The sequence below is a fragment of the Erythrobacter sp. JB1-4 genome (assembly GCF_057365025.1).
On sequence record NZ_CP200292.1, the window covers coordinates 2,416,694 to 2,474,364 of the forward strand.

At 57.0% G+C, this 57,671-nt stretch carries 47 protein-coding genes (1 of these 47 cut by a window edge); 30 read left to right on the forward strand and 17 right to left on the reverse strand.

Translation table 11 applies throughout. The features are described 5' to 3' along the window. The 5 genes from AC0V61_RS11185 to AC0V61_RS11205 all read left to right on the forward strand — a co-directional run. Positions 1-1,430: the 3' portion of a glycosyl transferase family protein gene (locus tag AC0V61_RS11185; protein ID WP_486157551.1), read on the forward strand. 52 nt of this gene lie to the left of the window's left edge; 1,430 of the gene's 1,482 nt are visible here — the last part of the coding sequence; its start codon lies off the left edge, out of view; its stop codon occupies positions 1,428-1,430. A 343-nt stretch (positions 1,431-1,773) separates the two neighbouring features. Beyond that, complete coding sequence (locus AC0V61_RS11190; protein WP_486157553.1) at positions 1,774-2,748, forward strand: hypothetical protein; 975 nt, start codon at positions 1,774-1,776, stop codon at positions 2,746-2,748. A gap of 67 nt (positions 2,749-2,815) precedes the next feature. After that, positions 2,816-3,730, forward strand: coding sequence for a sulfite exporter TauE/SafE family protein (locus tag AC0V61_RS11195; RefSeq protein WP_486157555.1), 915 nt, complete (start codon positions 2,816-2,818; stop codon positions 3,728-3,730). Positions 3,731-3,789: 59 nt separating this feature from the next. After that, positions 3,790-4,503 (forward strand): TIGR02186 family protein, encoded by a 714-nt coding sequence (locus AC0V61_RS11200; RefSeq protein ID WP_486159526.1) that lies wholly within the window; start codon positions 3,790-3,792, stop codon positions 4,501-4,503. 210 nt (positions 4,504-4,713) lie between these two features. Further along, positions 4,714-6,396, forward strand: a complete 1,683-nt coding sequence (locus AC0V61_RS11205; protein WP_486159528.1) for an ATP-binding protein — start codon at positions 4,714-4,716, stop codon at positions 6,394-6,396. 10 nt (positions 6,397-6,406) lie between these two features. Here AC0V61_RS11205 and AC0V61_RS11210 read toward each other — a convergent pair whose 3' ends face one another. The 5 genes from AC0V61_RS11210 to AC0V61_RS11230 all read right to left on the reverse strand — a co-directional run bounded on the left by AC0V61_RS11210 (position 6,407) and on the right by AC0V61_RS11230 (position 13,708). Further along, positions 6,407-8,176, reverse strand: a complete 1,770-nt coding sequence (locus AC0V61_RS11210) for a TIR domain-containing protein (protein WP_486157557.1) — start codon at positions 8,174-8,176, stop codon at positions 6,407-6,409. A gap of 24 nt (positions 8,177-8,200) precedes the next feature. Continuing rightward, positions 8,201-8,938 (reverse strand): 7-carboxy-7-deazaguanine synthase QueE, encoded by a 738-nt coding sequence (locus tag AC0V61_RS11215; RefSeq protein WP_486157559.1) that lies wholly within the window; start codon positions 8,936-8,938, stop codon positions 8,201-8,203. A 197-nt stretch (positions 8,939-9,135) separates the two neighbouring features. Further along, positions 9,136-9,951: a M90 family metallopeptidase gene (locus AC0V61_RS11220; RefSeq protein ID WP_486157561.1), complete on the reverse strand. Its 816-nt coding sequence runs from the start codon at positions 9,949-9,951 to the stop codon at positions 9,136-9,138. 46 nt (positions 9,952-9,997) lie between these two features. Further along, on the reverse strand, positions 9,998-12,931 hold the full coding sequence (locus AC0V61_RS11225; RefSeq protein WP_486157563.1) for a valine--tRNA ligase: 2,934 nt from the start codon (positions 12,929-12,931) through the stop codon (positions 9,998-10,000). 96 nt (positions 12,932-13,027) lie between these two features. Beyond that, positions 13,028-13,708: an enoyl-CoA hydratase/isomerase family protein gene (locus AC0V61_RS11230; protein ID WP_486157565.1), complete on the reverse strand. Its 681-nt coding sequence runs from the start codon at positions 13,706-13,708 to the stop codon at positions 13,028-13,030. A gap of 101 nt (positions 13,709-13,809) precedes the next feature. Between AC0V61_RS11230 and AC0V61_RS11235 the strand changes: the two genes are divergently transcribed. Genes AC0V61_RS11235 through AC0V61_RS11250 form a run of 4 tightly spaced genes read left to right on the forward strand, consistent with a single transcriptional unit; the run spans position 13,810 to position 17,376 of the window. Next, positions 13,810-14,922, forward strand: a complete 1,113-nt coding sequence (locus tag AC0V61_RS11235) for an ABC transporter permease (protein WP_486157567.1) — start codon at positions 13,810-13,812, stop codon at positions 14,920-14,922. Further along, complete coding sequence (locus AC0V61_RS11240) at positions 14,922-15,764, forward strand: ABC transporter ATP-binding protein (RefSeq protein WP_486157569.1); 843 nt, start codon at positions 14,922-14,924, stop codon at positions 15,762-15,764. Before AC0V61_RS11235 ends, AC0V61_RS11240 begins: the two co-directional genes overlap by 1 nt. Positions 15,765-15,808: 44 nt before the next feature. After that, entirely contained in the window at positions 15,809-16,756 is a 948-nt protein-coding gene (locus AC0V61_RS11245; RefSeq protein ID WP_486157571.1) for an MlaD family protein, read from the forward strand. Then, a complete protein-coding gene (locus AC0V61_RS11250; RefSeq protein WP_486157573.1) occupies positions 16,753-17,376 on the forward strand; it encodes an ABC-type transport auxiliary lipoprotein family protein in 624 nt (207 codons plus the stop codon). Before AC0V61_RS11245 ends, AC0V61_RS11250 begins: the two co-directional genes overlap by 4 nt. 21 nt (positions 17,377-17,397) lie before the next feature. Here AC0V61_RS11250 and AC0V61_RS11255 read toward each other — a convergent pair whose 3' ends face one another. Genes AC0V61_RS11255 through crcB form a run of 6 tightly spaced genes read right to left on the reverse strand, consistent with a single transcriptional unit; the run spans position 17,398 to position 21,246 of the window. Then, the gene (locus AC0V61_RS11255; protein WP_486157575.1) at positions 17,398-18,093 is read right to left on the reverse strand and encodes an ATP12 family chaperone protein; all 696 of its coding nucleotides are present in this window, start codon (positions 18,091-18,093) and stop codon (positions 17,398-17,400) included. Further along, the gene (locus tag AC0V61_RS11260; RefSeq protein ID WP_486157577.1) at positions 18,090-18,332 is read right to left on the reverse strand and encodes a hypothetical protein; all 243 of its coding nucleotides are present in this window, start codon (positions 18,330-18,332) and stop codon (positions 18,090-18,092) included. Before AC0V61_RS11260 ends, AC0V61_RS11255 begins: the two co-directional genes overlap by 4 nt. 10 nt (positions 18,333-18,342) lie before the next feature. Further along, on the reverse strand, positions 18,343-19,002 hold the full coding sequence (locus AC0V61_RS11265) for an HAD-IA family hydrolase (RefSeq protein WP_486157579.1): 660 nt from the start codon (positions 19,000-19,002) through the stop codon (positions 18,343-18,345). Beyond that, positions 18,999-19,598, reverse strand: a complete 600-nt coding sequence (locus AC0V61_RS11270) for an FMN-binding negative transcriptional regulator (RefSeq protein WP_486157581.1) — start codon at positions 19,596-19,598, stop codon at positions 18,999-19,001. The genes AC0V61_RS11265 and AC0V61_RS11270 overlap by 4 nt, the downstream gene beginning before the upstream one ends. Next, complete coding sequence (locus tag AC0V61_RS11275) at positions 19,598-20,833, reverse strand: RluA family pseudouridine synthase (protein ID WP_486157582.1); 1,236 nt, start codon at positions 20,831-20,833, stop codon at positions 19,598-19,600. The genes AC0V61_RS11270 and AC0V61_RS11275 overlap by 1 nt, the downstream gene beginning before the upstream one ends. Further along, entirely contained in the window at positions 20,830-21,246 is a 417-nt protein-coding gene (gene crcB / locus AC0V61_RS11280; protein ID WP_486157584.1) for a fluoride efflux transporter CrcB, read from the reverse strand. The genes AC0V61_RS11275 and crcB overlap by 4 nt, the downstream gene beginning before the upstream one ends. Positions 21,247-21,502: 256 nt before the next feature. On the opposite strand from crcB, the gene rpsU reads away from it, so the two are divergent. From rpsU to AC0V61_RS11325, 9 genes are all read left to right on the forward strand, one after another. After that, complete coding sequence (rpsU, locus tag AC0V61_RS11285; RefSeq protein WP_007011585.1) at positions 21,503-21,709, forward strand: 30S ribosomal protein S21; 207 nt, start codon at positions 21,503-21,505, stop codon at positions 21,707-21,709. A 136-nt stretch (positions 21,710-21,845) separates the two neighbouring features. Further along, entirely contained in the window at positions 21,846-22,475 is a 630-nt protein-coding gene (locus AC0V61_RS11290) for an FKBP-type peptidyl-prolyl cis-trans isomerase (RefSeq protein ID WP_486157587.1), read from the forward strand. A gap of 96 nt (positions 22,476-22,571) precedes the next feature. Further along, positions 22,572-24,308 (forward strand): DUF4153 domain-containing protein, encoded by a 1,737-nt coding sequence (locus AC0V61_RS11295; protein WP_486157589.1) that lies wholly within the window; start codon positions 22,572-22,574, stop codon positions 24,306-24,308. A gap of 59 nt (positions 24,309-24,367) precedes the next feature. Beyond that, positions 24,368-24,670 carry an Asp-tRNA(Asn)/Glu-tRNA(Gln) amidotransferase subunit GatC gene (gene gatC / locus AC0V61_RS11300; protein ID WP_486157590.1) on the forward strand — a complete coding sequence of 101 codons (303 nt, stop codon included), beginning with the start codon at positions 24,368-24,370 and terminating at the stop codon, positions 24,668-24,670. A gap of 80 nt (positions 24,671-24,750) precedes the next feature. After that, positions 24,751-26,235: an Asp-tRNA(Asn)/Glu-tRNA(Gln) amidotransferase subunit GatA gene (gene gatA, locus AC0V61_RS11305; RefSeq protein ID WP_486157592.1), complete on the forward strand. Its 1,485-nt coding sequence runs from the start codon at positions 24,751-24,753 to the stop codon at positions 26,233-26,235. Continuing rightward, entirely contained in the window at positions 26,232-26,606 is a 375-nt protein-coding gene (locus tag AC0V61_RS11310; protein ID WP_486157594.1) for a hypothetical protein, read from the forward strand. The genes gatA and AC0V61_RS11310 overlap by 4 nt, the downstream gene beginning before the upstream one ends. Further along, on the forward strand, positions 26,606-26,776 hold the full coding sequence (locus AC0V61_RS11315; protein WP_486157596.1) for a glutamyl-tRNA amidotransferase: 171 nt from the start codon (positions 26,606-26,608) through the stop codon (positions 26,774-26,776). Before AC0V61_RS11310 ends, AC0V61_RS11315 begins: the two co-directional genes overlap by 1 nt. Further along, on the forward strand, positions 26,769-28,265 hold the full coding sequence (gene gatB, locus AC0V61_RS11320) for an Asp-tRNA(Asn)/Glu-tRNA(Gln) amidotransferase subunit GatB (protein ID WP_486157598.1): 1,497 nt from the start codon (positions 26,769-26,771) through the stop codon (positions 28,263-28,265). The genes AC0V61_RS11315 and gatB overlap by 8 nt, the downstream gene beginning before the upstream one ends. Beyond that, on the forward strand, positions 28,262-29,275 hold the full coding sequence (locus AC0V61_RS11325; protein ID WP_486157600.1) for an esterase-like activity of phytase family protein: 1,014 nt from the start codon (positions 28,262-28,264) through the stop codon (positions 29,273-29,275). Before gatB ends, AC0V61_RS11325 begins: the two co-directional genes overlap by 4 nt. Here the strand turns inward: AC0V61_RS11325 and AC0V61_RS11330 are convergent. After that, positions 29,272-29,949 (reverse strand): hypothetical protein, encoded by a 678-nt coding sequence (locus tag AC0V61_RS11330; protein WP_486157602.1) that lies wholly within the window; start codon positions 29,947-29,949, stop codon positions 29,272-29,274. The genes AC0V61_RS11325 and AC0V61_RS11330 overlap by 4 nt on opposite strands. A gap of 176 nt (positions 29,950-30,125) precedes the next feature. Between AC0V61_RS11330 and AC0V61_RS11335 the strand changes: the two genes are divergently transcribed. From AC0V61_RS11335 to AC0V61_RS11350, 4 genes are all read left to right on the forward strand, one after another. After that, a complete protein-coding gene (locus tag AC0V61_RS11335) occupies positions 30,126-30,737 on the forward strand; it encodes a hypothetical protein (protein WP_486157604.1) in 612 nt (203 codons plus the stop codon). Continuing rightward, on the forward strand, positions 30,734-31,948 hold the full coding sequence (locus tag AC0V61_RS11340; RefSeq protein WP_486157606.1) for a hypothetical protein: 1,215 nt from the start codon (positions 30,734-30,736) through the stop codon (positions 31,946-31,948). Before AC0V61_RS11335 ends, AC0V61_RS11340 begins: the two co-directional genes overlap by 4 nt. A gap of 181 nt (positions 31,949-32,129) precedes the next feature. Then, positions 32,130-32,900: an OmpA family protein gene (locus AC0V61_RS11345; protein WP_486157608.1), complete on the forward strand. Its 771-nt coding sequence runs from the start codon at positions 32,130-32,132 to the stop codon at positions 32,898-32,900. 109 nt (positions 32,901-33,009) lie between these two features. Beyond that, entirely contained in the window at positions 33,010-33,669 is a 660-nt protein-coding gene (locus AC0V61_RS11350) for a helix-hairpin-helix domain-containing protein (RefSeq protein WP_486157610.1), read from the forward strand. Between the two features lie 84 nt (positions 33,670-33,753). Here the strand turns inward: AC0V61_RS11350 and AC0V61_RS11355 are convergent, their stop codons facing one another. The 3 genes from AC0V61_RS11355 to AC0V61_RS11365 form a co-directional block, all read right to left on the reverse strand. Continuing rightward, positions 33,754-34,053 carry a hypothetical protein gene (locus AC0V61_RS11355; RefSeq protein WP_486157612.1) on the reverse strand — a complete coding sequence of 100 codons (300 nt, stop codon included), beginning with the start codon at positions 34,051-34,053 and terminating at the stop codon, positions 33,754-33,756. Between the two features lie 255 nt (positions 34,054-34,308). Next, complete coding sequence (locus AC0V61_RS11360) at positions 34,309-37,170, reverse strand: M16 family metallopeptidase (protein WP_486157614.1); 2,862 nt, start codon at positions 37,168-37,170, stop codon at positions 34,309-34,311. Positions 37,171-37,275: 105 nt separating this feature from the next. Beyond that, the gene (locus AC0V61_RS11365) at positions 37,276-39,489 is read right to left on the reverse strand and encodes an acylase (protein WP_486157616.1); all 2,214 of its coding nucleotides are present in this window, start codon (positions 39,487-39,489) and stop codon (positions 37,276-37,278) included. Between the two features lie 182 nt (positions 39,490-39,671). Here AC0V61_RS11365 and clpB point away from each other — a divergent pair, with 182 nt between their 5' ends. Next, positions 39,672-42,251 carry an ATP-dependent chaperone ClpB gene (gene clpB, locus AC0V61_RS11370; protein WP_486157618.1) on the forward strand — a complete coding sequence of 860 codons (2,580 nt, stop codon included), beginning with the start codon at positions 39,672-39,674 and terminating at the stop codon, positions 42,249-42,251. A 104-nt stretch (positions 42,252-42,355) separates the two neighbouring features. On the opposite strand, the gene AC0V61_RS11375 is transcribed toward clpB, so the two are convergent. Together AC0V61_RS11375 and AC0V61_RS11380 are read right to left on the reverse strand one after the other, a co-directional pair. Further along, positions 42,356-45,550 (reverse strand): TonB-dependent receptor domain-containing protein, encoded by a 3,195-nt coding sequence (locus tag AC0V61_RS11375; protein ID WP_486157620.1) that lies wholly within the window; start codon positions 45,548-45,550, stop codon positions 42,356-42,358. Positions 45,551-45,970: 420 nt separating this feature from the next. Then, positions 45,971-48,994, reverse strand: a complete 3,024-nt coding sequence (locus tag AC0V61_RS11380) for a TonB-dependent receptor domain-containing protein (protein ID WP_486157622.1) — start codon at positions 48,992-48,994, stop codon at positions 45,971-45,973. Between the two features lie 450 nt (positions 48,995-49,444). Between AC0V61_RS11380 and AC0V61_RS11385 the strand changes: the two genes are divergently transcribed. The 7 genes from AC0V61_RS11385 (at position 49,445) to AC0V61_RS11415 (ending at position 57,667) form a co-directional block, all read left to right on the forward strand. Next, complete coding sequence (locus AC0V61_RS11385; RefSeq protein ID WP_486157623.1) at positions 49,445-50,617, forward strand: acetyl-CoA C-acetyltransferase; 1,173 nt, start codon at positions 49,445-49,447, stop codon at positions 50,615-50,617. Between the two features lie 64 nt (positions 50,618-50,681). Then, positions 50,682-51,467 (forward strand): SDR family NAD(P)-dependent oxidoreductase, encoded by a 786-nt coding sequence (locus AC0V61_RS11390; protein WP_486157625.1) that lies wholly within the window; start codon positions 50,682-50,684, stop codon positions 51,465-51,467. A gap of 172 nt (positions 51,468-51,639) precedes the next feature. Next, positions 51,640-52,803, forward strand: coding sequence for a serine hydrolase domain-containing protein (locus tag AC0V61_RS11395; protein ID WP_486157627.1), 1,164 nt, complete (start codon positions 51,640-51,642; stop codon positions 52,801-52,803). Between the two features lie 84 nt (positions 52,804-52,887). Next, positions 52,888-53,625, forward strand: a complete 738-nt coding sequence (locus AC0V61_RS11400) for an enoyl-CoA hydratase/isomerase family protein (RefSeq protein ID WP_486157629.1) — start codon at positions 52,888-52,890, stop codon at positions 53,623-53,625. A 167-nt stretch (positions 53,626-53,792) separates the two neighbouring features. Continuing rightward, positions 53,793-56,051, forward strand: a complete 2,259-nt coding sequence (locus tag AC0V61_RS11405; RefSeq protein WP_486157630.1) for a M3 family metallopeptidase — start codon at positions 53,793-53,795, stop codon at positions 56,049-56,051. Between the two features lie 212 nt (positions 56,052-56,263). Next, positions 56,264-57,136: a crotonase/enoyl-CoA hydratase family protein gene (locus AC0V61_RS11410; RefSeq protein ID WP_486157631.1), complete on the forward strand. Its 873-nt coding sequence runs from the start codon at positions 56,264-56,266 to the stop codon at positions 57,134-57,136. Between the two features lie 54 nt (positions 57,137-57,190). Continuing rightward, positions 57,191-57,667, forward strand: coding sequence for a MarR family winged helix-turn-helix transcriptional regulator (locus AC0V61_RS11415; RefSeq protein WP_486157632.1), 477 nt, complete (start codon positions 57,191-57,193; stop codon positions 57,665-57,667). The last annotated feature ends 4 nt before the right edge of the window (positions 57,668-57,671 follow it).

Genomic DNA, 57,671 nt, shown 5'->3' on the forward strand with positions numbered 1-57,671 from the left:
TGTTCGCAGGGGTCTTCTTTCTCATAGGCGCCTTGGATGACTTTGCCGTCGATTTGGCGTGGCTATGGCTCAAACTCACCGGGCGGGCAAGGACTGCGAAGGTCAGCCGGCAAGAACTTCAATTGCGCCCTTTGGCTAAGCCTGTCGCGGTCTTCATCCCGACCTGGCAAGAAGACGAGGTCATCTTCGACACCGTTCGACATATGTTGAATGCTTGGCCGCAATCCGAGTTCCGGCTTTACGTTGGCGTTTACCGCAATGATCCTGCGACCTTGGAGGCGGCGATGGGGGCCAGTTTCGGTGACGTGCGCTTGCGCGTGGTTGTCCATGACTGCGATGGCCCAACGACCAAAGCGGACTGCCTCAACCGCCTTTACGAGGCGATGAAAGATGACGAGCGGTGCGCGGTCACTCGCTTTTCAGCGGTCATCTTTCACGATGCGGAGGATATGGTTGATCCGGCAGGATTGGGCTTGTTGGATTGGGCTATAACCAAGGGTGCTGATTTTGCGCAGCTGCCCGTCGAGCCTTTACCGCAGGCATCGCGAGACTGGCTGGGCAGCCATTATTGCGAAGAGTTTGCCGAGGCCCATGGCAAGGCGATGGTCGTGCGCAGTGCTGTAGGCGCAGCTTTGCCAGCGGCCGGTGTCGGTTGTGCCATGTCGCGCGGCGCTTTGACGTCTCTTGCTGAAAAAAGCGATGAAGGCACCCCGTTTGATCCCGCATCGCTAACAGAGGATTATGAGCTCGGGCTCGCGATCGCGCAGCAAGGCGGTCGATGCCGGTTTGTGAGAGCGCGCGGTGAAGACGATCAACTGATCGCAACTCGGGCCTACTTCCCGTCCGGTCTGGGGCAGATTGTCCGGCAAAAGACCCGCTGGGTTCATGGGATTGCCCTTCAAGGATGGGACCGCACCGGTTGGACCGGTGGCATTGCAGAGACATGGATGCGCGCGCGGGACAGACGCGGGCCCTTTACCGCGGTCGTGCTCGCGCTTGGCTATTGTCTGTTGTTTCTCACCTTAATGATATCGGTTGCCAGCGCATTTGGAGTGAGCCTTCCAGTGACCGTCTCGCCGTTCATGTTCGGGTTGATTGTTGTAAACTTGGCTTTTCTTGGCTGGAGAATAGCTTGGCGCTTTGCATTCACTGCCCGCAATTATGGCATCGCCGAAGGTGTCTTTGCTGTTATTCGCATGCCCATAACCAATATCATCGCGATCATGGCAGGACGAAGAGCGATCCTAGCCTATTGGCGCTCTTTCCTTGGCCAAGGGATTGAGTGGGACAAAACAATACACACGCGCCACCCTGCAAAACCCAGCTTCGGGTCAAGCGATGTGACGCCTCTGCCACCTGAGCACGCCTCACTTTATGGGGCACGTCGCGGACCCAATCGAGAGCAAGCCCCCCGGGCGGTGAGCAGATGACGCCGCAGCGAGCTATTCGCAAGCGGGGAACGCCGCTTGCCATGCTTGCCATAGTGTTGGGCGGCTGGCTTGTGTTGCGTCTTGCAACCTGGGATAGCTCGCTATCGTTTCCAGCCATGGCGAGGGCGGCCGCTGGACACAATGACCTCACAAAGAGCGCTCAAAGAGTTGCCGTTCCCGAAACGCATGGCGCGATGCCAGCGCCGCACTCCATCGCCTATCCACATTTGCGAGGGTACGGTGGAATTGCTCCGCCTTATGGTTACGGGTATGGCTATGCGTATGGCGCACATCCCTACCCCGCCTTTTACGGTGGGGGGTGCCCGGGCAAGGGCCCCGGCATGTGGTCTATGTCCCTATGCCGGGTCCTCCTTCGCGCGGCTCAGGCTATCTTTACGGGCCTCATCCACAAGCATACGCGCCTTCGGCTTTCCCAACTGTTCCGCAGTTGGGGCAGGGCTATCCCGGGCTGAGCGGCCACGCATATCCAGCGCATTGGAGGCTGGAGGCAGGGCGCGATGTGAGCGGGGTTTCTCGTAAGCGAGCTGGCAAGCGGTATCTTGCTAGGGAACTTGCGCCGCCTCCATTCGCCGCGCAGCGAACGCCATCACAAGACCGCTCCAAGGATCGCTGGTTGCTTGATGCCTATGGGTTCTACAGGCAAGGCTCGAGCGCATTGTCGGTGACACAAGGCCGCCAACCGATCTATGGTGCCAGCCAGATTGCTGCAAACTTACAATGGCGCGCAAGGCCATCCTCAAGCCATGATCCGCGGGTCTATGCACGAGCTTACCAGGCCTTAGTCCCCGGAGGAGAAAGCGAGCTTGCAGGCGGAGTTTCCGCAAGGCCATTGGGCAACTTGCCTCTGCGGCTTTATGGAGAGCTTCGCGCGGTGCGCAATCCGGCGATAACCGATGAAGGCATTTCAAGTGCGACAGATTTCCGCCCTGCGTTCTATGCAGCGACCGAAATTGCCCCGCAGAAGCTGCCCCTGGGTTTCTCTCTCGAGGCGTATGGCGCAGGCGGCTATGTCGGGGGTAATGCCAGCACCTATTTCCTTGATGGGCAGGCTGCTGTGACGCGGCCTTTGAGCCGGGTGACCCTTCCACGCCTCGGCTCCACACAGGTAAGCGTCGGGGCAGGGGTGTGGGGCGGCGCGCAACAGGGCGCAAGCAGGGTTGATGTTGGACCTACGCTTCGTTTTGACGTGGATATCGGTAAGATCCCAGCGCGTGTTTCCGTCGATTACCGCGAGCAGGTTGCCGGCGATGCTGAACCTGATTCCGGCGTTGCAGCCACTGTATCGACACGCTTCTGAGAATTGGCGGTGAGTTGGAGGTAAACCTTCCTTCCCACACGGTCCTTGCTAGGGTAATCGCCATTGTATGGACGTCTATCTTCCCATAGCGAATCTTTCGGTGAACGGCCTGTTCATTGTGTTCCTTGGCGTTCTCACTGGAATTCTCTCTGGGCTCTTTGGTGTTGGCGGCGGTTTTCTGACGACGCCTCTTTTGATCTTCTATGGTATCCCCCCAACCGTTGCCGCGGCCTCGGCGGCAACTCAGGTGACGGGCGCTAGTGTTTCGGGTGTGATCGCTCATGGAAGGCGCAAGGGCGTCGACTATCGAATGGGAAGCGTCATGGTTGCAGGCGGCGTGATCGGCGCGCTGTTTGGCGCTGCGCTTTTCCGCCTCTTTCAAGCGCTGGGTCAGATCGATGTCGTCATCAACACTCTTTATGTCGTGATGTTGGGATCGATTGGGTCGCTTATGATGCGTGAGGCGTTCGAAGCGCTGTCTGCTTCCAAGGGCCAAAAGGATGCATCTCCGCGCAAAAGGCGTCACCACCCTTTGGTCGCGGGTCTTCCGTTTCGCACGCGGTTTTATGCCTCCGGCCTCTATATCTCGCCAATCGCGCCGCTGATCCTCGGAGTGATCGTAGGCGTTCTCACCATGTTAATGGGAGTTGGCGGCGGCTTTATCCTTGTGCCTGCCATGCTCTACATTCTGGGGATGAGCGGCAATGTGGTTGTAGGCACTTCGCTGTTTCAGATCCTGTTTGTCACTATGGTGACCACGATGACCCATGCGCTCACGACGAAGGCGGTGGACATCATTCTTGCAGGGCTTTTGCTGTTGGGTTCGGTGATGGGCGCGCAGTTCGGCACACAAATCGCCATAAAAGCGCGGCCTGAAATCTTGCGCTTTGTGCTTGCGGCCATTGTCATCGCGGTGGCGTTGCGGATGCTCTATGGGTTGGGCGTGCAGCCTGATGAAATTTATACAGTGAGCCCGCTGTGACCGCTCGCTTACGCCCCATTGCCTCATGCCTCGCATTGCTTTTGGCAGCTCCCTTTTTGATGGGGCAGGCCGAGCCGGTGCTGGTGCCAGAGGTTAGCCAATCGCGCATCGAAGTGCGTCAGGGTTTTACTGGCGCTAACCTCCTTCTTTATGGCGCGGTCATCGATCCAAGCGGCCCTGTTGGTAATCGCGATTACGACATTGCCGTGGTCCTCAAAGGTCCCTCTGAACCTGTCAGGCTGCGCGAGAAGGACCGCATCGCAGGAATTTGGATGAACGCAGGGTCGAGCGATTTTCGCTCTGTTCCCTCTTTCTTTGCGGTTGCCTCCTCTCAACCGATTGCGGACATCGTTGATGAAAAGACGGCGGCGATTTATGAACTTGGGACCGAGTTTATCCAGCTGAGCCCTTCGGGACAGATTGAACCTGAAGAACAAGCGCGTTTTGCCAACGGCCTCGTTGAAATGCGTGAGCGGCTTGGACTTTATAAAGAAAACTCACAAGGCGTTCGGATCAGTGAAGGCGTCCTTTATCAGGCGCGAATTGCGCTTCCCTCCAATGTGACCACCGGCCAATATACCGCCGAGACTTTCGCCATTGCCGAGGGCAGAGTGCTGGCTAGTGCGACTGCAGAAATTGAGGTGGTCAAGGTCGGGCTTGAAGGCAGCGTTGTTTACGCCTCTCAGGAATGGGCGCTTCTTTATGGCATTGGGGCAATTGTGCTTTCCTTGGGCATGGGCTGGATCGCGGGCCAAGCTTTCTCGAAGCTTTAGAGCGCTTTTCGACCACTTTACCTTGCGCCGATTGCGGTGAGATTGGCTCAGCTTTGGGCGGGTACTCAAGCTGAGTTGACGCGATCTTAACTCTGATCGGTCAAAACCCTCCAGTACGGTGCAAACCAGTAAAGCGACGCTGTGCCAAAGGGTCTGGCATGGTGTTTTGACTGACGCTTTATCTGAAACAAGGAAACGCGCATGAACGCGATGGGACAACAGGGTTTTGAGGTTGAGGGTCTTGGCCAGAATCAGGGAGTTCAACCCGCAAGCGATGAGGGTGCCCCTCAATCGAATGCCAGATTGCCCATCGGCGTAGTTCTTGAGATATCTGGCGCAGGTTCTCAGATCGCGCTCGACTTGCAGCGTCTCAATGAATGCATGGAAGACGATGATCGCTCGGTTGCGCTTGCAGGCCAAGTGGGTAGTCAGATCAAGATCCGCGTGGGCGATGCCTGGCTGCTTGCCAACGTTCGTGACCAGCGCAAAGATCGCCGGGCGCAAAACGGGATCATCGCACATATCGACTTTCTGGGAGAGGGCTCTGAAGAAAAGCTCACCGGGCGCATTCACGGGTTTAAGCGCGGTGTGACCCGCTATCCGGTTCCGGGCGCCATGGTCTATCCTGCGACCACCAAAGACCTTGAGCAAATCTACGCCAGCGATGGCCGCGCCAACATCACAATTGGCACCGTGTTTCCGACCAAGGACATCCGTGCTGGCCTTTATATCGATGCGATGCTGGGCAAGCACTTTGCGCTCCTTGGCTCGACCGGTACGGGTAAATCGACCAGTGCCGCGCTGATCCTGCACCGCATTTGTGAACATGCACCTGAAGGTCACATCGTGATGATTGACCCTCACGGTGAGTATTCGGCTGCCTTCCGCCAGACGGGTAAGATCCTCGATGTTTCAAACCTTCAGATGCCCTATTGGCTGATGAACTTTGAAGAGCATTGCGAAGTGCTGCTGACCAGCGATGGCAATGAACGCCAGGTCGATATGGACATTCTTGCCAAATGCTTGCTCTACGCGCGCAGCAAGAACCGCTTGGCGGAAAGCATGGGTAAGATCACGGTCGATTCGCCGATACCTTATCTGCTCTCTGATCTCTCCAACAAAATCCAGGACGAGATGGGTAAGCTTGACAAGGCAACATCCTCTGCGCCCTACATGCGGATCAAGGGAAAGCTTGAAGAGCTCAAAGCAGACCCGCGCTATCAGTTCATGTTCTCAGGCATGCTCGTCGGTGACATCATGACCGACTTCATCTCCAAGGTGTTTCGTATGCCGGGTGAGGGTAAGCCCATTTCGATCATTGATGTGTCGGGCGTGCCATCCGATATCACCTCAACCGTAGTCGCTGTGCTTTCTCGCCTCGTGTTTGACTTTGCCATTTGGGGCCGGGAAGAGAACACGCGTCCCATCCTTCTCGTTTGCGAAGAGGCCCACCGGTACGTTCCGAACGAGAAGAACTCCGATGGTTCATCAGTTGGCCGCATCCTTAGCCGGATCGCCAAGGAAGGCCGTAAGTACGGCATCAGCCTTGGCCTTATCACACAGCGTCCCTCCGACTTGGCCGAGGGCGTGCTCTCGCAGTGCGGCACTATCATCTCGATGCGCCTCAACAACGATCGCGACCAAGCCTTCGTCCGCTCCGCAATGCCGGAAGGGTCGCGTGGCTTCCTCGATTCCATCCCAGCGCTTCGCAACCGTGAGTGCATTGTCTGCGGTGAGGGTGTGGCGATCCCCATCCGCGTGACCTTCGACAATCTCGAAGAACACAAGCGTCCCGCGTCCGAAGACCCAAGCTTCTCAGAGCTTTGGAACCGCGGCGGCGGCGAGGAAGAGCTTGTCGAGCGCACTGTCCTTCGCTGGCGTTCGCAGGGCTAAATCAGCACGCCTAGCGCATCAGCGACCCCAGATTGCTGACCTCGCGCCAGCCGTCATTCGCCGGGTCATAGCTGACGTTATAGAACCGTTGCAGCCCGCCTGCATCGCCGGTGTTCTGCCCGGTTGAGTTAAAGAAGATGCGGCCTGTAACGCCGTTAAAGCTGCGCGAACGCAGAACTGCGACGAGTGCGTCAGCTGTGATCTCACCTTCAATCTCGCTTGCCGCTTGTTTGACGATCACGCCGGAATCGAAGGCCACCGCCTCAAGTCGCCAGCGCGGTGATATTGGGCCGAACAAGCTTTCGAACTGAGTGATCTCTTCGGGCTTGTCACCGGTGAAGGCGGCAGCTCTGACCACATCGGTCATATCAATGAGGCGGTTCGTTTGCAGCGCAGTCATCTCGCTCGCCGCCTTCACCTGATGGCTGTTGTTCCAGCTGGCTAGGATCGCTTGGCGCGGCGGTTGGTCAGCGCGGAAATGTCCTTGCGCAAGGTCCTTGAAATCGCCGCTCAGCCCCATGATTACGATGAGCCTGTTGTCATCGAGAATTTCCTGTTGCTCAGGCGTGGCGAACGCTTCGTTGATCTGCCCACGTGTGAATGAGCGCGTTGTGACACGGCCATCGGCCTGCCACTTCTCAAGGCGTTCTTTGCCAAGCTCCTCCGATACGCGGTCAAAGAAGAGCTCACCGTAAGTCTTCGCCTCGCTGTCTGGCACGGTTTCCACCATGAAGGTGATCCCGATGCCTTGAGCGATCGCCCGGTTAGCTAGCTCTTTGAACTTGCTCGCCCGCTCATCGACGCCTGATCCTACCCGGAAAATCGGCAAATCGCTGTCCTTCCAGCCCAAGTCTGCCCGGCTGCCCGCTGTGGTTAGGACAATCGCGGGGCGCTGGCCGCTTTCTTCGATCACCTCCAAGACTTGCGGTGTGAACTCAGTAATCGAGGGGCCGACGATGGCGACGACATTGCGTTCCGACAAAAACGCTCGCAGATCTTCAATAACCCTAGGCGCATCGCGGGTCTTCATAGCGGTCAGAGGCGCGTCTAAATCCTGCACCATCAAATCAGGGAAACCGTCAAGCGAGGCTTTGAGGCCGTTGCTTTGTTGAATGCCGAAGCTTTCATTGGGATAGATGCCAAGGACAATCGCTTTATCCACGGGCACACCTGCAAGGCGTCCTGCGTGGCTGGGCCCGCCAAATCCGCCGAACTGGAAGGTCAAAAGCCCCGCAATAAGCACCACCAAGGCGGCCGCTGCCATGCCGATGGGGCGTTTCCATAAAGGCGCATCATTTGTGTTCGCAACTGTTGGCAGGCCCTGGCCTTGCGCGTCTGTAGATAGGCCATAGGCGGCCATCTCTTGGGCGCCTGCCGCTGTCCCTTGGCCTTCACCAGCAATGGTGCGGATGCTGTCCATAAAGACCGACCAATTGGCGCTTTGTGTGGGGTTTTCGCTTGAATCAAAGAGTTCAGCTGCCTGAATGCGCCTGAACCCGCGCGGGATGATGACCTCGTCGATCATCGCAGGCACAAGCTTGTTGTCGAGGATACCGTCCTCGGCCTCTTCCTTGACCCAATTGCTTTGGATGGAGGTCTCAGACCACACCACCACAATCGCCTTGGATTCCTTGATGTGCTTATCGATGACGTTGTCGAACTCTTCGCCTGCGCGAAGGTCACGGTCCCACCACACCGAATAGCCCTCAGCCTCCAAAGCTTTGGCCATGTAGTTCACCCGGTCACGGTCGCGCCGCGAATAGGAAATGAAAATATCCAACGCTCTTACCCCCGAGACATAATTCTAGGTCCCTCGCGTATCGCCGTAAAGGTGGATGTGCATTCGATCACTCATGCGATATCCCTTTTCCAGGCACAGCGGCGCAAGCCATTGCTGACGGCTGCTTAAGGTATTAGAATCAGTGCCTTCCGGCATGAGGAACAGGCGTTCCTTTGCAATGCGGTACTCTTTTTGCAGCGCGTCAACTTCCTCCACATCGGAGGGGTCAGCCACCACGAACTTGAAAAATGCCCGGCTGTCGCTTGCATAATAGTCGAGTCGTTCAGGGATAAGTGCAAGGTCAGCAGCGTTCCCTGAGTGTGCGAGTTTGGGGCTCACATTGTATTGATCCACGCGGATATCGATGTGTGCCGCGGGGCGCACCGTGCCATTGGTCTCAATCTCCACTTCAATGTCGGGCAAGTGGCTGAGCATATCGGCCAAAGCGCCGCCCTGCATCAAAGGCTCCCCGCCAGTGATAACCACGCGTTTTTGCCCAAGCTCCTCGATCCGCGCAGCCGCCTCCTTGGGTGAGAGCTTCACCTGATTAGCTTTGCGTTCGTAATTCACACCATCGCGGTGCGGGCGCGCATCCTCCTCAAACCGCCATGTGTAGGCCGTGTCGCACCATGTGCAGGCAAGGTTGCAGCGCGAGAGGCGGATGAAGGCAACCGGCATCCCCATGCTTGGACCCTCGCCCTGAAGCGAGGCGAAGATCTCCGGACCGCCGTCATCATTGGTCGCAAGGACAAGGTCAGCCATCAGCGCTCACCACTCGGTTCGTCGCACGTGTGGGGCATTTGGCACACTTGGCACACTGTCCTAGCGCTGAAAGCCATTCGATTAATAGCGCTCGCTTTAATCGACTGAGGCGATTGAAGGGTGAGGTTTTGTGTGCAGATCATTGACACCCCATGGCACGAAACCGGCCTTTAGGAAAACTACGGCGTCTAACGCCCCTAACTCCACGATGCAGGATCAAGCGCCAAAAGCTCTGCAAACTGCGCATAAAGTGCAGGCTCGTGCGCTTGCAAAGCTTGCGGGCGTTCAAAGAATGTCACGATGCCTTCTGCAAAGAACTCTTGGTGATTGGTCGCACCATAGGGGTCAATCAGCGTCGGCTCACCGCGTTCAACCCGGCTTAAATGGTCATGATAGGCATCGAGCATGGCCTTTTCCCAGCGCGCATACTCTTGTCCCTTGCGAAGGAGGGGGATGCCATTGGTGTGGCCCGACAAACTATCCAATTGGTGGGCGAATTCATGGATCACCACGTTTTCACCGTCATGCGCGCGAAGGCCGCCATGCAGTGCATGGTTCCACGAAAGCACCACAGGCCCCCGGTCCCAGCTTTCACCTAGTGTGCCGTGGTGGTGGTCGTGAATGACCCCACCCTCATGTTGCCCGCGCCCTGTGTCGAATACGGTTGGATAGAGCAGCACATTGCGGATCGTTTCATACCACGCGGGACTGTTGACGATCAAAAGGCACGCTTGGGCCGCGATCGAAAGCCGCATGGCATCGGTCACCTCGACCCCGCCGTGACCTCGGAATGTGACTTGGTCGAGGAAGAGGTTGATCTTGCCCTCGTGGCCCGCGCGAAGGTCGCGGGGGAGCTGTTTTACGAGGGGCACGAGTTGTTCAACGATGCGGCGCTGTTCCGCCGTCAGCGGGGTCGCCAGCAATTGCTCGCGCCTCTTTCGCTTCGCCATCTGGCGATAGACGACAAATGCGGCGATCAGCAGCGGGATGAGGAGAATGAGCCAGGGGGTCATACCGGAGAGGTAAGTATGGCGGCGCGGTTTTGGTAGATGCGCGCAGCTATCCCAACCGCTCAAGCGCCGCCGTTAGCCGCTCGACTTCGCCTTGATGATGGGCGAAATCGGCCTTGGCTTTCTCGACCGCTTCAGGCTTGGCGCGTTCGACGAAATTGGCGTTTGAGAGACGCCCTTCGAGCGATCTTGCTTCCTTTTGGCTTGCGGCGAGGGCTTTTTCGAGGCGCGCTTTTTCTTCCGCGATGTCGATGATGCCTTCAAGCGGGATCACGAAGATGTCTCCGAGAGCCGTGACCTGCATTGCGGGCCCAGCGGGTGCTTCGCCGACTGTCACCGGGGTGAGGCGAGCCAAGCGCTCAATTGCTGCACTTGAGCGCTCGATTGTGCTGGAGGCAAGAGTGCTTGCCTTGGGCACGAAAGCGGCGAGTTTCGCACCGGGCGAAATGCCGAGCTCGTTCTTGGCGCTGCGCACATTGGTGGTGAGGTCGATGACCCAGTCGATCGCATCGGTTGCCTCTTTGGAGACTTCCGCGCGTGGGGACGGCCATTTGGCGGTGATGAGGTCGTATGTGCGCTCACCTTGGGCGTGCCAAAGCTCTTCGGTGATGAAGGGCATGAACGGGTGGAGCATGACGAGGATCTGATCGAGCGCCCACCCGGCAACTTCGCGGGTTTCAACCGCTGGCAGACCCTGAGGGTCGGCATCATCGGAGAAAACAGGCTTGATAAGCTCAAGATACCAGTCGCAGAACTTGGACCAAGTGAATTGATAGATCGCATTGGCAGCTGCATCGAAACGCAGGTCTTCCATTGCGCTTTCAATCTCTGCGCAGACCGCTTGGACTTCGCCGATGATCCATTGGTTGGCGGCGAGACGCGCCTGCGGGGCCTTTACCGTGGTTGATTTGCCGATCCCATTGGACTGGCAAAAACGTGTCGCGTTCCAGAGCTTTGTTGCAAAATTGCGATATCCCTCGACGCGGCGTTCATCCATCTTGATGTCGCGGCCTTGGCTCTCCATTGCGGCCATAAAGAAGCGCAGCGCGTCCGCACCGTATTGGTCGATCAGGCCAAGCGGATCGACAACATTGCCCTTGGATTTACTCATCTTCGCGCCGTCGGCTGCGCGCACCAGCCCGTGGAGATAGAGCTTAGGCCAAGGGGCCTCACCCATGTTGTAATTGCCCATCATCATCATCCGCGCATCCCAGAAAAACAGGATGTCGAAGCCGGAGATCAGGAGCGAATTGGGGAAGTGTTTGGAAAGGAGGTCGGTATTCTCTTCCCATACACCCGTTCGTGCTGAGCTTGTCGAAGCACGCGCGCGCCCTTCGACAGGCTCAGGGCGAACGGGGTTGTATTCTGTGTCCGGCCACCCGAGTGTGGCGAAAGGCCAAAGAGCCGATGAAAACCATGTGTCGAGCACGTCTTCGTCGCGCCAGAGGAACACTTTGTTCTCATTTCCTGTTTCCATCATCGCATTGATGGCATCGACTTGAGAGCTGCAAATCTCGACTGTTCTGCCACCGTACGCTGGGAATTGTTCAGCTTCTGCCTGCGCGAGTGAGGCCTCCATCGCCACGAAGGGATGGGGCTCACTGTAGTTTAGCGTATCCCCCTCATCAGAGGGCCCAAACCAAGCCGGGATGCGGTGTCCCCACCACAGCTGGCGGCTGACACACCAAGGCTGGATGTTCTCCATCCAGTTGAAGAAGGTTTTCTCCCAAGACTTGGGCACGATTTCCACGGTACCATCGCGCACCTGTTTGATCGGAGCCTCGGCCAGTTTCGCTGCATCGACGTACCATTGATCGGTCAGCCAAGGCTCGATCACCACGCCGCCGCGGTCGCCGAAGGGGGTTGCGATCTGGCGTGGCTCGGCGTCCGAGATGACCTCCTCGCCTTTCTTGTTCTTGCTGACATGCGGGATGAGGAAGCCGTCGGCTTTGAGCCGTTCCACCACAGCCTCGCGCGCGCCATCAACCTTGTCGCGGCGGAAGCGGTGAAGACCGATAAACTCGTCCGGCACGAGGCCATCGCTCGTCTGGCAAACGTCGCCATTGCCATCGAGCATATTGAGCATTTCGCCCGCTTCGATCCCGGCGCGCTTACCCACGTCAAAGTCGTTGAAGTCATGCCCCGGCGTAATCTTCACCGCGCCCGAGCCAAGCTCTGGATCGGCGTGTTCGTCTGCCACGATAGGAATGCGCCGCCCAGTGATCGGGAGTACCACGTGCTTGCCAACAACGCTGGCGTAGCGCTCGTCAGAAGGGTGCACCGCAACCGCCATATCGGCGAGCATCGTCTCAGGCCGCGTGGTAGCCACCTCAATGTAATCGCGCCCATCCGCCAGAGTCTCGCCATCAGCGAGCGGGTATTTGAAGTGCCAGAAACCGCCCGCAATGGTCTGCTGCTCAACCTCAAGGTCGCTGATCGCGGTTTTGAGCTTGGGGTCCCAGTTCACGAGGCGCTTATCGCGGTAGATCAAGCCATCATTGTAAAGGTTCACAAAGGTCTTGAGCACAGCCTTGGTGAAGTGCTCGTCCATGGTGAACTGTTCTCTGGACCAGTCCATGGAGCAGCCCAGACGCCGCAATTGCGTGGTGATGGTGCCGCCGCTTTCGGCTTTCCATTCCCACACCTTATCGACGAATTCTTCGCGGCTGTAGTTGGTGCGCTTGTCTTGGCGCTCTTCCATCTGGCGTTCGACCACCATTTGCGTGGCGATTCCCGCATGGTCAGTGCCCACAACCCAAAGCGCGTCCTTGCCGCGCAGCCGCTCATAGCGGATCACGATGTCTTGCAACGTGTTGTCGAGCGCGTGGCCGATGTGAAGCGAGCCGGTCACATTGGGCGGAGGATTCACAATGGTGTAGGGTTCGGCGTCAGGACGCTCAGGGCGAAAACCGCCTGTGGCCTCCCAGTGTTGATACCACCGCTGTTCGATATCAGCAGGATTGAAGGTCGTTGGTAGGCTCATATTTCTAGCTCGCTAGCGCCATTGGAAGGCGCGAAAATCTGTCGTTCGCTTGCCCCATGCCAAGGGCTAAGGTGCAGTGCAACAACTCTCGCAGTTTCAGTCCCAACGCTCTTCGATTTCCGCATTGGCTTTTGCCCGAAGTTGCCGTTTGCAATCGCGGAAAGCAGGCTGGGCGGCCATAGCCTCAGCGCGGGCAAGGGCACTCTCGATAAGATCGCTTCGTTCCACCACCTCATCGACCATGCCTACCGCGATGGCCTCAGTCGGTGAGAACAATTGCGAGGTCAGGACTGCGCGCCTGCGCCATACCGGGTCAAGCCAATGGTCGATGATGACTTGGGGCACGATGGGGAAGGCGAGCCCGGCCTTCGCTTCAGGAAGCCCGATTTTATAATCGCCCCGCGCTGCCACCACCCAATCCGCACAAAGCGTGATAATTCCGCCAGCGCCAATCGTGTGGCCATTGACCGCACATACAAAAGCGCATGGCAGTCGGTGAAGTACCGCACAAAAGTGGTTGAGCACCCCGCGCGTTTGTATCCGCCCTGCTTCATCAAGAGCAGCAGCTTTCTTTGTATCCATCCCGCGTGAGAAATTGTCGCGCGCCCCGGTAAGAACAATCGCGCGGGTTTCAGGGTCTTTGCCCAAAGCCTCCATTGCCTGTGCGCCTTCGAAAAACAGGTCGTCGAACCCTGCGTTATAGGGAGGATGGTCGAGGGTCACCAAGTGCACCTCGCCCCGCTTTTCTATATGGAAATATTCGGTGTGCTCTCGCATTGACGGCCCTCCCAAATGTGGTTCTTATGGCACGCGTTCTGTGTAAGGGTTGAATGCCAAGCTTGTGAAGCAAACAATTTGCACGCATACCGTCACCTGCAATGCTTGGGTCCGTCACCTACTCTTTAGAAGACACTGAAACTGGCGGCTCTCGGCTTGTGCTTGCAGGCCAGATGCTTGTCTCTTCCGTCGGCCCGTTCGAGGCCGAGATCGATGAGACCCCGCACGAATTCACCGAAATCGACATCAGCGGCGTTGATGAGATGGATACGACGGGCGCTTGGGTTGTCTCGCGCCTTGCCTCGCATCACACCTGCGCCATTGTCGGAGCAAACGATACGGCAAAGCACCTGCTTAAAGCCGTCGAGGGGGCGGGCAGTGATGGCGATTTGAGCCCGCCAATCGTGCCCGTTTGGGAGCGCGTGCCTCTTGCCCTTGGCGAGCAAGTCTATGCAGCGCGCGGCGGTGTGCTGGGCGTGGTCAGTTTCCTTGGCGCGGTTCTGATCGGTTTTGGCACGATGATCCGGCGGCCTTCAAAAATCCCGGGTCGCGCGGTCGTCAAACAAATGGAGATGGTTGGCGTCTCCGCACTTCCTATCATTGGCCTAATGAGCTTCCTTATCGGTATCGTGATCGCTCAGCAGGGCGCGGTGCAATTGTCGCAATTTGGCGCAGAAACGCTGACGGTGAACCTCGTGGGCCGCATCACCTTGCGCGAACTAGGCGTGTTGATGACCGCGATCATGGTGGCGGGTCGTTCGGGAAGCGCCTTTGCCGCCCAAATCGGCACGATGAAGCTGACCGAAGAGGTGGACGCGATGCGCACTATCGGCATCTCTCCCATTGAGCAGCTCGTCATCCCGCGCATTATCGCTTGCACCTTTATGATGGTGCTCTTGGGCTTTTATGCCAGCCTTGTCGGGATCGTTGGCGGCGCGGTGATCGGGCAAGTCGCGCTTGGTATTCCGTTTTTCACCTTCCTTGAGCGTATTCAAGAGGTTGTGCCATTGCACGATGTGTGGGTTGGCCTTGTTAAAGCGCCGGTATTTGGCCTGATCGTCGCGCTTGCGGGGTGTTATCACGGGATGCAGGTGAAGGGGAATTCCGAGGAAGTCGGCCTTCGCACCACCATGGCCGTGGTCTCTGCAATTTTTGCTGTCATAGTCCTTGATGCATTCTTCGCGGTGTTTTTCACAGAAGTGGGTTGGGGGTAATGGCTTACATCGAACCTGAAGCCCCGCATGGGCGTTTTTCCTCGGAGCCGCCGATCGTGGTCTCCGGCCTCGTCAATCGCTTTGGCGATCAGACCATTCACGATGGCCTCGATCTGACGGTCAATCGCGGTGAGATTATTGGTGTTGTGGGCGGCTCTGGCACGGGCAAATCGGTACTGATGCGCTCGATCATTGGCCTCCAAAAACCCACGAGCGGCGATATTGATGTGCTGGGGCGGCGCATTACGGACACGGACCTTGATCAAAGGGTCGGTGTGCGGCGGCGCTGGGGCGTCCTGTTCCAGGGCGGCGCTCTGTTCTCAACGCTTACCGTGGGTGAGAATGTCGAGGTGCCATTGAAGGAATTCTACCCCGATATCACCCCCAAACTGCGCCGTGAAATTGCGCGGTATAAGGTGCTGCTTTCGGGCCTTCCTGAAGAGGCGGTGCTCAAATATCCCAATGAGCTATCAGGCGGTATGAAGAAGCGGGCAGGGCTGGCGCGCGCGCTTTCGCTCGACCCGGAATTGCTCTTTTTGGATGAGCCCACCGCTGGTCTTGATCCCATAGGTGCGGCTGCTTTTGACCGGCAGACACGGGACCTCAAAGAGACATTGGGCCTCACGGTCTTCCTCATCACTCACGACCTCGATACGCTGTACGAGATTTGCGACCGTGTGGCGGTGCTCGCGGATAGGCGCGTTATCGCGGTGGGGACCATCCCTGAGCTTATGGAAACCGGCCACCCGTGGATCGAGGAATACTTCAACGGACCGCGCGGGCGCGCGGCGCTCGCATCGAAACAGGGCGGGCGCACAGCTTTAGCGGCAAAAGAGGCGTGAGGCCTATGGACAGCCGCGCTAGGGCCCGCGCATAAGGAGGCGCAATGGAAACGAGAGCAAATCATCTCTGGGTAGGCGCGGTCACTTTGGGGCTGCTCATCGCCTTGGCCGCCTTTATCGTTTGGATTGCGCGGCTTAACCAAGGCGCGTCGAACGAATACGATATTTTCTATAAGCAGTCGGTAGCAGGCCTCGCCAATGGGTCACAGGTTTCCTATGCCGGGGTTCCTGTGGGTCAGGTTCGTGAGATCGCTTTGTCTACCGAAGACCCCGAATTTGTTCGCGTGCGTGTGCGCATTCGCGATTCCGTGCCAATCCTTGTGGGCACAGAGGCCACCATTCAGGCCAGCTTTACCGGCGTTTCGACGATCCTTTTGGATGGCGCGCGCAAAGATGCGCCAGATATCACCTGCGAGACAACGGCATGCCCCGAAGGGCGTCCCGTTATCCCGCCAGGGCGCGGCGGCTTTGGTGAGATTGTCGCCAACGCGCCGCTTTTGCTGGAACGCTTGGCGACGCTGACGGAACAATTGAGTGTTATCCTGGGGCCCGAGAACCAGGAGCAAATCTCTGGTATTCTTGAAAATTCCAACCGCCTAACCGGCGAGCTTGCAGATGCAGCGCCGCAGCTTGAAGGGACGATGGCAGAACTCCAGATCACCATCAAAGAGGCAGGCGAGGCGCTCGATGCCTTTGAGAAGATCACAGTCACTACGGACGAACTTCTCGGCAGAGAGGGGCCGCAATTGGCCAAGGAGCTGAGCCAGACGCTTGCAGGCGCTAACGAGGCGGCGACTTCGCTTTCCGCGATGCTCGAAGATGCGCGGCCTGCCACGCGCGCTTTGTCAGACACAACGCTGCCAACGCTTGAGGCGACGATGCAAGACCTTCGCACCACCAGCCGCTCTTTGCGCGCGATCACTGATCGTCTTGAGGCCGAGGGTGCAGGATCGTTGATCGGCGGGCGTCCGCTACCGGAGTATGAGCCATGAGGACACTACGTGCCCACTTTGGGGTGTTAACCGCCAGCCTTGCATTAGCGGGCTGCGTTAGTTTTGGCGGCGGAGCGGAACCGCCTGAAAGCCTATTTACCCTGACCCCGGCGGCAAGCGCGCCTGCGGGGGCCGGCGTGACCGCTGGCGTTGAGGGAAGCGCGGGCTCCATTGCGGTTCTCACCCCAGAAGTGCCAGCAAAGCTCGATGTGTTGCGGGTGCCGGTCAATGTGTCGAACAGCGAAGTCGCTTACTTGCAGAACGCGGTTTGGATACAAAAGCCAGCGCGTCTCTTCCGCGGTCTTCTGGGAGAGACCTTGCGCACGGCGTCGGGTGATCCGCAGACTTTGCTTGTACTCGATACATCGGATGCACCGCTTCGCCCGACACAGACGCTGCGCGGCACTTTGATCGATATGGGTTATGACCCTGCGACGTCTTCGGTGGTGGTGCGCTTTGAAGCGGTGCACACCTTGGATGATGGCCGCGTAATGTCGCGCCGGTTCGAAGCGCGCGAGGAGGGCGTTATGGCCGAGGCGGCTGCGGTTGGTCCTGCTTTGAATGAGGCGGCGAATACGGTTGCCAAAGAGGTCGCTGCCTGGGTGTTGAGTGCGGGGTGATGAGCGCGGAGTAAACCGCGCTTAGGCGTTGGCGAGTTCCCAAAACTCGCGCGCTTTGAGGAAATCCGCTGTCCGTTTTTCGCGGCGTTCCTGAGCCTCCTCATCGCGGCCCCACTGTTCGATCTGCCAATCCTCTTCGAGGTTTGCCGCATCCCATAGGGTGAGAGCGTCCGCATCAGCGCGCGCCGCGCTGAGACCTGTGATCAGCGATGCTGCAAGGTGGGTCATCATCTCAATCGCGGCGAGGGAAAAGGCGCTTTTGTCGCTGAGTTCTTTGCGCAATTTGGCCAAAGTCGCGTCGCTTTGAGGGCGGTGAATGATCCCTGATATCCGCACAAATTCAGAGCCAAGCCGCGCTTCCATGGCCTCAACAATCGGTTCCCAAACCTCCTGCTGGCGCGCATAAAGCGGCTCGTCCGGGTCTGCACGGTAAAGCAACGTGTCGGTGTCACCATAAGTGACCGTTTTATCGATGAGCGCGTCCGGATCCGGGGCAACCATATCAATGGCATAGTCCGCCATATCTCGCAGCGGCATGGTCGATGGATCGATCTTTTCGCCTTGCGCATCCCATTCGTGTGCAAGCGCATTGGCCAGCGGTTGCGTCGGCAAAATCTGCGCTGCACCTTTGACGGTCTTGATGGCGCGGGCATCGAGGAAGACTTGAAAGCCACTATCGAGGGTGCGCACCGTCACCTCTTTATAAAAGCGCTTCACGGCTCGCCCCGATCCTGCGCTTTCCAGCGGCGCACCAACAGTGCCGGGCAAAAGAAGAACGCAGCCAATCCTGACAAGGCAAGGATAACACCCAGGGCATAAGGAAGCGCAACCGCCCCTTGCGCAATAGCAAGGCCTATGAGGACCGGAACAATCGCACACAAACGCACAAGGTTCATGACGGTGTAACGCTTGGCCGCGAGCGTTTCTTCGGGGGTGGGCGGGGTGATCTCACTCATGATGCATCTTTCAGGCAAACCGGTCCAATTCCTCGCGCAGCTCACCCATGGTATGGGCCACAAAATCCGCGCCGGTCTCGCTCAAGTCGTCGGGGCTGTGATACCCCCATGCAACGCCAACCGCACGCACCCTGCCTGCCACTGCCATTTGCATATCAAAGCTGGTGTCGCCGATCATCACAGTCTCGCGGGGCTGTGCGCCTGCTTCAAACATGGCCGCTTCCATCATGGCGGGATGGGGCTTTGATGGATGGCGGTCAGCGGTTTGGAGCGATGTGAAGAGGTCGGTCAGCCCATGGCCATCAAGGCACGCGGTAAGCCCGCGATCTGATTTACCCGTCGCAACCGCAAGGCTCCAGCCATCGGCTCGAAGCGCGCGAAGCAGCTCACCCATCCCCTCATAAAGCGGCTCGTGCAACAACCCTGCCTCGCGCCGTTTGCGAAAAGCATTTTTATAGTTCTCGACCACTTCCAACTGCTGCGTTTGCTCGGCTTCTGGTGCCAGCTGACGGATCGCCACAGGCAAGCTTAACCCCACAAGGCGGCGCACCGCGTTGGGGTTGGGCAATTCCATTCCCGCATGTTCAAACGCACGGGCCATCGCCCAGAGCACATCGGCCTGACTATCGACCAGCGTTCCATCGCAATCAAACACGGCAAGCTTGGTCATGCGCTAACCTCGCGCATCCAACGCGCTAAAGCTGCATTGCCATAGGCCTCAACGCCTGCTGCGATCCGGGCCCGCTCTTCCTTGCCCTTTTTCTGGGAGAGTTTGAAAGTCGGGCGGCGTTCTTCGACCTTAAGCGAAAAACCGGCAATGCCTTTAAAGAGCCCCGACCACACCTTGTCGCTTGCTTCAGATGCCAGCCACGGCTCGCCTTCAATGCGGCCTTCAAATGTGGTGATCACATCGTGAAGGAGCGTTTCCAGATCATCGTCCGAAAGGCGCAAGACAGTTCCCTCAAGCTCCAACGCTGTATAATCCCATGTCGGCACCGTGTCGCGGTTGTCGTACCATCGCGGGCTGACATAACCATCAGGACCGTTGATCGTGATGAGTGCGCGCGCACCATCAAGGTGGCGTGTTAAAGCGTTGCTGCGCGCCAAATGGAACCGGATATCGTCCTTGCCAAAGCCAAGCACAGGCACATGCGCCACCCGGGGACCATCAGGCGTCGTCAAGAACACCATCCCAAAGGCGACCTCGCTAATCAGTTTGGTGTGCAAGGCATCATCTTCGTTCCGGAAGAGAGCGTTGGGGTGCATTACTTTTTACCCTTCGACTTGCCACCACCGGTCCGCTTGGGCGCTTTGCCTTTGAACTTCACCCCTGATTTCGCAGCCTTTTTCGCCGTATGCGCTGAAGTCGTGCGCCCACGGCGTTCTCCCCGGCGGTCCTTGCGATATTGCTTTGCATGCCGGCGCGCGGCTTGCTTCTTCTCAGCAGGCGTGCGCTCAGGCGCTTCGTCGCGCACAGGCGAGGCATCCGACTGGCTCTCTTCAAAGCCCAGCGCCTCCATGCTGGCTGCGAAATGGTCAGGTAGGGGAGCGGTCACATCAAGCTTGCCGCCACCGGTTGCGCTGCCCGTGTTCTTTTCAGGGGTGCCGATGATCAGGCGGCGGGCGTGAAGGTGCATTTTGCGGCTGATCGATCCAGTGAGGAACGCATCTTGCCCACCATATTTGCCATCCCCCACAATCGGGTGACCGATCGCCGCCATATGCACGCGCAATTGGTGCGTGCGGCCCGTTAAGGGCTCCAATTCCACCCAAGCCGCGCGTGTGCCAGCGCGCTCGACCACGCGGTAACGGGTTTTTGCAAGCTGCCCATTTTCTTCATCGACGTGCATCTTTTCGCCGCCAGTGCCCGGCTGTTTTGCGAGCGGTGCATCAATCGTGCCCTCGCGAACGTCGGGAACGCCCACGACCAGCGCCCAATATACTTTGCGTGCGCTGCGCCCGGAAAACCGTTTGGAATAGGCAGCGGCACTGCCCGGTGTTTTGGCGATCAGAAGAACGCCTGAGGTGTCTTTATCAAGCCGGTGGACCAATCGTGGTCGCGGGTTGGAGCCAACCGCCACCTCACCCTCGACAAAAGCATCAAGCAGACCGTCGACATGCTTTGTAGTCTTGCTCCCGCCTTGGGTGGCAAGGCCCGGGGGCTTGTTAAGCACGATGGCGCTTGGTGTTTCGCGGATGACCATATCGCGCGCTTGGTGGATCTCATCCTCTGTTAAAGGACGGCGCGGTCTTTGCCCTTTGTGTTTGGCCTCTCCGCCGGGCGGCACGCGCAACACTTGGCCTTCGCCTAAGCGGTCTTCAGGTTTTACTCGCCCGCCATCCACACGGATTTGACCCGTGCGCGACCAGCGCGAAACGGTTGCAAAAGGAATTTCGGGCAGATTGCGCTTGAACCAGCGGTCGACGCGAATGCCATCATCGTCTGCGTTCACAGTGAATTGCCGCACTTGTGCTTTGGGTTTGTCAGAAGGAAGTGTCATGCCGCGCTCTGTGCCCCAACAAGGCCGATTAGAAAGGCTGCCATCCCGGCGATCAACGAGGCAGCACCATAGCCAAAGGCTTGAAACAGGAAGCCGCGGTGCACAAGCGTGACCATCTCGGCGCTGAACGCACTAAAGGTGGTGAACCCGCCGAGCAAGCCAACGCCGATGGCCAATCGCACGGTTTCGTTGGTTTGTGCCGCCAATGCAGAGCGCGCAAGCCACCCCAACAGCACACCCATCGCAAGGCTTCCTGCAATATTGATCGCTAGCGTCCCCCATGGAAAGGCGGTGTGGGGACCTGCCATATGCGTAACCAAACGCCCGATGTGATAGCGCAATACGGCGCCAACCCCGCCGCCAATGGCGACATAAAGGGTGGCAATGAAGGGGGAAAGCGACGCAGAAGTCATTACAAGACGGGCTTTAGCGCGCACCTTGCCCTCTGCATAGCGTGCACTTGCCCCGCGCTCACAATCTCTCTTGCGACTTGTGTGGCTCTCTTGCGACTTGTTTGGCTTGCCATTTGGCGGGCGTGACGTTATGTGCCGCCTCGTGTTTGCGCGAGCCCTGTCGGATTCGCGCCCTTTTTAGCGTCAGATTATAGCGCACTCCCGCCTCGACCATGGCGGGCTCAGGCGTTTTTTTGAAATGAGGTAGTTGCCGTTTATGCAAATCATGGTTCGCGATAACAATGTCGATCAGGCCCTTCGAGCTCTCAAGAAAAAGCTTCAGCGTGAAGGTGTTTATCGCGAAATGAAACTGCGCCGGCACTACGAAAAGCCAAGCGAAAAGCGCGCCCGCGAAAAGGCAGCCGCCGTTCGCCGTGCACGCAAGCTTGAGCGTAAGCGCATGGAGCGCGACGGCGTCAAGTAAGTTTTGGCGGGTTTGATCAAGCTGAAACGCTTGAACAACCACGCGCAATAAGCCATCAGGGCGCGGGAATACTCTCGCGCCCTTTTTGCTGCACAACTGCCAGAATGGGCTCGGCATTTAACAATTGGGATCACACATGACCGAAGTCACCCGCGTACCAATCCAGCCCATCGCGAAGGGCTCGCTTACCAAGATATGGCTTGGCGTTATTGTCGCTGTCCTCATTGGTGCAGGTCTTGCCTGGGCAGCGGTTCCCAAAGGCTTTAGTGTGGACACAATTCTCGCAGGCGAGGGACCAACCCCGCAAGATGGCGATATGGTTTTTGTGAAATACAAAGGCTCGCTTGCCTCAAACGGTGAAGTCTTTGACGAATCGCAAGATATCCCGCTCCCGGTTGAGGGGATATTCCCAGAAGGCAGCCCTTTCCCAGTCGAGGAAGGCGCGACAATTCCCGGGTTTTATAAAGGGCTTCAACAGATGCAGAAGGGTGGCAAGTATGAGCTCTTCATCCCTGCTGACATGGCCTATGGCGCGCAGCCGCCCCAAGGCTCGAACATTCCACCAAACTCCGATTTGATGTTCGAAATTGAAGTGGTCGATTTCATGGACCGTGCGACTTTTGATCGCAATCTGGGCATTCTTCAACAAGCCATGCAATCGGGCCTTGGCGCACCGGGTGGCCCAGCCGGTCCCGGCGGCGCACCGGGCGGTCCCGGACCAGGCGCTCCTCAGGGCGCTCCTCAGGGCCCACCTCCCGGCCAATAAGTTCCCGGGCCAATAGGTTCTCCAGCCAATAAACCCACATAGGGTTTCATCAGCAATTCAGCTGGGGTAAGTCACCCCTCCAGCCAGGAGGGATCAATGGCCGAAGCGATAGACGCTGCGAACGAGGGCATAAGTGCCTCAGAATTAAGCGCTGAAACGACCACGAACGAGTGGCGTGAGCGTCCATGGGTGCTCGCTGCGCTGTTGGCTGTGGCGGGCCTTATCGTCCATCTCATCACCGATGCCGGCGGCGAGGACCCCATTGGCGCAGGGCTGCTCGCAGCCGTTGTTTTCGGATCGCTTGCTGCAAGTTTCACCTTGGGCCGCGACGAGTGGCAGCCCTCCTTGATATTCTCAGGGCTGGTCGCGCTCGTCATGGCCGGTATCGCGTGGCGCGCGGCGTCGGCAGGTGACAGATTTGCCGATGAGAGTTTTTGGTTGGCCGCAGGCATTTTAGCGATCACCTTGGCCCTGCCTTTGTATCAAGCAGGCTTTCACAAGCTGCGCTGGCAAACGAGCTATAAAACGGCACACTTTCATGTGTGGACCGATGCAATCACCGGAGCAGGGGCGCTCGCGTTTGTAGGTCTTTCATGGGCTTTGATGTTCATTTTGGCGGAGCTGTTTTCCGCAATTCAGATCGATTTGTTGAAAGACTTGACGCGCGAAGAGTGGTTCGCGCTGATGTTCTCTGGCGCTGCTTTTGGTGCAGCACTTGGGGTTTTGCGCAATCAATTGAAGATCATCGGCACCTTGCAAAATGTAGTGCTGCTGGTGCTTTCCATCCTTGCAGTGCCCTTGGCGATTGCTCTGTCGCTCTTTCTTATCGCGGTGCTGATCTCGGGGCTTGATGTGCTTTGGGAGGCCACCAGAAGCGCGACCCCGTTGTTGCTTGCGATTGCGGTGGGATGTTTTGTGCTCGCCAATGCGGTGGTGCGCGATGATGATGCGGACGCGAGCAATTCGCGCGTGCTTCGTGTGGCAGGTTTTATCTTGGCGCTCGGTATCTTGCCACTCTCACTTATGGCAGCGGTTTCCATGGGCACCCGGATTGCGCAGCATGGGCTAAGCCCCGAGCGGCTCTGGGCCTTAATCGCGATTGCTTTGGCGGTGGCATTCGGGGTTGCGTATTTTGTCTCAGCCATTCGCGGGCGGCGCGAGGGGTGGCGCGGGTTTTTGCGCCAGTCGAACCTGCATCTGGCGGTCATGACAGCTGTAGTCGCTTTGCTCCTTGCCATGCCGATCCTCAACTTCGGATCGATTTCAGTGTCCAACCAATTGGCGCGGCTTCAATCGGGCGAAGTGAGCGCTGAAGACTTCGATTATGCAGCGCTCCGATGGGACTTCGGAGAGGCAGGGCGGGACGCTCTTGAGGAGTTAGCGCAAAGTGGCGATCCCAAGATCGTGGAACTCGCAGTGGCGGTACAGAATGCCCAAAGCGCCTATGATTTTCGCCGCCGCAATGAACCTGGATCCGTCGCGGTCAACAGTGCGCCGATTGAAGTGGAGGACGATGCGGTGCGTTTGGCGGTGAGGACTTTCTTGCAATCGAGCCCATACCGCTGCGCTCAAGGGTGCCGTGTGGTTGAGGTGGGGGTGCTCGATGGTATGCCGCTTATGGCGCTTCTTTCTGCGGGCCGTGATCCGGAGCTGATGGTCTATGATGAGGAGGACGGCAAGGTCTCCATCGCAGGCATTCGCCACGCCAAATTGAGAAACGAAACACCTCAAAAAATCCCTGAATTCAATGAGGATTCGGTGGTGGAACTTCGCCCGTTTGAGGGGCAGCAACTCTATATCGATGGCAAGCCTGCCAGCGGAGCGTTTGAATAGTGGCCGATTAGGCGTAACTCGTGCTTGAAGCGCTCCTTTCTGAGCGCTAAGCGGCAGTCATGTCTGTAGATAAACAAACAGTGGCGAAAATCGCTAGCCTTTCGCGCATCAAAATGGGCGATGAAGAGCTGACCCGCATGGTGCCAGAGCTTAACAACATCCTTGATTGGGTGGAGCAGCTTGGCGAGGTTGATGTGTCGGGCGTGGAGCCAATGACCGCAGTCATTCCCAACACGCTTCGCCTGCGCGAAGATGTGGTCGATGCCGACCCTCTGACGGGCGGTGGTAAGCGCGACGCGGTGATAGCCAATGCGCCGGCGGCAGAGCACGGCTTCTTTGGTGTGCCCAAGGTGATTGAATAGGCGCTGCGGCGCGATCTAACCCTATTTCGCCCAGCGGCTTTTGACACGGCGCGGGCAGGCTCAGGACGAACGGAATTCAAGTGAGCAAAGAACTTACAGATCTTGGTGTAAAAGCAATCCGCGACGGCGTTGCCTCTGGCGATTTCACGGCGCGCGAGGTGGCAGAGCAATTCAATGCGGCAGTGGCTTCCGCTGCTGAACTCAACGCCTTTATCGTGACCACCCCCGAGGCCGCTTTGGAGGCAGCAGACAAGACCGATGCCAAGCGTGCGAGCGGCGAGGACTTGGGCGCAATGGGCGGCGTGCCGATTGGCATGAAGGATCTGTTCGCCAGCCACGGCGTGCAGACAACCGCGGCTTCGAACATCTTGGGCGGGTTTAAACCTGAGTATGAGAGCACCGTTTCGCAGAATCTGTGGAATGCTGGCGCGGGGATGCTGGGTAAACTCAACCTTGACCAATTTGCGATGGGGTCCTCGAACGAAACCAGCGCGTTTGGCAATGTGAACTCGCCTTGGCGCAAAGAAGGCAGCAATGCCGCGATGTCGCCGGGTGGTTCCTCGGGTGGTTCTTCGTCAGCCGTTGCCGCGCGTATCGCGCCAGCCGCGACTGGCACTGACACCGGCGGTTCGATCCGTCAGCCAGCGGCTTTCACCGGCATTTGCGGGATCAAACCTACTTATGGGCGTTGTTCGCGTTGGGGCGTGGTGGCGTTTGCGAGCTCTCTCGATCAAGCAGGCCCGATGGCGCGCTCGGTCGAAGATTGCGCGATTATGCTCGGCGCAATGGCTGGATTTGATCCAAAAGATGCGACCAGTCTCCAGATGGACGTGCCCGATTGGGAAGCGGCCTTGTCTAGCGACCTCACCGGCAAAAAGGTCGGCATCCCAACCGAATACCGCATGGAAGGCACCGACCAAGCGATCCTCGATTCATGGGAGCAAGGCAAAGCGTGGCTTAAAGATGCAGGCGCTGAGATCGTCGATATCTCGCTGCCGCACACCAAATATGCACTTCCCGCCTATTACATCATCGCGCCTGCTGAGGCGTCTTCAAACCTCGCGCGCTATGATGGCGTGCGGTATGGTCTGCGCGATCTGCCTGAGGGTGCTGGCCTGCAAGATATGTATGCCGAAACCCGCGCGGCTGGCTTTGGCGATGAGGTGAAGCGGCGCATTCTGATCGGCACCTATGTGCTTAGCGCAGGCTTCTACGATGCGTATTACACGCAGGCGCAAAAGGTCCGCGCCTTGGTTGCCCGCGATTACGAGAACGCTTGGGGCAAATGCGATATGATCCTCGCGCCCACAACGCCGACGGCATCCTTCCCATTGGGCTCGCTCAATGAAGACCCGCTGACGATGTATTTGAACGATGTGTTCGCCGTTCCCGCCTCGCTTGCTGGCCTGCCTGCGATGAGCGTTCCTGCTGGCCTCAACCCCGATGGCTTGCCGCTGGGTCTGCAACTCGTGGGTAAGCCGTTTGATGAGCAAATGGTCCTGAACGCTGGCCTCGCCATCCAAGAGCGCGCCGGATTTGACCATGCGCCGGAGCGGTGGTGGTGACCCCATTTGAGATCGCCATAATTGCGCTTCTCGCGATTGGGCTTGTGATCCCTGCTTGGGTCCTCGCTTTCGCCTTTCGCGACCGTGCAAAAGCGATGCGCGTGGATGAGCCCAATAAGCGCTATTTTGCATACGCAGCCTTGCTCCAGTCGCTCCACCAACAACTTGATCCCAAGTCGCAGCAGGTGCGCAATGGCCCGCTGTTCGCTGCCACCGTGCGCGAGCTGGCGAATTATCCTGAGTATCGCAGCTTTAGCGTGCTCTTCCTTGAAGAGATCAACATCACCGGCACGCGCAAATTCGACAATGTCGTGCGCGCAGAACTCAAAGCGGTCGAAGCCCAGCTCCTCGACGTCAAGGAGCCTGCTTGATGGGCTTCACCGCGATATTCGTGATGATCTTCCTCATCGCTTTCGCCATCCTTGGCGGGGTGGTGCTGTTCCTTTCCAAGACCATCGACCACGGCGAAGCGCGCTTTGGCCCTGATGGCAAGATGATTTCAGGCAATCAGCCTTCTGATAAAGAGACGAATGATGAGTGATTACCGTATCCAAGGGCAGACAGGCGAATGGGAGGTCGTGATCGGCCTCGAAGTCCACGCGCAGGTGACGTCCAAGTCGAAACTGTTTTCGGGCGCGAATACGGAATTCGGCGCGGAGCCGAACAGCCAAGTGAGCCTCGTCGATGCGGCGATGCCCGGCATGCTCCCTGTGCCCAACCAAGAGTGCATCCGTCAAGCGGTGCGCACAGGGATGGCGATTGAGGCGCAGATCAATGCGTGGAGCCGGTTTGACCGCAAGAACTACTTCTACGCCGATTTGCCCCAAGGCTATCAGATCAGCCAGCTTTACCACCCCATCGTGGGCGAGGGTCAGCTGCTCATCGAAGCCGATGAAAAACACGGCATTCCCGAAGACAAAGTGATCGGGATTGAGCGCATCCACGTCGAGCAGGACGCAGGCAAGCTGATGCACGATCAGCACCCGACGATGTCCTATGTCGATTTGAACCGTTCTGGTGTGGCGCTGATGGAAATCGTTTCCAAGCCCGATATGCAATCGCCTGCTGAGGCGGGCGCTTATGTGCGCAAACTGCGCTCGATCCTGCGTTATGTGGGGTCATGCGATGGCAATATGGAAGAAGGCTCCATGCGCGCTGACGTCAATGTCTCGGTTCGCAAAGCGGGCGAAGAATTGGGCACGCGCACTGAGACAAAGAATGTGAACTCGGTCCGCTTCGTCATGCAAGTGATTGAATATGAGGCAAACCGTCAGGTCGATGTGCTGGAGGCCGGCGGCACGGTTGATCAGGAAACACGCCTGTTCGACGTCGCCACAGGCACCACGCGCACCATGCGTTCGAAAGAAGACGCGCATGATTATCGCTACTTCCCGGACCCCGATCTTCTGCCGGTGGTGCTTGAAGATGACTTCCTTGAAGAATGCCGCGCGAGCCTGCCAGAGCTGCCCGATGCCAAGCGCATTCGCTACGAAACCGAGCTTGGCTTGACGCCTTACAATGCGCGCGAACTCACGCATGAGGTTGAGACCTTTGCGCGCTTTGAAACACTGCTGACCGCTGCATCCACGGCCATCGGCAAGTCCGAGGCCAAAGTCGCAACACAAGTCGCTAACTGGGCGCTTAGCGTGGCTCCCGGCGTGATCAAATCGTTGGGCGATGAGGCCGATGCCTCCCACGCAACCGCCGAACGCCAGGCCGCCATCCTTGCGATGCAGGGCAAGAGCGAAATCAGCGGTTCACAAGCCAAAGAAATCTTCGAGATCGTCCTCAAAACCGGCCGCGAGCCCGATGAAATTGCCGACACCGAAGGCCTCAAACAGGTCTCCGACACCGGCGCGATTGAGGCGGCGATTGATGACATTCTCTCGGGCAACCAAGACAAGGTCGAACAATACAAAGGCGGCAAAGACAAGCTCTTTGGCTTCTTTGTGGGTCAGACCATGAAAGCGATGCAGGGCAAGGCGAACCCGCAGGTGGTGAACCAAATCCTCAAGGATAAGCTCGCTTGAGCAGCCTCATGCGGATCGCACTATGGGGTCCGCTCCTTGTCGCTGCGTCTATGGCGAGCGGCTATGTCTATCTGCACGATCCCTTCGCGCGCGATGGGACCGATCTGACGCAAGTTCCGCTGTCAGAAGAGGACCCTTCGCTCAATCGCGTCGGGGACCTCAAATATCTGGGCGGGCTCGACATCCCTCGCATGGGGCAGAACATTGGCGGTCTGTCCGGCCTTCGCTGGGATGCGCAAAGTGGACGTTTGCTTGCCATCACCGATGACGCGCGCTGGGTTTGGATGACACCGATTGAAACCGGCGGCATTCTGACGGGATTGAGCGAGGTTGAGGTTGGCCTATTGCAAGGCACCGATGGCAAGCCGCTCACTGGAAAGGAGCGCGGGGATGCTGAGAGCCTCACGCGCGATTGGACCATTGGTGGTGATGCCAGTCCCGATGATCCTCGCGAGAGCGATTGGTACGTCGGGTTTGAGCGCGACCACCGCGTCCTTCGCTATTTCCGGCTTGATTATAAACCGCTTCGCAGCGGCCTAGATGTGCCTGAATTGCTCGGTGAAATGGAGCCCAATCAGGGGCTTGAGACGATGGCGGCGAGCGCAAATCTGCAATTGTTTTGTGCAGAGCGTGCAGCCAGCGAGAACAGAGCAAATTGCAAACGTATCACCGCGCAAGGGGTGAGCGATTTTTCCGTGCGCCCACCAGAAACACTGGCAGCGCTTGGGGCTGTGCCAACAGATGCAGACATGACCAGCGATGACACGGCTCTGATCCTGTTCCGCTCATACTCACCCACAGATGGCAACCGCGCAGCGATTGTTGCTTACAGTGGAGAAGGGGAACGGCGGGAACTGGCAACGCTGCAAGCACCGCTAAGCGTCGACAATTTCGAGGGCCTTGCCGTGCGCGAGGAGGGGGATCGCACCTTCCTCTACATCGTTAGCGACGACAATTTCTCAGGCTCGCAAGCCACGTTGCTGATGAAGTTTGAGCTTCTCGCTGACTAATCGGGAACACAAGGCCCCTTGTCAGGCTCCAACTCCGCCACGGTAAAGCTCTGATCACCGTGTATCTGCGCGGTCAGTAGCGGCTTATCCTCGTCATCGGCGAACGCCATGAACAGCTGGTCGCCTTCGATCAGATAGGCGCCAAACATCTCGCTTTTGCGCGTGCTGCTGGTGATGGTGTATTCCTGCCATTGTGTCCGCTTTACGGCTCCATCTTCGAAAAACTGAAAGTGGTTGGTCTCATACCCGCCGCCTGACGCGTAGTAGCCAATGTTCGGGCAGCGCGCATATCCCGCCACCTTGGGACCCACATCATGGCCTGTTAGTTTGCACCCGACACTGGGCGTTTCGAACGCGATGATCAGCGTCTTGTATGCGTATACGGACGGGGCAGTCTCAGCAAAACTGATGGCGGGGAGGGTGAGCGACAGGCTTTGGCCACTGCGTGAATGGGTGCCTGTTATGACCTCATTAGCGCCATCATCCGCACTCGCCTCAGCAACGCCGCCGGGCTTTAAAAACAGAACATAACCGCTGCGATCTTCGTCATAGCAATAGTATCGCGCGGTCGGTTCTGCCGTTGGTGCATTTTGAGCGCTCGCAGGCGTAGCGACGCTTCCCAATGCAAGTGAGATGCTGAACAAAATAAACACACAACGCGAAATGATCTTCATTTGTGATCCCCTATTGCTGTCTTCGATCATAGAGCACTTGGGGTTGTCGCTCAAATTGTGGTGAACCGCTAACACTCGCTTGCAGTAAGTCCATGCTTCGCATAGCAAATACATGCCTTCGGGAGAGGGCTTGTTAGTTCGGGGTAACTCAATAAAAAACGATAGGGGGCTCATTTATGTCTTTGTTTCGTCGCTGCGCTTTGGGTGCGGCAGGTCTTGCTGTGTCGATTTGCGGCGCAGCCAATGCGCAGGCTATTAAGAACGAGCCTGAAGCGCGCGTCTTTACGGCCGAAGAGATTGAAGCTGTAGCTATGCCGGATCTTGAGTTCGAGTTTTCGAGCGTCGATCCCAAGCAGTTTGAAAAGTACTTCTATTACCACCGCGAAGACACCAACTTTGCGGAAGCCTTCGACGACATCACCGAGTGCGATTCCTTGGTGAGCGGCTACAACATCAGATACGGCAATTCTGCCGCGACACAGTCGGCAATTGATAGCGCAATCCTCCAATATGGCGCGGCAGGTGCGATTGGCGGAGCGATTGGCGCTGCGTTGGCTGATGCCATTTTCGGAAGCGCGGAACGCCGTAAGCAAAAACGGATCAACATGCGCAACTGCATGTATTTCAAGGGGTATGACCGCTACGGTCTTGAAAAAGAGCTGTGGCAGGCGTTCCACTTTGAAGAAGGTCTGAGCCGCGAGAACGCCGATAAACGCGAAGCTGCCCTGTTGCAGCAAGCACGCGTCGCCTCTGGTCCCAAACCTACAACACGGGTGCTTGTCCCATGAGCATGATCAAACAATCCATCACGCGCCCCCTTGCTCGTCTGGCAGGTGCTGCGCTTCTTTCATTTGCTGCACTTGGCGTGGCTGCCCCCGCGCATGCTCAGCCTGTCGAACTCAAAAACCTTGAGAAGGGCAAGGAGCAGATTAGCGAGGATCGCGGCTACATCTTTATGCATGCCTTTGCGCGCTTGAATGCTGCTTTTATCAAGACGCCGGATGAGGCGGATATCGCCGAATATGAAGCCGACTGGCGCGAGCAATTGGAAAAAGCGCAGGACAAATATCCGCGTAGGCTCGAGCGCTGGAAAAAGAACAAAGCCGCCGGCCGCAACCCGGGGGAAAAGCCCATTGAGCCCACTGAAGAGAATTTCTCAATTGGTGCGATTGAGCAGCGTCAAATAATCTTTATCGGCCCACAATTTGTCTATGACAAAGGCAAGGATGCCTCTGGCGAGAAATACTTCCAATATCTCCAAGAGGTCGATCCGGGCGAGTACACCTATTACGGGCCGATCTTCTTTGCCGGGAACGGGTATTTCGGTTCATGCTTTTGCATGGGAACGGTGCGTTTCGAGGTAAAGGCTGGCGAAATCACATCGCTTGGCGACTTCGTGGTGTCACCATGGGCGGACAATCGCGCCATGCGTCAAACCACGGCATTCTGGCAGGCCGACGATGAGCGCCAAGCGCGCCCAATCGATTTCAGTGTTCCTGCCAACCTCAATCAGCTTCCGATTGCTGAGGCTGAGTTCCATGCTGCGGGTAAGATCAACAATTTCTTCCGCATAGGTGTGAGCCGCATTGCGCCGATGAAAGGTGTGATCCGCTATGAACGTGACACGGTGATTGACGTGCGCGCTGAGATTGCTGCTGCTGAAAAGGCCAAGGCGATTGCAGGGGCCGAGGCGCGTTTGGCTGAGGCTCAGGCCAAGTTTGACGAGGCAAACGCGGCCGCAAAACTGGCTGAAGCGGCTCTTCTCGAAGCGCAAACGCCAGAAACACAAGCAGCAGCTGAAAGCGCGATTGATGCGGCCAACAAAGCTGAGATCGACGTGATCCGTGCCGAAGAAGAGCTTGGCGAACTGCGGGGCACTGTGCCGCCTGCTGATGCGGATGGAGAAGCGGCCAGTGATGGGGATGTGACCGCTGAGGCGGCTGCTGAAACACTCGAAGAGGGTGAGGAAACCGAAGACGCTGTCGCCGACGCGCCTTAACCCCTCATCCAAATGTCACAAAGGCCGGCGAAGCAATAAAGTTGCGCCGGCCTTTTTACTGTCTAACATTGATAAGCCTATCGGGCCCCAAGGGCGGGGAATGTTACAAGTTTTGCGTTTACTCGGGGCGTTTGTGCGTTACTCTCCTCACCGGGTGTAATGCAAAAACAAGGGATCGACCATGAGGGGACTAACCAAAGCGCTGATTGGCGCTGGGGCCGCTTCGCTGCTTGCCATTGGCACGCACTACGCGAGCGGCGATCAAACTATCGACACAATAGAGGCTGACGCGAGCGCGGCTCTGACTGACGCAGGCGTACGCGGTGTAACGCTGTCCATGGCGCGCGATCCGTTGGGACGCGGCGTCACCCTGTCGGGGATTAGCGATCCCGAAGAGCGAGCCAGAATTGAGGGCATTTTGCGCGACGGTGCGAATGTGGGCGCTATCACCTGGGAAGGTGAGCTTGATATCTTTGATGAGGCGGCTCTTGCCACAGGCATTGAGGACCCCGCGGCTGTGACCGGTGCAAGCGCCGAGCAGATTGCTGCGTGTCAGGAGGCGCTTGATAGCTTCAAAGAGGGCAAGACCATTCAGTTTGAAACCGGTTCTGCCGATTTGTCGGAAACCTCGCTCGATATGATCAACTCGCTCGCGCGCCGCATGAATGTGTGCACGGGCATGCGCATCAATGTAGGCGGTCACACCGATGCAACCGGCACTGATGAAGTCAACATGTCGATCAGCCAAGCGCGCGCCGATGCTGTGGCAGCGGAACTGACCAACCGCAGCGTTGTCGATGTTCGCATCGTGCCAACCGGTTATGGATCAAGCCAGCCACTGGTCGAAGATGCGGGTGAAAACGCAGCAAACCGCCGGATCGAATTTACGCTTGATGATGCGGCAGCAGAAGCTGGTGAAGCTTCCGAAGGATCAGAAGAGGGAGCAGCATAACATGCCACTTTTGTTAGAAAGCTGGATCGGTTTGATGATCCTTTTCGCCATTGGTCTTGGGATTGGTTGGCTCATTTGGGGCCGCAGTTAAGCGCTTGGGAGAGAAGATATGATTGATTTGTTGATCGCACATCCGATCCGCGCGCTTTTGGCCGTCGCGATTGGTTTGGCCACCGCTTGGTGGATTTGGGGCCGTTTGGGCGAAGTTGTGGCGGATACTGCTGGCAAGGCTGGAAATGCTGCCAAAGGCGCTGCGGATGCCGCTGGTAATGCTGCTAAAAATGCTGCCGATACGGCGGGCGACGTGGCGTCGGGCGCTGTCGATATGGCCAAGGATGCTGGCAGCGCTGCGGCTGGTGCGGCTTCTGACGCTGTGGACGTGGCTAAAGATGCAGGCGCGGCGGTTGCTGATGGTGCTGTTGTTGCCGGAGCGGGAGCTGTCGCGGCGGCTTCTGGCGCTGCTGATAAGGCCAAGGAAACGGTTCAAGACGTTGTTCAGACTGGTGCCAACATGCCCAAGATTGCGCTTGCAGTAGGTGATCCTGACGATCTCACCAAGATCAAGGGCGTTGGACCAAAGCTTGCCGAGACCTGCCAATCGCTTGGCGTCTCGCGCTTTGATCAGATTTCGAAGTGGACTGACGCGGATATCGCTGAGGTGGATCAGTATCTCAAATTCAAGGGCCGCATCACCCGCGACAATTGGGTTGAGCAGGCGAAGTATCTCGCGGCTGGCGATACTAAGGGACACAAGGCCAAGTTTGGCTAAAGCCTCTTCGCATCAAATAGAAAGGGCCGCCCCAGCGCACATGCCGGGGCGGCCCTTTTCTTTTGCCTTGAAAGGCAGTGCCTCTTAAGCGCGAACGCCCGAAAGCGGCATTGCGCCGAACGCGCCAGCGTTGACGTTGCCGGTGATGGCATCGCCATCGATGGTTGCTTCGCAATCAAGCGTCATTGGCATTGGAACGGTCATGTTCATCGACCATTTGATCGTGTTGCCTTCAACAGTGCCTTCCTCGATGTCCATCGAGCCCATGCCGCCGGACATGTTGCCCTTGAACGTGCCATCGCCATTGTCTTCAATGGTGAGCTTACCGGATTGGTCGCCCATTGGGCTTTTTACGGTGGTGTCGAATGATCCTGATACAGACATTTATCGTCTCCTTGGACAGCGCGCCCACAAGGTTGGACGCTTGTTGTTCTATTAAGAGCCAAAATCCCGTCTCGGCCCTTGGCTTGGGTGCAAGTTGTACACGTCAGAGGCGCGCTTTCAATACCTAACGCAGCGTCAAGTGAGGCGAAAAATGGGGCCAAAAAGAAGCGGGCGAGACCGTGATGATCCCGCCCGCTTTTCTTGGTGCCAATACCCATCACGATGCCGTAACGTCGCGAGGGTAATCGTGGTGGATTAGCCGCCCGCTTGCGCGCCTTCCATTTCGCGCACTTCAACCGGCAGTCCAAGCTGTTCAAGCTGCGGTGCTACTTTTTCTGCATCGCCAACGACCACCCAAAGGAAGTCATCTACGTTGAGAGCAGTGCGAGCAGCGGCATCGAGGCTGTCGGTGGTTTGCGCTTCATACTTGCCCACGAGCTCTTCGTAGTAATTGTCCGGGCGACCATAGAGCGCAAGGCTTTGCATCGCACCGAGCACTGCGCGTGACGTTTCAAATCGGCCTGGCAGAAGGCCAACCGAGTTTGCAACGTTGCGGGTGAGCTCTTCCTCGGTCACGCCATTGCTGGTGAGGAATTCGCTGGTCTCACGGATCATCTCGGCGATGGAATCGCCGGTACGGTCCGCCTGAACGCCGCCACCGATGGCATAAACAACGGTGTTTTCACGCGCCTGCGGTCCGCCGCGCACACCATAGCTCCAACCTTTGGTCTCACGCAGGTTCATGTTGAGACGCGCGAGGAAGTTGCCGCCAAGCGAGTTGTTGGCGTTTTCAAAGTCCACATAGGCCGGATCGCTTGCATCAAGCGGGGTGATTTGCCCGCCATAGATGAAGCTCTGCGGCGAATTCGGACGGTTGATGAGAACTATACGTCCACCGTTCGCTGCCGTTGGCATGGTGGAGAAGTCTTTCTCACCCTTCGGTGCAGCCGGAGCTTCCCAATCGCCAAATGCTTCGTTCAATTGAGCAACAATGGTGTCGAGAGGCAGGCTTGAGATCACGAAGACTTCGCCATTGTCAGGACGGATCCAAGTGTCTTTGAACGCCACCAGATCATCGCGGGTGATGCTCTCGACGCTTTCAAGGGTCTCAACACCGCCGTAAGGGCTGTCAGCGCCGAACAGCTCCACGCCAATCGCGCGGCGCGCAATGCCTTGTGGTGAGCGCATTTGCTGACGAATGCCGGTGATGGTTTGCGCTTTTACGCGGGCCAAGTCGCTTTCGTTAAACGCAGGATTGCGCACGATGTCACCAAAGAGAGTGAGCGATTCTGACAGGTTCGATGACAGTGCGGAAAGCGTGAAGCTTGACCGGTCATCGCCGCCGCCTGTGCCGATGGTGACGCCCAGCTTCTCGCGCTCTTCAGCGATTTGCTGGCTGCTGAGGGTGGCGGTGCCTTCGTCGAAGAGACCCAAAGCGAGGTTTTCGACGCCGCGCTTGTCTGCGCTGTCAGACGCGGTGCCAGCGTTGAACGACATCGTCACATAGGTCGCAGGAACCGCATCACGCTTAGCGTAAGTGACCTGCATACCATTTGCGAGCGTCGCACGCTCAAAGTCAGGGAAGTCGAGCGATGGCACAGAGGCAATCTCTGGTGCTGGACGCTCGAGCGATACTGAAATGGTATCAAGATCGCCTTCGCGGTCACGCTCGGCCGCTGCACCGCCCGCGGTGACGCTCGATGCTTCCTGATAGGTCGCATCGCGCTCACCCGGCTCAAGGACCAGAGTAAATGCTGGCTTGGTCATCCATTTCTGCATGGCCGCCTTGATCGTCTCAGGCGTGATTGAGGCGAGCACTTCCAACTGCTGCTTGGCAAAGCCGGGATCGCCCGCAAGCACTTCGCCGCGCGCAAGAGCCACAGCCTTGCCGCCAAAGCCGCCGACCTGTTCAAGCCCGCGAATAGTGCCAGCCAAATTGCTGGTCGCTGCACGGTCGACTTCTGCCTGGGTCGGGCCGGTTTCTACATACCAATCGACAAGCTGCTTCAAACGCGCTTCGAGTTGGCGTGCATCCACACCGTCTTTAAGAGTGGCACTGACATTGATGATCCCAACGCGTTGGAAATCAAAGTTGCCAGCAGACACGCTAACCGCAAGCTGTTCATCACGAACAAGGATTTGGTCGAGACGGCTGGACAGCAGACCGCCCAGAATTTGGGTGCCCATGTTGAGTGCAGCCAAATCTTCCGATGCGATGCCGGGCGCTGGCCAGTACAGGCTGATATTGGTTGCAGCGACCTGATCGCGCATGACCTTGCGAACGGGTTCTGCAAGCGTTGGGATCTCCGCAGCCGCTGGCGTGTTTACAGCGCCGCGTGGGATAGGACCAAACCACTTTTCAACCAGAGGACGCGCCTCTTCAGCGGAGATATCGCCGGCAAGCACGATGGTTGCATTGTTCGGGCCGTATTTGTCGCGGAACCAGTCTTTCACATCGTCAAGCGTTGCCGCCTCAATGTCAGCCATCGAGCCGATGACGGAGTGCTGGTAAGGGTGGCCATCAGGGAAGATGGTCTCAAGAATTTCGTAGAATACAAGGCCGCCGGGACGGTTATCGCCCTGACGCTTTTCGTTTTGGACAACGCCGATCTGGTTGTCGAGCTTGCCCTGTGTGACCGCGCCAAGGAGGTAGCCCATGCGGTCGCTTTCAAGCCACAATGCGCGCTCAAGCGCCGGGCGAGGGACAGTTTGGAAGTAGTTGGTGCGGTCGAAATTGGTCGTGCCGTTGTAATCGGTCGCGCCCATTTCCTGAAGGTATTGGAAATAGTCGTTTGGCGCGTTTTCCGAGCCGTTGAACATCAAGTGCTCAAACAGGTGAGCAAAGCCGGTGAGGCCCTTTGGCTCATCTTTGGAGCCGACATTGTACCAAACGGCAACGCCAACGATTGGCGCTTTGCGGTCCTCGTGAACAACGACGGTGAGGCCGTTTTCAAGCTCAAATTTCTCAAACGGGACCTGAACCTGTGCAACCAGCTCTTGGAGGTCGTTTTTGGGTTCAGCAGCGCTCGCGTGATCATCGGCCAGAGCCGGGGTCATTGGGGTTGCAATTGCAACACTTAGCGCAGCGAGGCTCGCTGCGGCGTGACGGAGTTTCATGGTTTCAGTCCCTTCATGTTCTCAATGCCTATGAGCTTTTCTAGCGATAGCATATCGGGGGAGCCGCCTGAACTAAGGCAAGTAGAACCGGCGCGAGGCCGGTGATTACTTTGCATTAGTGACTACCTTCGTGCTTTGCGCATTGGCTCGTACGTCTTCCTCAAAGAAGTGTACAGGCTTCAATTTGTGATCGACGTATAGCTGCATCTGATCGGTGAAATGCTTGGAATTTGGGCGAGTTGTTGCCGCTCCAAAGGGTTGGATAGAGCGTGACGTCACGCGCCCCCCATCAGCGGGCCATTCAACCCATTGTATAAAGCTATCCCCATGCACCAGGCTAAGCCGCCCATCATCGTCCACGCGCCATATGGTGGAGGCGCGCAAAGTGTCTGAACCACCATCAAGGGGCAGGTCCACACCGCCCTGGCGAAGCCGTAAAAGCTCGCTCATCGGCGGGTCTAACCGCCCGAAATGTGTGTTCAGGTGGTCAACCGCCTTTTGCAGATGTTCGGTCACATCGGGCACGGGCGTGTTGTTGTATTCTGCCCCCATGTAAGAGAGGATCATGAGAAGAGCGAGGCTGTCACCAGCGCCCTTATTGTCGGCAGTGAAATCCCATTCAAGCAGCAGGCGCCGGGCTTTCGCCAATTCTCCGTTCGCCTCCATCCCCTCAAGCGCGTTATAAAGCGTGTCGACATAATCGCGCCGCTCATACGCGGTGTCATATTTGATCCGCTCCAGCGCCGCACGGTCAAGGACATCGGCCTCGCTCATGAGCTTGTAGGCACGGTAGGAACGGTTGGTCTGCTTGCGTTCAATGCCCAGCACGGGTGAGAAATCATCCGGCGACAGGTCGCTTCCTTCGCCAGCGGCGGTGTAGGGTTCATTGTTCGAATTATAGAGCCAGCCTGACGCGGGGTTGATGAGCTTGGGGATGCGGTCATATTCGACGCTACCCTCCCAAATCAGGTCTGAGCGCGAGCCATCGAGAACACCGCGCCAGTTTGCCTCCACATCCTCGGGCCGGTTGGGGATTGCCGCGTTGTAGACATAGGCGATGTTTCCCTCGCGGTCGGCATAGATGAAGTTGGTCGAAGGGATTGCCATGCGCGCAATTTGCGCCTGCCATTCCTCGAAAGTGCTGCTCTTGTTGAGACGGTAATAGGCGTCCAATTGCTCCGCCTTTTCCATCCCCCCATAGCGGATAGCAAAGACGCCATCGTCATTCTTGATAACCGGACCGTGATGCTGGCTGCGATGGATTGTACGGGTGATTGGAAGCGTGATCGGTCCCATTTTAACGTGCAGTGTGACTTCCCTCTCTTCAAGAGCGTGCCACTTGCCATCAAGCCGGTAGCTATCACCCGTCTCATTCATCTCAAGCTTGTAGACATCGGTCATATCCGGACGATTGACCGTGTTGGTCCAGCCAAGGTTTTCATTGTGCCCGAGGAAGGGGAAGGGGGAACCGGGGAAATTGGCTCCTGTAAAATGCCAGCCTTCGCCCGATTGCACACCCAGCTCATACCAAGCGACCCCGCCGCGAAGGGGCTGGTGCGAATTGGAGATCAGCGTTGTCGGCCCGCCTGATTTTTCCGGGCGAACCGCCCAGGCGTTAGAGCCCAGATGGTCTGCATGTTGGCCTGTGGGCAGGACAAGGTTGGGGTGGTCTTTTGAGCCAGCTAAATCTTCGCGCAATTGCTCATATGGGGAATTGGAGCGGGGGAACCCGGGAATATCGGGACCGAATTCTTTGCGAAGGGGATCGCCTGCCACCAGCGGACCGATGACATTGCCAAGGCCGTAAAAAAACGGCTGGCGCAGCACAAAGCCTGCCGCAACATCCTCACCGTTCACGGGGAAAAGATTGCCAAGCTTCACCTCATCCGCATTCTCCTGAGCATACTGATTAAGGCCCGCTGCATAGCCTTCAAGAAGAGCGCGAGTGTCTGGGGGAAGCTTGGGATATTCGCGCGCTGCGGTCTCGCGTGCACCGATCAGGTGGTAGACATAATCGACCTGTGCGCCCTCTTGCCCAGCAATTGCGCCATAGCGGCCCTTTGACATGGCAACCACGTCTTGGAGGGTGAAGAAATCATCTTCTGCATGCGCAATCGCGACCCCATACGCAACGTCAGCATCGGTTTCGCCATAGATCATCGGCACCCCATATTCGCTGCGCACGATCTCGGCTGAATACTCACGGTATTCAGGCGTCTCGCTTTGGCGCGCGACGAACGGTTCCCACGAGGCAAGCACCACAAAGGTGATTAGCAAAAGAGCGACCACACCCAAGGCGCCGCGCTTGATCCATTTCATGAAGTTTACTTTCCCTCTTCTCTCACGCTCTCTTCTCTTGGGCGCGGACAATTGCTGGGAGTTTACATTTGGTCAAGCACAGGTGTTGGCCCAAGCGTAAAAACGGGGACTTGCAAAGATTGGAACAGTAACCCACCTACTCATGTAACACACCTGTGAGAACATCACTTTAGGGATCTGAAATGAACCTCGAAAAATTCACCGACCGCGCAAAGGGCTTTCTGCAAAGCGCTCAAACGGTCGCCATTCGTATGAACCACCAGCGGATCACACCGCTGCATCTGTTGAAGGCGCTTCTCGAAGATGAGGAGGGTATGGCAGCGGGCCTTATTCAGCGTGCAGGCGGGGATGCAAAGCAAGCGGTAAGCGCGGTTGATATTGCCTTGTCCAAAATCCCAATGGTGACGGGGTCCGGTGCCCAATCGACGCCGGGTATGGATAACGACCTTGTGCGCGTTCTGGACGCGTCAGAAGGGCTCGCGGACAAAGCAGGCGATAGCTTTGTGACCGTGGAGCGTATGCTAACCGCACTCGCCGCGCAGCCTGATTCAACAGCCAAGGCGATGAAGGCGGCCGGTGTCACGGCACAGGGGCTGAACACCGCAATTGAAGACCTTCGCGGCGGGAAGAAAGCAGACAGCGCGAACGCCGAAAGCACATATGACGCGATGGAGAAGTTTGCCCGCGACCTCACCAAGGCCGCGCGCGACGGCAAGCTAGACCCGGTCATCGGCCGCGATGAGGAAATCCGCCGCACGATCCAGATCCTCGCGCGCCGGACCAAGAACAACCCCGCGATTATCGGTGAACCGGGCACGGGTAAGACCGCGATTGCCGAAGGCCTCGCGCTGCGCATTGCCAATGGCGATGTGCCCGATAGCCTCAAGGGCCGCACGCTGATGAGCCTTGATATGGGCGCGCTGATTGCGGGTGCAAAATATCGCGGTGAGTTTGAAGAGCGTTTAAAGTCGATCCTCGATGAAGTGCGCCATGCCGATGGCAACATCATCCTGTTCATCGATGAGATGCACACGTTGATTGGGGCAGGGGCTTCGGAAGGCTCAATGGATGCCTCGAACTTGCTCAAGCCTGCTCTGTCGCGCGGTGAGTTGCACTGTATTGGTGCCACCACGCTCGATGAGTATCAGAAATACGTCGAGAAAGACCCTGCGCTCCAACGCCGGTTCCAACCAGTCTATATCGCAGAACCCACGGTGGAAGACACCGTGTCGATCCTGCGCGGGATCAAAGACAAATATGAGCTCCACCACGGCGTGCGCATCACCGATGGTGCCATTGTCGCCTCGGCTAAGCTTTCGGACCGTTACATCCAGAACCGCTTCCTGCCCGACAAGGCCATCGACCTTATGGATGAGGCCGCATCGCGTATCCGGATGGAGGTTGAGTCCAAGCCTGAAGAGATTGAGACCCTCGACAGGCGAATTATTCAACTCAAGATCGAAGAGAGCGCGCTTGCCAAAGAGGATGATAATGCCTCCAAGGAGCGGCTTGAGAACCTGCTCAAAGAGCTGGCTGAGTTGGAGCAGGAGTCTTCAGAACTCACCACCCGCTGGCAGAACGAGCGCGATAAGATTGAGGCAGAAGGCCGGGTGAAAGAGGAATTGGACACGGCGCGCCTTGAGCTAGAACAGGCCGAGCGTTCGGGTGATCTCGCCAAGGCGGGTGAGCTTTCCTACGGGACCATTCCCGCGCTCGAAAAGCAGCTTGCCGAAGCCGGGGACCTCACCGAAAACGCGCTTCTTCGCGAAGAAGTGACGGAAGAGGATATCGCATCGATCGTCAGCCGCTGGACCGGTATTCCCATCGACAAGATGATGGAAGGCGAACGCGAGAAGCTCCTCGAAATGGAGAGCATCCTTGGCAAGCGTGTGATCGGGCAGGTGCCCGCCATCGAAGCGGTTTCCAAAGCTGTTCGCCGTGCCCGCGCTGGCTTGCAGGACCCAGGACGGCCGCTGGGCTCGTTCCTGTTCTTGGGGCCAACCGGTGTCGGTAAAACCGAGCTGACCAAGGCGCTGGCAGAGTTCCTGTTCGATGATGATCAGGCGCTGGTCCGCATCGATATGTCAGAATTTATGGAGAAGCACTCGGTCGCTCGCCTGATCGGCGCGCCTCCGGGATATGTTGGCTATGACGAAGGAGGCGTGCTCACCGAAGCGGTGCGGCGCAGGCCCTATCAGGTCGTGCTCTTCGACGAGGTCGAGAAGGCGCACACCGATGTGTTCAACGTGCTGCTGCAAGTGCTCGATGATGGACACCTCACCGATGGGCAGGGCCGCAAGGTCGATTTCTCGAATACGCTCATTATCCTCACCTCAAACCTTGGCTCGCAGCATCTTGCGAACCTGCCCGATGACGGCAAAGTCGCTGATGTTGAGGAGAAGGTAATGGATGTTGTGCGCGGACACTTCCGCCCGGAATTCATCAACCGCTTGGACGAGATCATCCTCTTCCACCGCCTCGCGATGGAGCACATGGCACCAATCGTAGAGATCCAGGTGCGCCGAGTGCAAAAGCTGCTGGATGATCGCAAGATTACATTGGACCTCACCGATGCCGCGCTCAGGTGGCTTGGCCGTGTGGGGTATGACCCTGTGTATGGCGCAAGGCCTCTGAAACGTGCGGTGCAGAAGTATCTGCAAGACCCGCTGGCTGAAATGCTGATCGAGGGCAAAGTTTCAGATGGCGCGACGCTAAAGGTTGATGAAGGAGATGGTGAGCTTCAGATGGAAGTTGTCACTTAGCTACGCGACCATTCATCGCGCCCATCAATTCGCAAGCTTAAAGCTCCAACAAAAAAGGGCCCCGGTCACCCGGGGCCCTTTTAATTTGCTCTAAAGCGTAAAGCTTAGATTTCGACGCGGGCGATCGCGAAGAAGGTGCGACCACGGTTGTCGAAGATGCCTGAGCCCGCACCAGCGCCGGTCAGACCGAACGGAGGCTGTTGGTCGGTGACATTGTCAACACCAACGGTGAAGCGGAATTCGTCCGTTGCTTGAATATCCAGACGGATATCTTGGGTGAAGCGGCTCGGATAACGCTCTTGTGGGAACGCATCAGGGTTGAGCGGTGGAGCTTCAACCAGAGCACCTGGTGTACAGGTGTCGGTCGTGCGTGGGATAGTCCCGTCAGCATTACATGGCTGAATGCTGTTGCGGTAGTTCTCACGAGCACCGATGAACTGTGGTCCAACATAACGGCCTGCCCACTGGATCGTGAAGTCTTCAGCAAAAGTGAAGGCCGCGATGAAGTTGGCTGCCCAGATCGGATCACCCAGTTCGCCGCGATCATCGTCGGGGATCTCTGGGTTATCGGTGTCGAGGAAGTTCGTACGATCAATGACGTAGGTCGCAATCGCACGCAGTTCGAGACGGTTGTCGTTCTCAAATGTGTGTGAGTAGCGGACGTCAAAGTCGATGCCTTCAGCGGTCAATGATGCAAAGTTCACTGGACCCGTGATCAAAGCAGCATCGGTTGCAAGCGAACCATCAGCCTGACGAGGGAGGATCTGACCGCAGAAGCTGTTGTTCAGATCAACCGCGTCAAAGCAGTTGTTCAAGATCGCTTGAGGACCAACGTTGGCAATCACGCTTTCCACTTCGATGTCATAGTAGTCAGCTGAGAGGCTGAAACCAGGCAGGAAGGTCGGCTGGAAGATTACACCAGCGGTGAAGCTGTCTGAGGTTTCAGCTGAGAGCAGCTGGTTACCACCTTGAAGCACAGCGCGGTTACCCGTGATATTTTCATCAAAGCCAACAGGAACGCCTGCCGCCGCGCAGTTAGCCGCCCGGTTTGCCGTACCTTGGTCGATGAAGTCGACATCGCAAGGATCGTCAAAGAACAGGAAGTTCACCGTTTGTGGGCTGAACAGGTTGCTCGGCGTGGGTGCGCGGATGGACCGCGAAAGGTTTGCGCGGAAGCGAATGTCTTCAACCGGTGCCCAAAGACCGCTCAGGTTCCATGCTTCCACCGTACCGGTGTTACCAGCGCCTGAGTTGTAGTCTGAGATACGACCAGCAGCTTTCAAAGTCAGCTCTTGGAAGAATGGCATATCTGCAAGAAGCGGAATGTCGATCTCACCAAAGGCTTCATACACTTCGAACGCAGGCGGGTCGAAGACGTCGAATGCGTTGAAGAAGGTGTTGCCGCCAGCTGAGAACTCATCTGGCTCTTCAAACGCTTTTTCTTTGCGCCACTCGCCACCGACAACAAGGCCGATTGGACCACCTGGAAGCTCAAACAAGCCGGAGCTGTCTGTCGCAACGAAGGCAAGCACGTTGTACTGCTCAGCTTCGCCGTTGAGCTGGGTGTTTTGGCTGTTGATGAACGCAAGCGCTTCTGCACTTGGCGAACCAAAACCAAATGGGTTGATCGGAACACAGCCTGGCAGATCGTTCGTGGTGTCAGCGTCGGTGTTGACGCGGCACTGGATCGAACCGTCTGGTGCAACAATAGAGTCGATTGCGGCACGTGCGTTTGCGAAGATCAAGTCGTTTTGAGCGGTCAGATTTGTTTCAAACCGGCCGTAGTTGAACGAGATTTCGTAGTTGGTGTTGTCCGAAATGTCGCCTTTGATACCGGTCACAAGGCGATAAGTATCGCGCTGCAGACTGTCGTTACGAGTACCGAAGTCTGAGTTGTTCCGGTTGATGAAGAAGCCAGTTGAAACTGGTGGCACACCGAACGCTCCGAGGAGCTCGTTTTGTACCGCTGCAATTTGAGCCGCGTCATCTGGGTTCAAGAACGCGTTGTCGAACGACACGAAGAAGTTCGCCGTGGTCGCATCGGGACCCGCACAAGCAGGCGCGCCGCCAAGACCAACTGCGCCGGCAAGGCCGCCACAGATGCCGTTGAAGAACGACGGTGTGCCTTCACCAAACGCCTCAATACGAGCGAATTTGAATTCGACGAACGGTTGGAACGCGTCCGATACCTCGAATTTCGAAAGCAGGTTAATGGTGTAACGCTCAATCTCTGGGAGAAGCGAACCATCGGCAAGCACTGTTCCGTCACCGTCAATTGCGCGACCGTTGGCCGGGAATTGGGTGGTGGTTTCGCTGAAGAGACGGCCGTCTGGGCCAAAGCGATAGCGAATCTCATTGCCGTTCGCATCGCAGCGCAGCGGTGCAGAAGCTGCGGTTTCGCCGCCAAGACAGAAGGTTTGGACTGTGCCGCCTTCTGAAAGGAAGTCGAGACGCTGTCCGCTTACGAGGATGTTGTCAGGAACACCGTTGGTGTTGCTGAGGCCTTCACCCGTCGTGTCGTCTGGGTTGACGACGAAGCCTGTGAAACCAATGCCGAAGCCTGAGTTTTCAGGACGCTGTGAGTTGAGGACCGTCTCAGCGCGTGAGTAGTCGGCAGCGATTGTGATGTTACCACGGCCGTCTGCAAAGTTCTTGCCCCAAACAGCGTCGATACCAAACTGACGACCATCGCCGCGATCACTGATCGACTGGATGGCGTTAAGCTCCATGCCTTCATAGTCATCGCGAAGCACGAAGTTTACAACCCCGGCAATAGCGTCAGAACCATAAACAGCCGAAGAACCACCGGTCACAACATCGACTTGTTCAAGCAGTGATGTTGGGATGGTGTTAATGTCGATTGCAAAGCCACCAATGTCGGCGGTGATGTGACGGCGACCGTTGACCAGGGTCAGCGTACGGGTCGTACCAAGACCACGAAGGTCGAGAAGGCTAAGACCGGCTGTACCGATGAAACGCTGTGAGTTCGAGCTGTTGAAGGTCGAACGAAGCGCAGGAAGGTCATTCAGCGCGTCACCAAGGCTGACGGAGCCATCGTCAAGAATTTCGTCGGCTGAAACCGATGTGATTGGAACAACAGATTCCAAGTTCGCATCACGGCGGATACGTGAACCAGAAACGATGATCCGGTTGGAAGACTCATCTTCAGCGGTCACGTCTTCTGTGACAGCTTCCTCTTGGTCCTGCTCAGCGTCCTGCGCAAATGCCGGCGTTGCTGCCAGAGCAAATCCAACCGCAAGTGTCCCTGCGCTTAGACGGAGTTGTGTTGAGATTTTCATGTAGTGCTTACCCTCAATCAAATCATACCTGCGCAGACCCGCGCGGATATCAGTTTGCCGATCAGGGTTGGCTTGCACCGTCTGGTTAAGGCGCCCTGATCACTATGACGGGCATGCCGTTAACGAGACAGAATCATCCTCACGGAATCATCCATTACGTTTAAGCCAGCCAGTCCCTGAACCTGAGGTGACGCAATGCTTAAGAATTTGGAAGGGGAACGCGAAATCCCTGCGCAATAAATGCATAGACGTGTCACTTGAATGCAACAGTAAAATCACGCGCGCTGACGGCCCGTCTGCAGAAAGCCAATCAGGACTGAGAGGGGCCGGGGCCAATCGAGTGGCTACGTCTCGCGCGGGCAAAGAAAAACGGCGGGTGTTTTCACACCCGCCGTCTTCAAATTTAAGCGTCTGCTTTTCTTAGAGTTCAGCGCTGAAGCCGAAGAAGAAGAAGCGACCGGTGTCGTACACACCAGGGTAGGTGTTGCCGTTACCGTTGGTAGCCGGACCTGCAGAGATAGACACTGGGAAGTTGTCTTCGAACAGGTTGTTAACACCAGCACGTGCCACGATGCCGTCGAACACTTCATAACGGACCGCAAGGTCGAAGTAGTTCACAGCGCTGAGGCTAAGCTCAACTGGTGATGGCGTTGCTGAGTCGTTGTCGACACCGCCGAAGTGACGCCACGTGACGTTAGCGCTCAGACCTTCAAGCGGGGTTTCCCAACCGACAAGCACACGGTGACGATATGTCGCCGTTGGCTGACCACACTGACCAGCAAACTCACCTTCACACTCAACAACCGCAGCGCCAGAGAATGGCGTGAAGTCAGATGAGAAGAGGTAGGTTGATGCATAGTTGATGTCGACAGCGCCAGCACCACCGATGTCGAAACCGTAGTTGACCTGGAAGTCCAGACCATCGGTTGCGATCGATGCAGCGTTAACCCGTGTCAGCGTGAAGCCAATCCCTGGGCCGCTTGGGTTAAGCGAGCCAGCTGCGTCACGGTTGATGAGGTCACAGAAAGTGGCTTCACCCGTTCCGAGGCAGTTGTCGAGGATGGTTTGTGCACCCAGACCGTTCACGATCGCGTCTTCGATTTCGATGTCGAAATAGTCAACCGATGCGTTGAAGCCTGGAAGGAAGGCTGGTTGGAACACAGCACCAAAGGTGATTGTGTCCGAGCTTTCCGGGCTAAGCTGTGGGTTACCACCAAACAGACCTTGGGTTTGACCCGAGATCACGTCTGGAACGCTACCGAATTGAGCAGCGGTAACACCGGTGTTCGCACATGCTGCAGCAGAAGCCACAGGCACTGCACCTGAACACGGATCGAAGATGCCGTTGCCGTTTACGTCCGTACCAGCTTGGGCAAGGTCAGGAAGACCAGTGCTTTGACCGGTGAACAGCTCAACTACGTTTGGTGCACGAACAGCGCGCTGGAACTGACCACGAAGGGTAAGATCCGAGACAGGCGTCCAAGTAAGCTGGAAGCCATAGGTGTCAGTCGAGAAGCTGTTGGTCACGCCATTGCCGTTAACCGTGTAATCGGAATAACGATATTGGGTGCTGAACACGAGCTCTTCGAAGAACGGCTTGTCAGTAACCAGTGGAACCTGAAGTTCGGTGAAGAACTCGGTAACTTCCACGGCACCAGAGACCGGAAGGGTCGGGCCGCCAACGCCGGTGAAACCGCCGTCTGGCTGCTGACTGATCTGGTCAGGTGTCGCGTTCAGAGTGTCTTCGCGATACTCAACGCCAACAAGGAAACCAACGCCTGCATCTTCTGCAAATGGCGATGCAATGCCGAACTCGCTGAGGTCTGTTTGCACAGTTGCACCCAGTACGAGCTGATCGGTTTCACCAGTGGTGATGCCGATGCCTTGGATGAAGTCGAGTGACTCTTGAGTCACAAGGCTCTCACCGCCTGGGCCACGCTGGAAGATGTTGTAAGGTACACAACCGCCTGATGGATCGATACAAACAGCGTTGCCGTTTGCGTCGGTCGTCACAAGCAAAGCTTGGTCAAGGTTAGCGATGATGAAGTCGTTGGTTGACGTGTCTTCATCACGAGTTGCTGAGTACTGACCGAAGACTTCGTAGTCGAAGAATTCTGCAAAAGTACCACGAGCACCACCAACGATGCGGAACGCACGGTTTTCAAGACGTGAGTTACGCTCGCCGCCTTCGACGTTACGGTGGGTTGCAGTGATGCCGCTGATGACTTCATCGTCAGCGATCTGCTGAGCAGAACACTGAAGAACTTCAGTCGCGAACGAACCACCGTTAGCAAACAGCGGATCTTGGATCAGCGGGTTGCCGCAGTTTACGCTACGCTGGAAGAAGCCGAATGATGCAGACGGTGCGATTTGCGCGTCTGAAACAACGTCGGTGTAGCTTACGTCACCAAACAGTTCGAGAGCCTCAGAAACTTCATAAGTTGCTTTGGTGTAGAACTGGAATTTTTCGGAAGGACGCTGGAAGAAGTTCTGCGGACCAAAGTTAAAGGTCTCTTGCGGACCACCTTGGAACGGAGTGAACTCACCGGTTTCCTGTTGGAAGACGTCAGTTCCACCGAAGTCAGCGACGTTGTTGAAACGACGGAAGTTCGATGAACCGATACAACCAAACCCGTTTGCCGAGAAGGCACCGGTTGATGCGCCGAGCGCACAGCCTGAAGCGGTACGGTCGCCTTGGCTGATTTCGTTACGGTTTTGGTAAGCGAAGAAGCCGGTTACGTTACCGCGGCCATCAGCAAGGTTGGCACCAAAGGTGACAGATGCGCTGATTTCTTCGCCGTCAGTGACGGAACCAGGAATTGGCTGTTGTGCAGCTGCGAGGACTTGCTCGAACACTTCACGGCCGTTGCTGCTTTGAGCAAAACCGTATTGAACGTCGACTGCAACGCCTTCGAAGTCGTCTTTAAGCACGAAGTTCACAACACCTGCTACAGCGTCAGAACCGTAAACAGCAGACGAACCACCGGTCAGGACTTCGACGCGCTCAACGAGGTTCGTTGGGACGAGGTCGAGGTTAACCGCGATCGATGCTGAGTCGCCGTATGGAAGGCGGCGGCCGTCAATCAGGGTCAGAGTACGCTGAGCACCAAGACCACGAAGGTCGAGTTGCGAAGTACCCGATGCACCGTTTGACTGGTCAGCGGTTTGCGCTGCAGAAATCTGCGGCAGTGAGTTGGTCAAGTCTTCGATGTCAACGACACCGCGTACTGCGATCTCTTCGGCATCAACAGCAAGAACCGGGCTAACCGAAACAAGGTTCGGATTGACGTTCAGACGGGTGCCGGTCACGAGGATCTGATCACCCTCTTCAGCCGATTCATCCGACGTAACGTCTGCGTCCTGCGCGAACGCAGGGGTCGCAGCCAGAGCAAGACCGATAGCAAAGCTACCAGCGCTCAGGCGTAGTTGTGATGATTTTTTCATTTGGTTTTCTACCCCTAATGACGGCCCGCAGCGTCACTCAAAATTGAGTTCAGCATCAGACCAACACTGACTGAATATGTCCCATCCGATTTGGTGGTTGAGGCATACTCGGTCTCTCGTAAGACGGATTGTATGCATTAGCGACGAAGTCTCCGCTCACCGCGAAGGTGCACTACGCATACATTGTCCGTCCCTGCGAGCCGACTTGGCTCAAACGTCTTGAGAAGAAAAGAGATGAGCGGCCCTGAGGCCAACAAAACACAGGGGTGTAGCGCGATTGCAACACAGTATTTTACACGGGGTCGATGACACGAGTTATGCGCGCGGCAAGCTGTTTTTGCTCACCTCAGCGCGTTCAGGTGCAATGCCTGCTTGATTCCCCGGTGACCCGCTGCAATAGACGGGTGGCAAAATGAAACGTTTACGTAAACGGAAAGGGAGGGGCTGACTATGGCCACCGCATATATTGTCGATGCTGTTCGGACTGCTGGAGGTCGTCGTGGAGGACGTCTGGCCGGTGTTCACCCCGTTGATCTGCTAGCAAAGAGCCTCGATGCTGTCGTGGAACGCAGCGGCGTTGACCCAAGCGCGATTGACGATGTTGTGACAGGCTGCGTCAGCCAAGCAGGCGAGCAGGCAGGTCAAGTGGGCCGCATGGGCGTGCTTGCGTCCAAGCTTCTTCCTCAATCGACCCCTGCTGTTTCGATCGACCGCCAGTGCGGTTCATCACAGCAAGCCATCCAGTTTGCGGCGCAAGCCGTTATGTCGGGCACGCAAGACGTCGTCATCGCCAGCGGCGTTGAGAGCATGACCCGCGTGCCTATGGGCACCAATATGACGCTCCATATGAAAGAGGGTCTGGGCAATTACATGTCTGACGGCGTGAAGGACAAATATCCCGGCGTCCAGTTCAGCCAGTTCATGGGCGCAGAGATGATCGCCAAGAAGCATGGAATGACAAAGGAAGAGCTCGACGCTTTTTCTTATAACAGCCATCTCAAAGCCAAAGCAGCGGTCGAAGCGGGCGCGTTTGACGGCGAGATTGTACCCGTTGAAATCGAAACGCCCGAAGGCACCGAGATGCACACGGTGGATGAGGGCATCCGCTTTGATGCGACCCTTGAAGGCATCGCAGGCGTTAAGCTGATTGACCCCAACGGCATGGTGACAGCGGCCAGCGCAAGTCAGATTTGCGATGGGTCATCGGCGGTTCTGGTGGTTTCGGAAGAAGCTCTTAAGCGTCACAACCTCACGCCTATGGCCCGCATCCACAATCTGACCGTGACCGCTGGTGACCCGGTTATCATGCTCGAAGAGCCGCTTTTCGCAACCGACAAGGCGCTTGAGCGTGCTGGCCTTAAGATCGACGATATCGACCTTTACGAGGTGAACGAGGCGTTTGCCCCTGTTCCAATGGCTTGGCTTAAGCACACGGGCGCTGATCCTGAGAAATTGAACGTCCACGGCGGCGCGATTGCTCTGGGGCACCCACTGGGCGCCTCGGGCACCAAGCTTATGGCGACGCTCGTCCACGGGCTTAAGCGTCACGGCAAGAGATATGGCCTTCAAACAATGTGTGAAGGCGGCGGCGTTGCCAACGTCACCATCGTTGAATCGCTCTAGAGCGTTTTCAATCACTCAGAACATCGAATCTGTTTAATTTGGATCCCCTAGGAGAGGAAAACTAATGGAAGTTTCAGCAAACACCCCTGCCGTCGTCACCGGCGGTGCATCGGGCCTTGGTGCCGCCACCGCCCGCGCGCTTGCCGCTAAAGGCGCCAAAGTCGCCATCTTCGACATGAACGAAGAAAAGGGCGAGGCCATGGCTGCCGAAATCGGCGGCGTCTTCTGCAAGGTCAATGTGACCAGCGACGAAGACGTTGATGCAGGTTTTGCAAAGGCACGCGAAGCGCACGGCCAAGAGCGTATCCTCGTGAACTGCGCAGGCATCGGCAATGCGATCAAAACCGCAAAACGTTCACGCGAAGATGGTTCAATCAAGGAATTCCCAACGAGCGCGTTTGATTTCGTCATCCAAGTGAACCTCGTCGGCACCTTCCGCTGTATCGCTAAGTCCGCTGCTGGCATGCTGACCCTCGACCCAATGAGCGAGAACGGCGACCGCGGCGCAATCGTCAACACCGCCTCTGTCGCTGGTGAAGATGGCCAAATCGGTCAGGCAGCGTACTCAGCATCGAAAGCTGGCGTGATCGGCATGACCTTGCCAATCGCGCGCGACCTGATGAACGAAGGCGTTCGCGTAAACACGATCCTTCCCGGCATCTTCGACACGCCGCTTCTTGCAGCAGCACCGCAAAACGTGCGCGATGCTCTGGCTGCATCTGTGCCGTTTCCTAAGCGTCTAGGTGTTCCAGAAGAGTACGCAAAGCTTGCGATGTGCATGATCGAAACCGGCTACTTCAACGGCGAAGACGTGCGTCTCGACGGCGGTATCCGCATGGCACCGCGTTAAGTTTTTACTGGCGCTCAATGCGTTTCAAATTCAGAAGGGCCCTCGAGGAAACCGGGGGCCCTTTTTTATGTCGTTCATTACGAGGCTATGCGGAATATTTGCTGCAGCATTTGTCTGTCTTGGACCTATAGCTCAGGCAAGTGCTCAAAATGACGCAGCGCCTTCCGCGTCTATGCCACAAGATACGCAATCAAGAGCCCTGGAGCTTGCGCCAAGGATACCATTCTCGGCATTCGAGGAACGCGTTGAAGCAGCGCTTAAGGATGGTGTCGCACCTGGTGTGGTGTTCGCTGTAATCCAAGACGGCGAGCTGATCTTTGCCAAGGGCTATGGGTACGCTGACCTCGACAATCGCACACCGATTTCTCCCGATACGATTTTCCCGCTGGGTTCGATCAGCAAGACATTTATCGGGTCAGCTGCGGCCATTGCTGCAGGGCAGGGGACCTTTGATCTGGAACAGCCCATTTCGCAATATCTGTCCTTCACGATCAATCATCCGTTGGGGGCCTTTGACGACATCTCATTCTTGCATCTGGCCACTCACACATCCGGTATTGTGGATCGAGAAGATGCGTACGAACAAGCCTATGCAATGGGCAGCAAGGTTCACCCCCTGCCACTCGACAGCTATCTGAAAGCGTATCTTGGGAACGATGGCGACCTTTACAGCGCTGATGGCAATTTCCTGAAAGCTTACCCTGGGCAAGAATTCTCTTATTCCAATGTCGCATCTGCTCTGGCTGCCCAAGCACTCAGCGACAAGGTTGGTGTTGATTTTGCAGACTATACGAAAGCCCAAATCTTCACCCCGCTCCAGATGACTTCGACAACCTGGTTCCTCCCCGAAGCTGACCCCGAACAAGTAGGCGTCCTTCACAGCCGGACTGACGAAGGTTTCGCTGCTTATCCGCCCTATGCCCTTGCGACATGGCCTGACGGAGGTCTTCGTTCCACCGTATCGGACCTTGCCCGCTATTTGATCGCGTTCAGCAATCGAGGCGTATTAGACGGAAGGCAAGTATTGGACCCTGATGTGGTGCAATTGGCAATCGGCGGGATTGATCTTCGCGGTGTTGAGAATGCGCCTGATGATGAAGTGTCATCGGGTCTCTTCTGGGGGACCAGTCTAGCGCCGGGAGCATTGCAATCGCGCCCATTACTTGGTCATGACGGCGCTGATCCTGGAATTTTTACGATCATGAAATATGACCCCATATTGCGACGAGGGGTGATCGCTTTTGCGAATGGGGAAATGACCGCGAACGAGCACTATATCCAAATATATGGTCTGGCCTACCGGCTTTTCTTGACAGACTTCAGCGATCAAGACTGACAGGTCTCATCTGTCATTTTGTGCTGTGTCGAACGATTTTCCACAGACGCCTACACCATATGTCAAACGACAAGAGTAGCTAGAATGACCCAACCAATCCTACGCGAAGATTTCGACGGCTGGACCAAGCTAACACTCAACCGTCCCGACAAACTCAACTCGCTCACCGTGGAGATGTTTTCCCTCCTTCGCGGCCATATTGAAGACCTCAGCCAATCAACCGGCATTGGCTGCGTGGTGATCCAAGGGGCGGGCAAGTGCTTTTCGGCTGGCCATGACCTTGGCGGGATTTCCGAAGGCGAAAGCCCGCCGTCCAAGGGCTGGCATTCTGAGACGCTGCGGATGCTCGAAAAGCTGCCGATCCCAGTCGTTGCGGCCGTGCATGGGCATTGCTACACAGGGGCGCTTGAAGTGGCACTTGCCGCGGATTTTATAATCGCCAGCGACACCGCGCGTTTTGGAGATACGCATGCGAAATTCGCGCTCACCCCGGTTTGGGGCATGAGTGTACGATTGCCGCGCCGGGTGGGGATTGCGACGGCTAAGCGGCTCATGTTCACAGCTGAAATGTTCGGCGCTCAGGAAGCCGTGCGCATCGGTTTGGCGGAGTACTCGGTCCCGCAAGAGGGCTTTGATGCGGAAGTCGAGCGCATCGCCACCCAAATCGCCTCTCAAAGCCACTTCTCCCACGCAGCAAACAAACGCCTTCTCGACCGCGCCGATGGCAAGTCGGCTGATGAAGCGCTGGTCCGTGAGTGGATGGAAAGCGAGGGGCGCGGGCCCGATATGCATGAGCGCATCAAGGCGGTCATGGGCAAGTAGGCGTACGGTGTATCCGACAAATAGCGCATCCGGGTCCACAAACACACATGCTCATCACCCATTCAAGTTGCGCGTGGCAACGCAACATTCTAGCACCATTTTAGCCATATCGTGCGCGCACATCTTTTGCGCGCTGACCAGATCACTCAAGAGAGAGACCACAAAACATGTCGCTCAAACTCGCACCTTTCGCTGTTTCCGTCTCGACACTGGCGCTCGCCGCCTGTGCGACAACGGGGCAAGATGGCTACACCGCCACCATCGCTGATGCGAAACCCATTCCGCACTCAGCTCCCACCAATGCTATCCCGGAAGGGACCGGCTATTTTGCCTCGGACAGCACGCTGCCGTTTCTTGCGCCTGATTTCACGAAAATCAGCGAAGACGACTACCTGCCCGCTTTCGAACAGGGCATGGCGATCCAAGCAGCTGAAGTCCAAGCGATCATCGACAATCCAGCCGAGCCGACTTTTGAAAACACCATCGTCGCGCTTGAAAAATCTGGCAAAATGCTCAGCCGCGTAAGCCGCGTGTTCTTCCAGCTAACCGGCACCAATACGACCGACGGCCTCGATGCGATCAACACCGAGATCAGCCCCAAGCTCACCGCACATGGCGACAGCATCACGCTGAACCCTGAACTGTTTGCCCGTGTGAAAGCAGTCTATGACAAGCGTGCTTCGCTGGGTCTTGACCGGGAAGACACGAAACTCCTCGAAGGCGCATACGAGGGCATGGTTCAAGCCGGCGCCTTGCTGACCGATGCGCAGGTTGAGCAGGTCAAAGCGATCAACTCCAAGCTTTCCACGCTTACCACCGAATTCAGCCAGCAAGCACGCGGCGCTATGTCGGATCAACCGGTGATCTTTGACAGCGCCGAAGAACTCGCCGGGCTTTCCGATGGCGATATTCGTTCAGCGGCCGACTTTGCAAAGAGCCTTGGCCATGAGGGCAAATATGCAATCGCGCTGCAAAACACGACGCAGCAGCCGTTGATCCCGGCGCTCGACAATCGCGCCAGCCGGCAAAAACTGTTTGAGGCAAGCTATCACCGCGCTGATGGTAAAACCGATATCGACACGCGCCTTTTGATCGCCCGCATTTCTGAACTGCGCGCTGAAAAAGCGGAGATTTTCGGCAAGCCTGATTGGGCAAGCTACACCATGTGGGACCGTATGGCCGAAAAGCCCAGCACCGCGCTTGGCTTTATGGAGCAGATGGTGCCAGCGCTTGCCGCAACGCAGCGCCGCGAGGCTGCGATGCTGAACGAAGCGATTAAAGCGGATGGCGGCGATTACGAGGTGAAGCCGTGGGATTGGTATCGCTATGCCAACCAAATCAAAGCCGAGCAGTTTGAGCTCGATGAAGATGCAGTCATGGAATATTTCGTGCTGGATAAAGTGCTCGAAGACGGCGTCTTTTTCATGGCAAAAGAGCTTTACGGCCTGACCTTTGAACGCCGCACGGACCTGCCTGTCTATCACGAGGACGTCTGGGTCTACACCGTGTTCGAGGCCGATGGTTCAGAGCTTGGCCTGTTCTATTTCGATCCGTTCCAGCGCCCATCAAAGCGCGGCGGGGCGTGGATGAGCAACTTTGTCCCGCAAAGCTATATGCAAAGGACAAAGCCGGTCATCTACAACGTGCTGAATATCCCCAAAGCGCCAGAGGGTGAGCCACAACTCGTCAGCTTTGACTGGGTGAACACCACCTTCCACGAATTTGGCCACGCGCTGCACGGCTTCTTTGCTGATCAGAAATATGTGAGCCTTTCGGGTACTGCGACGGCGCGCGACTTCGTTGAGTATCCAAGCCAGGTCCACGAGATGTGGATGACATATCCCGAAGTGCTGCAAAACTACGCCTTCCACTATGAAACCGGCGAGCCGATCCCAGCGGAAATGATCGCCAAGATCGAGGCGGCATCGAAGTTCAACCAAGGTTATGACTTTGGTGAAGTGGTGGAAGCAGCGCTCCTCGATATGAAGTGGGCAGCTCTGACCAAGGAAGAGGCAGCAGCCCTTGATACGCCGGAGAAAGTGTCCGCGTTTGAGCGCAATTCTCTGGAAGAGCTGGGGCTTGAAATTGATTTGGTGCCGCCGCGCTATCGCAGCACCTATTTCAACCACATCTTCTCGTCGCCTGCTGGCTATTCAGCGGGCTATTACAGCTATCTTTGGACGCAGATGCTCGACCATGACAGCCGCAGCTGGTTCCGTGAAAATGGTGGCCTCTCTCGCAAGGCAGGTGATCACTATCGCAAAACCGTGCTGAGCCGCGGCGGGACGATGGACTATTTTGAGATGTATGAGAATTTCGCCGGACGTAAGCCGGATGTGAAATACATGCTCGAAGCGCTCGGCCTGACTGGCGGAGGCGACACCGCTGCCAAGTCAGCAAGCGAAGGTGCAGTAGGCGGCAACTAAGCCACCACGATCTTGATCAAAGAAGACCCCGCCCGTGAGCGTCACGGTGCGGGGTTTTTTGTGTCTGTCCTACATGTGCATGTACCCGGTATGTGGGCCGAGATGTCTTTGCCTATCACCCCTCTTTTTCGCCCAATTTGCGCAAGGACAGGGCCTCAAATCTTTTCTCCCCCTGAACAGTGTGCCAAGTGTGCCAAACAGGAGAGATTTTCATGAGCGAATACACGCAAATTCTGGTCGATAAGACTGACGGCATTGCCACCATCACATTGAACCGCCCCGAGAAAATGAACGCCTTCACTGGCACCATGGGCGCTGAGATCATCGCGGCAATGGATGACATTGATGGCGATGACGATGTGCGTGCGGTGATCTTCACCGGGGCAGGCGATAGGGCCTTTTGTGCGGGCGCTGATTTGACGCCGGAAGGGGGAGGGCAGATATTCTCCGATGGCGCAGAGGTTGAGAGCCTTTCCGATGAACGCGTTCGTGATGGGGGCGGCCTGCTGACGCTGCGCCTGTTTGAAAGCAAGAAGCCTTTGATTGCAGCGTGCAATGGCGTGGCGGTGGGCGTGGGTTCGACTATGCAACTTGCGATGGATATCCGGCTGGCGGCAGAAAGTGCGCGTTATGGCTTTGTGTTCGCACGCCGGGGCATCGTGCCAGAGGCGGCATCAAGCTGGTTCTTGCCGCGCCTTGTCGGGATCAGTCAGGCGCTGGAGTGGTGCTATTCGGGCCGTGTGTTCGGCGCAGACGAAGCCAAAGCGGGCGGGCTCGTACGCTCGGTCCATGCAGCCGGGGACCTGATGGACGAAGCGCGTGCGATTGCCCGCGAGATTGCTGACAACACCTCTGCCGTCTCTGTCTCAATGACGCGGGCGATGATGTGGCGCATGATGAACACCGATCACCCGATGGAGGCGCACAAGATCGACAGCCGCGCAATTTACCGCCTGTCTCGCGGGAAGGACGCGAAGGAAGGCATCGCAAGCTTCCTTGAAAAACGCGCGCCTGAGTATCCCGGCAAGGTCAGCGAGGACATGCCCGATTTCTACCCATGGTGGGAAGAGCGTGCGTACGAGTAATCTCAAAAGCGCGGCGTCTTGCACGCGGTTTGGTTTCATGGGAAACCGCATGGCATGACAAAGCCTACCGACTTTCAACTCGCTAACTTTCTGCCCTACCAGCTCTCCATCGCATCCAACGCGGTGAGCGGGCTTATCTCAGAGCGCTATCGTTCGCGCTTTGGTTTGAAAGTCACCGAATGGCGGGTGATGGCGGTCCTTGGCGATGAAGGTACCCATGGCGGACAGCTGACCCAGCGCGATCTGACCGAGGCGACTTTGATGGATAAGGTGGCGGTTAATCGCGCCTGCAAAGTGCTCGAAGAACGCGGGCTGATCGCAAGGGTCGCCAATGAGAGCGATGGGCGCTCGCATTTATTGGCGCTGACCGCTGAGGGCAATGCGATCCATAGCGAGGTTATGCCGACGGCGCGCGCGGCTGAGCGGGAGCTTTTCGAAGGCTTTGATGATGCCGAAGAGGCAGCGCTACGTACCATGCTTGCAAAGCTGCGTGCGCGGGCGGGGCATTTGGCGGATCAGTCAGGGGACTAAATGC

Bases quoted from the DNA above. Each gene is read 5' to 3' on its own strand.
- AC0V61_RS11195 (WP_486157555.1), top strand. From the start codon at position 2,816: ATGGACGTCTATCTTCCCATAGCGAATCTTTCGGTGAACGGCCTGTTC.
- AC0V61_RS11200 (WP_486159526.1), top strand. From the start codon at position 3,790: ATGGGGCAGGCCGAGCCGGTGCTGGTGCCAGAGGTTAGCCAATCGCGC.
- AC0V61_RS11205 (WP_486159528.1), top strand. From the start codon at position 4,714: ATGGGACAACAGGGTTTTGAGGTTGAGGGTCTTGGCCAGAATCAGGGA.
- AC0V61_RS11215 (WP_486157559.1), bottom strand. From the start codon at position 8,938: ATGGCTGACCTTGTCCTTGCGACCAATGATGACGGCGGTCCGGAGATC.
- AC0V61_RS11220 (WP_486157561.1), bottom strand. From the start codon at position 9,951: ATGACCCCCTGGCTCATTCTCCTCATCCCGCTGCTGATCGCCGCATTT.
- AC0V61_RS11225 (WP_486157563.1), bottom strand. From the start codon at position 12,931: ATGAGCCTACCAACGACCTTCAATCCTGCTGATATCGAACAGCGGTGG.
- AC0V61_RS11230 (WP_486157565.1), bottom strand. From the start codon at position 13,708: ATGCGAGAGCACACCGAATATTTCCATATAGAAAAGCGGGGCGAGGTG.
- AC0V61_RS11235 (WP_486157567.1), top strand. From the start codon at position 13,810: ATGCTTGGGTCCGTCACCTACTCTTTAGAAGACACTGAAACTGGCGGC.
- AC0V61_RS11240 (WP_486157569.1), top strand. From the start codon at position 14,922: ATGGCTTACATCGAACCTGAAGCCCCGCATGGGCGTTTTTCCTCGGAG.
- AC0V61_RS11245 (WP_486157571.1), top strand. From the start codon at position 15,809: ATGGAAACGAGAGCAAATCATCTCTGGGTAGGCGCGGTCACTTTGGGG.
- AC0V61_RS11250 (WP_486157573.1), top strand. From the start codon at position 16,753: ATGAGGACACTACGTGCCCACTTTGGGGTGTTAACCGCCAGCCTTGCA.
- AC0V61_RS11260 (WP_486157577.1), bottom strand. From the start codon at position 18,332: ATGAGTGAGATCACCCCGCCCACCCCCGAAGAAACGCTCGCGGCCAAG.
- AC0V61_RS11265 (WP_486157579.1), bottom strand. From the start codon at position 19,002: ATGACCAAGCTTGCCGTGTTTGATTGCGATGGAACGCTGGTCGATAGT.
- AC0V61_RS11270 (WP_486157581.1), bottom strand. From the start codon at position 19,598: ATGCACCCCAACGCTCTCTTCCGGAACGAAGATGATGCCTTGCACACC.
- AC0V61_RS11275 (WP_486157582.1), bottom strand. From the start codon at position 20,833: ATGACACTTCCTTCTGACAAACCCAAAGCACAAGTGCGGCAATTCACT.
- crcB (WP_486157584.1), bottom strand. From the start codon at position 21,246: ATGACTTCTGCGTCGCTTTCCCCCTTCATTGCCACCCTTTATGTCGCC.
- rpsU (WP_007011585.1), top strand. From the start codon at position 21,503: ATGCAAATCATGGTTCGCGATAACAATGTCGATCAGGCCCTTCGAGCT.
- AC0V61_RS11290 (WP_486157587.1), top strand. From the start codon at position 21,846: ATGACCGAAGTCACCCGCGTACCAATCCAGCCCATCGCGAAGGGCTCG.
- AC0V61_RS11295 (WP_486157589.1), top strand. From the start codon at position 22,572: ATGGCCGAAGCGATAGACGCTGCGAACGAGGGCATAAGTGCCTCAGAA.
- gatC (WP_486157590.1), top strand. From the start codon at position 24,368: ATGTCTGTAGATAAACAAACAGTGGCGAAAATCGCTAGCCTTTCGCGC.
- AC0V61_RS11315 (WP_486157596.1), top strand. From the start codon at position 26,606: ATGGGCTTCACCGCGATATTCGTGATGATCTTCCTCATCGCTTTCGCC.
- gatB (WP_486157598.1), top strand. From the start codon at position 26,769: ATGAGTGATTACCGTATCCAAGGGCAGACAGGCGAATGGGAGGTCGTG.
- AC0V61_RS11330 (WP_486157602.1), bottom strand. From the start codon at position 29,949: ATGAAGATCATTTCGCGTTGTGTGTTTATTTTGTTCAGCATCTCACTT.
- AC0V61_RS11335 (WP_486157604.1), top strand. From the start codon at position 30,126: ATGTCTTTGTTTCGTCGCTGCGCTTTGGGTGCGGCAGGTCTTGCTGTG.
- AC0V61_RS11340 (WP_486157606.1), top strand. From the start codon at position 30,734: ATGAGCATGATCAAACAATCCATCACGCGCCCCCTTGCTCGTCTGGCA.
- AC0V61_RS11345 (WP_486157608.1), top strand. From the start codon at position 32,130: ATGAGGGGACTAACCAAAGCGCTGATTGGCGCTGGGGCCGCTTCGCTG.
- AC0V61_RS11350 (WP_486157610.1), top strand. From the start codon at position 33,010: ATGATTGATTTGTTGATCGCACATCCGATCCGCGCGCTTTTGGCCGTC.
- AC0V61_RS11355 (WP_486157612.1), bottom strand. From the start codon at position 34,053: ATGTCTGTATCAGGATCATTCGACACCACCGTAAAAAGCCCAATGGGC.
- AC0V61_RS11360 (WP_486157614.1), bottom strand. From the start codon at position 37,170: ATGAAACTCCGTCACGCCGCAGCGAGCCTCGCTGCGCTAAGTGTTGCA.
- AC0V61_RS11365 (WP_486157616.1), bottom strand. From the start codon at position 39,489: ATGAAATGGATCAAGCGCGGCGCCTTGGGTGTGGTCGCTCTTTTGCTA.
- clpB (WP_486157618.1), top strand. From the start codon at position 39,672: ATGAACCTCGAAAAATTCACCGACCGCGCAAAGGGCTTTCTGCAAAGC.
- AC0V61_RS11375 (WP_486157620.1), bottom strand. From the start codon at position 45,550: ATGAAAATCTCAACACAACTCCGTCTAAGCGCAGGGACACTTGCGGTT.
- AC0V61_RS11380 (WP_486157622.1), bottom strand. From the start codon at position 48,994: ATGAAAAAATCATCACAACTACGCCTGAGCGCTGGTAGCTTTGCTATC.
- AC0V61_RS11385 (WP_486157623.1), top strand. From the start codon at position 49,445: ATGGCCACCGCATATATTGTCGATGCTGTTCGGACTGCTGGAGGTCGT.
- AC0V61_RS11390 (WP_486157625.1), top strand. From the start codon at position 50,682: ATGGAAGTTTCAGCAAACACCCCTGCCGTCGTCACCGGCGGTGCATCG.
- AC0V61_RS11395 (WP_486157627.1), top strand. From the start codon at position 51,640: ATGCCACAAGATACGCAATCAAGAGCCCTGGAGCTTGCGCCAAGGATA.
- AC0V61_RS11400 (WP_486157629.1), top strand. From the start codon at position 52,888: ATGACCCAACCAATCCTACGCGAAGATTTCGACGGCTGGACCAAGCTA.
- AC0V61_RS11405 (WP_486157630.1), top strand. From the start codon at position 53,793: ATGTCGCTCAAACTCGCACCTTTCGCTGTTTCCGTCTCGACACTGGCG.
- AC0V61_RS11410 (WP_486157631.1), top strand. From the start codon at position 56,264: ATGAGCGAATACACGCAAATTCTGGTCGATAAGACTGACGGCATTGCC.
- AC0V61_RS11415 (WP_486157632.1), top strand. From the start codon at position 57,191: ATGACAAAGCCTACCGACTTTCAACTCGCTAACTTTCTGCCCTACCAG.